The 57,671-nt window shown below is 70.1% G+C and carries 43 protein-coding genes (1 of these 43 running past the window's edge); 30 read left to right on the plus strand and 13 right to left on the minus strand.

Annotation, left to right across the window (positions count from 1 at the left end; translation table 11 throughout):
- Positions 1-33 precede the first annotated feature (33 nt).
- Positions 34-1,224, minus strand: a complete 1,191-nt coding sequence (gene xylA, locus C0010_RS14480) for a xylose isomerase (RefSeq protein ID WP_105567803.1) — start codon at positions 1,222-1,224, stop codon at positions 34-36.
- A 239-nt stretch (positions 1,225-1,463) separates the two neighbouring features.
- Here xylA and C0010_RS14485 point away from each other — a divergent pair, with 239 nt between their 5' ends.
- The 5 genes from C0010_RS14485 to C0010_RS14505 all read left to right on the plus strand — a co-directional run bounded on the left by C0010_RS14485 (position 1,464) and on the right by C0010_RS14505 (position 8,090).
- Positions 1,464-2,831, plus strand: coding sequence for an ABC transporter substrate-binding protein (locus C0010_RS14485; RefSeq protein ID WP_105567804.1), 1,368 nt, complete (start codon positions 1,464-1,466; stop codon positions 2,829-2,831).
- Between the two features lie 64 nt (positions 2,832-2,895).
- Positions 2,896-3,873 (plus strand): carbohydrate ABC transporter permease, encoded by a 978-nt coding sequence (locus tag C0010_RS14490; RefSeq protein WP_105567805.1) that lies wholly within the window; start codon positions 2,896-2,898, stop codon positions 3,871-3,873.
- Positions 3,870-4,784, plus strand: a complete 915-nt coding sequence (locus C0010_RS14495) for a carbohydrate ABC transporter permease (protein WP_105567806.1) — start codon at positions 3,870-3,872, stop codon at positions 4,782-4,784. Before C0010_RS14490 ends, C0010_RS14495 begins: the two co-directional genes overlap by 4 nt.
- Before the next feature lie 111 nt (positions 4,785-4,895).
- The gene (locus C0010_RS14500; RefSeq protein ID WP_105567807.1) at positions 4,896-6,299 is read left to right on the plus strand and encodes a GH1 family beta-glucosidase; all 1,404 of its coding nucleotides are present in this window, start codon (positions 4,896-4,898) and stop codon (positions 6,297-6,299) included.
- Between the two features lie 78 nt (positions 6,300-6,377).
- Positions 6,378-8,090: a cytochrome c biogenesis protein DipZ gene (locus C0010_RS14505; protein ID WP_105567808.1), complete on the plus strand. Its 1,713-nt coding sequence runs from the start codon at positions 6,378-6,380 to the stop codon at positions 8,088-8,090.
- A gap of 65 nt (positions 8,091-8,155) precedes the next feature.
- Here the strand turns inward: C0010_RS14505 and C0010_RS14510 are convergent, their stop codons facing one another.
- Complete coding sequence (locus tag C0010_RS14510; RefSeq protein ID WP_105567809.1) at positions 8,156-8,923, minus strand: anti-sigma factor; 768 nt, start codon at positions 8,921-8,923, stop codon at positions 8,156-8,158.
- The gene (gene sigK, locus C0010_RS14515; RefSeq protein ID WP_174150344.1) at positions 8,920-9,522 is read right to left on the minus strand and encodes an ECF RNA polymerase sigma factor SigK; all 603 of its coding nucleotides are present in this window, start codon (positions 9,520-9,522) and stop codon (positions 8,920-8,922) included. The genes C0010_RS14510 and sigK overlap by 4 nt, the downstream gene beginning before the upstream one ends.
- A 155-nt stretch (positions 9,523-9,677) precedes the next feature.
- Between sigK and C0010_RS14520 the strand changes: the two genes are divergently transcribed.
- Entirely contained in the window at positions 9,678-10,361 is a 684-nt protein-coding gene (locus C0010_RS14520; RefSeq protein WP_105567811.1) for a fasciclin domain-containing protein, read from the plus strand.
- Between the two features lie 18 nt (positions 10,362-10,379).
- Here the strand turns inward: C0010_RS14520 and C0010_RS14525 are convergent, their stop codons facing one another.
- Entirely contained in the window at positions 10,380-11,465 is a 1,086-nt protein-coding gene (locus tag C0010_RS14525) for a LacI family DNA-binding transcriptional regulator (RefSeq protein ID WP_105567812.1), read from the minus strand.
- Between the two features lie 280 nt (positions 11,466-11,745).
- On the opposite strand from C0010_RS14525, the gene C0010_RS14530 reads away from it, so the two are divergent.
- Genes C0010_RS14530 through C0010_RS14545 form a run of 4 tightly spaced genes read left to right on the plus strand, consistent with a single transcriptional unit; the run spans position 11,746 to position 17,341 of the window.
- Positions 11,746-13,032, plus strand: coding sequence for an extracellular solute-binding protein (locus tag C0010_RS14530; protein ID WP_105567813.1), 1,287 nt, complete (start codon positions 11,746-11,748; stop codon positions 13,030-13,032).
- A 10-nt stretch (positions 13,033-13,042) separates the two neighbouring features.
- Positions 13,043-14,053, plus strand: coding sequence for a carbohydrate ABC transporter permease (locus C0010_RS14535; protein WP_105567814.1), 1,011 nt, complete (start codon positions 13,043-13,045; stop codon positions 14,051-14,053).
- Positions 14,050-14,928 (plus strand): carbohydrate ABC transporter permease, encoded by an 879-nt coding sequence (locus C0010_RS14540; protein ID WP_105567815.1) that lies wholly within the window; start codon positions 14,050-14,052, stop codon positions 14,926-14,928. Before C0010_RS14535 ends, C0010_RS14540 begins: the two co-directional genes overlap by 4 nt.
- 4 nt (positions 14,929-14,932) lie before the next feature.
- Positions 14,933-17,341, plus strand: a complete 2,409-nt coding sequence (locus tag C0010_RS14545) for a beta-xylosidase/alpha-l-arabinosidase (RefSeq protein WP_105567816.1) — start codon at positions 14,933-14,935, stop codon at positions 17,339-17,341.
- 117 nt (positions 17,342-17,458) lie between these two features.
- Here the strand turns inward: C0010_RS14545 and C0010_RS14550 are convergent, their stop codons facing one another.
- Positions 17,459-18,499, minus strand: a complete 1,041-nt coding sequence (locus C0010_RS14550) for a nucleoside hydrolase (protein ID WP_174150346.1) — start codon at positions 18,497-18,499, stop codon at positions 17,459-17,461.
- 378 nt (positions 18,500-18,877) lie between these two features.
- Here C0010_RS14550 and C0010_RS14555 point away from each other — a divergent pair, with 378 nt between their 5' ends.
- Positions 18,878-20,059 carry an ROK family transcriptional regulator gene (locus C0010_RS14555; protein WP_105567818.1) on the plus strand — a complete coding sequence of 394 codons (1,182 nt, stop codon included), beginning with the start codon at positions 18,878-18,880 and terminating at the stop codon, positions 20,057-20,059.
- A 75-nt stretch (positions 20,060-20,134) separates the two neighbouring features.
- Positions 20,135-21,379 (plus strand): FAD-binding protein, encoded by a 1,245-nt coding sequence (locus C0010_RS14560; RefSeq protein ID WP_105567819.1) that lies wholly within the window; start codon positions 20,135-20,137, stop codon positions 21,377-21,379.
- Between the two features lie 112 nt (positions 21,380-21,491).
- Here C0010_RS14560 and C0010_RS14565 read toward each other — a convergent pair whose 3' ends face one another.
- Positions 21,492-23,690, minus strand: coding sequence for an MMPL family transporter (locus C0010_RS14565; protein ID WP_408631084.1), 2,199 nt, complete (start codon positions 23,688-23,690; stop codon positions 21,492-21,494).
- Between the two features lie 339 nt (positions 23,691-24,029).
- On the opposite strand from C0010_RS14565, the gene C0010_RS14570 reads away from it, so the two are divergent.
- Together C0010_RS14570 and C0010_RS15085 are read left to right on the plus strand one after the other, a co-directional pair.
- Positions 24,030-24,224, plus strand: coding sequence for a hypothetical protein (locus C0010_RS14570; RefSeq protein WP_105567820.1), 195 nt, complete (start codon positions 24,030-24,032; stop codon positions 24,222-24,224).
- Between the two features lie 109 nt (positions 24,225-24,333).
- Complete coding sequence (locus C0010_RS15085; protein WP_158685535.1) at positions 24,334-24,492, plus strand: hypothetical protein; 159 nt, start codon at positions 24,334-24,336, stop codon at positions 24,490-24,492.
- A 220-nt stretch (positions 24,493-24,712) separates the two neighbouring features.
- Here C0010_RS15085 and C0010_RS14580 read toward each other — a convergent pair whose 3' ends face one another.
- The 5 genes from C0010_RS14580 to C0010_RS14600 all read right to left on the minus strand — a co-directional run bounded on the left by C0010_RS14580 (position 24,713) and on the right by C0010_RS14600 (position 31,306).
- Positions 24,713-25,717 carry an SDR family NAD(P)-dependent oxidoreductase gene (locus tag C0010_RS14580; protein WP_105567822.1) on the minus strand — a complete coding sequence of 335 codons (1,005 nt, stop codon included), beginning with the start codon at positions 25,715-25,717 and terminating at the stop codon, positions 24,713-24,715.
- 25 nt (positions 25,718-25,742) lie between these two features.
- Positions 25,743-26,738 carry an SMP-30/gluconolactonase/LRE family protein gene (locus tag C0010_RS14585; RefSeq protein ID WP_232531981.1) on the minus strand — a complete coding sequence of 332 codons (996 nt, stop codon included), beginning with the start codon at positions 26,736-26,738 and terminating at the stop codon, positions 25,743-25,745.
- Positions 26,735-28,573 carry a flavin-containing monooxygenase gene (locus C0010_RS14590; RefSeq protein ID WP_232531982.1) on the minus strand — a complete coding sequence of 613 codons (1,839 nt, stop codon included), beginning with the start codon at positions 28,571-28,573 and terminating at the stop codon, positions 26,735-26,737. Before C0010_RS14590 ends, C0010_RS14585 begins: the two co-directional genes overlap by 4 nt.
- A gap of 156 nt (positions 28,574-28,729) precedes the next feature.
- Positions 28,730-30,178, minus strand: coding sequence for a glycoside hydrolase family 43 protein (locus C0010_RS14595; protein WP_105567824.1), 1,449 nt, complete (start codon positions 30,176-30,178; stop codon positions 28,730-28,732).
- A gap of 96 nt (positions 30,179-30,274) precedes the next feature.
- On the minus strand, positions 30,275-31,306 hold the full coding sequence (locus C0010_RS14600) for a LacI family DNA-binding transcriptional regulator (protein ID WP_105567825.1): 1,032 nt from the start codon (positions 31,304-31,306) through the stop codon (positions 30,275-30,277).
- 169 nt (positions 31,307-31,475) lie between these two features.
- Here C0010_RS14600 and C0010_RS14605 point away from each other — a divergent pair, with 169 nt between their 5' ends.
- From C0010_RS14605 to C0010_RS14675, 16 genes are all read left to right on the plus strand, one after another.
- On the plus strand, positions 31,476-33,815 hold the full coding sequence (locus C0010_RS14605; protein WP_232531983.1) for an alpha-L-rhamnosidase: 2,340 nt from the start codon (positions 31,476-31,478) through the stop codon (positions 33,813-33,815).
- Between the two features lie 27 nt (positions 33,816-33,842).
- Positions 33,843-35,069 carry a glycoside hydrolase family 1 protein gene (locus C0010_RS14610; RefSeq protein ID WP_105567827.1) on the plus strand — a complete coding sequence of 409 codons (1,227 nt, stop codon included), beginning with the start codon at positions 33,843-33,845 and terminating at the stop codon, positions 35,067-35,069.
- A 203-nt stretch (positions 35,070-35,272) separates the two neighbouring features.
- A complete protein-coding gene (locus tag C0010_RS14615; protein ID WP_105567828.1) occupies positions 35,273-36,832 on the plus strand; it encodes an ABC transporter substrate-binding protein in 1,560 nt (519 codons plus the stop codon).
- Between the two features lie 53 nt (positions 36,833-36,885).
- Entirely contained in the window at positions 36,886-37,827 is a 942-nt protein-coding gene (locus tag C0010_RS14620; protein WP_105567829.1) for an ABC transporter permease, read from the plus strand.
- Positions 37,824-39,629 carry a dipeptide/oligopeptide/nickel ABC transporter permease/ATP-binding protein gene (locus C0010_RS14625; protein WP_232531984.1) on the plus strand — a complete coding sequence of 602 codons (1,806 nt, stop codon included), beginning with the start codon at positions 37,824-37,826 and terminating at the stop codon, positions 39,627-39,629. Before C0010_RS14620 ends, C0010_RS14625 begins: the two co-directional genes overlap by 4 nt.
- On the plus strand, positions 39,626-40,450 hold the full coding sequence (locus C0010_RS14630; protein WP_105567830.1) for an ATP-binding cassette domain-containing protein: 825 nt from the start codon (positions 39,626-39,628) through the stop codon (positions 40,448-40,450). The genes C0010_RS14625 and C0010_RS14630 overlap by 4 nt, the downstream gene beginning before the upstream one ends.
- A gap of 2 nt (positions 40,451-40,452) precedes the next feature.
- The gene (locus C0010_RS14635; protein WP_105567831.1) at positions 40,453-41,721 is read left to right on the plus strand and encodes an MFS transporter; all 1,269 of its coding nucleotides are present in this window, start codon (positions 40,453-40,455) and stop codon (positions 41,719-41,721) included.
- Positions 41,718-44,714, plus strand: coding sequence for a glycoside hydrolase family 2 TIM barrel-domain containing protein (locus C0010_RS14640; protein ID WP_105567832.1), 2,997 nt, complete (start codon positions 41,718-41,720; stop codon positions 44,712-44,714). The genes C0010_RS14635 and C0010_RS14640 overlap by 4 nt, the downstream gene beginning before the upstream one ends.
- Before the next feature lie 3 nt (positions 44,715-44,717).
- Positions 44,718-47,114, plus strand: a complete 2,397-nt coding sequence (locus tag C0010_RS14645) for a glycoside hydrolase family 3 N-terminal domain-containing protein (RefSeq protein WP_105567833.1) — start codon at positions 44,718-44,720, stop codon at positions 47,112-47,114.
- A 130-nt stretch (positions 47,115-47,244) separates the two neighbouring features.
- Entirely contained in the window at positions 47,245-47,394 is a 150-nt protein-coding gene (locus C0010_RS15090; RefSeq protein ID WP_158685536.1) for a hypothetical protein, read from the plus strand.
- A complete protein-coding gene (gene uxaC, locus C0010_RS14650; protein ID WP_105567834.1) occupies positions 47,391-48,809 on the plus strand; it encodes a glucuronate isomerase in 1,419 nt (472 codons plus the stop codon). The genes C0010_RS15090 and uxaC overlap by 4 nt, the downstream gene beginning before the upstream one ends.
- Positions 48,806-50,122 (plus strand): mannitol dehydrogenase family protein, encoded by a 1,317-nt coding sequence (locus C0010_RS14655; protein ID WP_105567835.1) that lies wholly within the window; start codon positions 48,806-48,808, stop codon positions 50,120-50,122. Before uxaC ends, C0010_RS14655 begins: the two co-directional genes overlap by 4 nt.
- Positions 50,116-51,900, plus strand: coding sequence for a beta-glucuronidase (uidA, locus tag C0010_RS14660; protein ID WP_105567836.1), 1,785 nt, complete (start codon positions 50,116-50,118; stop codon positions 51,898-51,900). The genes C0010_RS14655 and uidA overlap by 7 nt, the downstream gene beginning before the upstream one ends.
- Before the next feature lie 9 nt (positions 51,901-51,909).
- Entirely contained in the window at positions 51,910-53,148 is a 1,239-nt protein-coding gene (gene manD / locus C0010_RS14665) for a D-mannonate dehydratase ManD (RefSeq protein ID WP_105567837.1), read from the plus strand.
- Positions 53,149-53,332: 184 nt separating this feature from the next.
- Positions 53,333-53,860: an excisionase family DNA-binding protein gene (locus C0010_RS14670; RefSeq protein ID WP_105567838.1), complete on the plus strand. Its 528-nt coding sequence runs from the start codon at positions 53,333-53,335 to the stop codon at positions 53,858-53,860.
- A 17-nt stretch (positions 53,861-53,877) separates the two neighbouring features.
- Positions 53,878-54,462, plus strand: a complete 585-nt coding sequence (locus C0010_RS14675) for a PIN domain-containing protein (protein WP_105567839.1) — start codon at positions 53,878-53,880, stop codon at positions 54,460-54,462.
- 204 nt (positions 54,463-54,666) lie between these two features.
- On the opposite strand, the gene C0010_RS14680 is transcribed toward C0010_RS14675, so the two are convergent.
- Both C0010_RS14680 and C0010_RS14685 read right to left on the minus strand, forming a co-directional pair.
- Entirely contained in the window at positions 54,667-56,208 is a 1,542-nt protein-coding gene (locus C0010_RS14680) for an ABC transporter substrate-binding protein (protein WP_105567840.1), read from the minus strand.
- Between the two features lie 147 nt (positions 56,209-56,355).
- A protein-coding gene (locus C0010_RS14685) for an alpha-amylase family protein (protein WP_105567841.1) crosses the window boundary here: on the minus strand, positions 56,356-57,671 show its 3' portion. Its footprint extends 769 nt past the window's final position; only the last 1,316 of its 2,085 coding nucleotides appear in the window; its start codon lies beyond the right edge, outside the window — the gene reads right to left on this strand; its stop codon occupies positions 56,356-56,358.

Raw genomic sequence — 57,671 nt, forward strand, 5'->3', positions numbered from 1 at the left:
CCCCCCCCCCCCCGTCCGCGTGTCAGTGCTGTGTCAGCGCGCGCCGAGCAGGTGCTCCGTCGCGAGCTGCTGCAGTCGCACGAAGCCGAAGCCCTTGCCGCCGAAGTAGGCGTCGGGGTCGAAGTCCTCGTATGCCGAGCGGTCGGCGAGGAAGTCGTCGTACGTCTCGCCCGGGTTCAGGGTCGGCTCGCTCAGCTCCGTGACCTTGGCCGAGGCGAGCACCTCCTGCACCTCGGGGTCGGCGCGGAACGCCTCGGCGCGCTCCTTCAGGAGCAGGTAATTGCGCATGTTCGCCGTGACCGAGTCCCAGACGCCCTCTTCGCTCTCGGTGCGGCTGGGCTTGTAGTCGAAGTGCCGAGGGCCGTCGTACGCGGGGCCGCCGGCCGGCGCGCCGTGCTCGAGCAGGTCGACGAGCGAGAACGCGTTGTACAGGTCGCCGTGGCCGAACACGAGGTCCTGGTCGTACTTGATGCCTCGCTGGCCGTTGAGGTCGATGTGGAACAGCTTGCCGTGGTAGAGCGCCTGGGCGATGCCGGCCGAGAAGTTCAGGCCTGCCATCTGCTCGTGGCCGACCTCGGGGTTCACGCCGAACAGCTCGGGCCGCTCGAGGGAGTCGGTGAATGCGATCGCGTGGCCGAGCGTCGGCAGCAGGATGTCGCCGCGGGGCTCGTTCGGCTTCGGCTCGATCGCGAACCGGATGTCGTAGCCCTTGTCGGTCACGTACTCCGCGAGCAGGTTGACGGCCTCGCGGTAGCGCTCGAGGGCCGCCTGGACGTCCTTCGCCGAGTCGTACTCGGCGCCCTCGCGGCCGCCCCACATCACGAACGTCTTGGCACCGAGCTCGGCCCCGAGGTCGAGCTGGCGGAAGACCTTGCGCAGCGCGTAGCGGCGCACCTCGCGGTCGTTCGACGTGAAGCCGCCGTCCTTGAACACGGGCGCGCTGAAGAGATTGGTGGTGACCATCGGCACGATGATGCCGGTGTCGGCCATGGCGCCCTTGAGGCGATCGATCTGCTTCTGGCGCTCGGCATCGGTCGAGCCGAACGCGAAGAGGTCGTCGTCGTGGAACGTCAGGCCGTAGGCGCCGAGCTCCGCGAGCTTCTCGACGCCGTGCACGACGTCGAGCGCCGGCCGCGTCGGGCCTCCGAACGGGTCGGTGCCGTTGTAGCCGATGGTCCAGAGACCGAACGAGAACCGGTCGGCCTTGGTGGGGGTGACGGACATGGGATCCTGCCTTTCAGCGTCGCTGGTGAAATGTTTGTGTCTCAAACTTATCAGGTCATCCGGATGCGGGCAACGGCCGAACCGCACATCGCGCCGCGCGTGAGTCCGATTCGTGACGGGAGGGTCACGGCTGGGTGTCGACGCTTGCGCTCGGGGCGTGGGAGCGGTTTCATGGCAGGTGCGGCGGCGCGTTCCCGTGCCGCCGCCACCAAGAGTTCACGTCAGAGAGGACGTCTGCAATGAGGACGAAGAGCGTTCAGCGCAGCGGGGCGGTGGCCGCGGGCGGCCTCGCCCTCGTGCTTGCCGTGTCGGGTTGCGCCGGAGATGACCTGGGCGGCGGCGGGGGCGGGGGCGGCGGCGACGCGACCGGCGACTGCAGCGCCTACGAGAGCTACGGCACGTTCGAGGGGGAGACCGTGGTGATCTCCTCGACGATCGAGGGCGTGGAGGGCGAGCAGCTGGCGCAGTCGTGGCAGGAGTTCGCCGACTGCACGGGCATCACGATCGAGCACAACGGCACGAACAGCTTCGAGTCGCAGATCTTCGTGCAGGTGGAGGGCGGCAACGCGCCCGACCTCGCGATCTTCCCGCAGCCGGGCCTGCTGGCGCGCATGGTCGAGGACGGCCACCTCGCCCCGGCGGAGGGCGGCTTCCTGGAGGCGGCCGAGGCGAACTACTCGGAGGACTGGCTGAGCTACGGCAACGTCGACGGCACGCAGTACGGAGTGCCGATCCAGGGTTCGGCGAAGTCCTTCGTCTGGTACAAGCCGAGCCTCTTCGAGGAGAACGGCTACGAGATCCCCACGACGTGGGACGAGATGATGGACCTCACCGACCAGATCTCCGCCGACCACGGCAGCGACACCGTCAAGCCGTGGTGCTACGGCATCGAATCGGGCGACGCGACCGGATGGCCGGCGACCGACTTCCTCGAGGACATGGTGCTGCGCGAGGCGGGTCCCGAGGCCTACGACCAGTGGGTGAACCACGAGATCCCGTTCGATGACCCGCAGATCGTCGCCTCGCTCGACCGCGCCGGCAGCATCCTTCAGAACGAGGACTACGTCAACGGCGGCATCGGCGACGCCCGATCCGTCGCGTCGACCGCGTGGGCCGACCCCGGCCTGCAGGTGCTCGACGGCAACTGCTTCATGTTCCGCGCGCCGAGCTTCTACGAGGCGCAGATGCCCGAGGGCACCGACGTCAGCCCCGACGGCGACATCTTCGCGTTCTACCTGCCGGCCGACTCGGCCGACGACACGCCCCTCCTGATCGCGGGTGACTACCTCGCCGCGTTCAACAACGACGAGGCGACGCAGGCAGTTGCGGCCTACTTCGCATCCCCCGAGTGGGCGAACACCCGCATGGAGATCGGCGGCATGGTCAGCCCGAACAGCGGCGCGCTGCCCGAGAACGCGTCGAGCGACGCGCTGCGCCTCACGATCGAGATGATGCAGGACGAGGGGGCCGTGGTCCGCTTCGACGCCTCCGACCTGATGCCGTCGCAGGTCGGCGCCGGCAGCTTCTGGTCGGAGATGACCGCATGGATCGACGGTCAGCAGGGCTCCGAGGAGACGCTGTCGAACGTCGAGAGCACCTGGCCGTAGCCCGCATCCGAGCGGCCGGGGCGCCATCAGCGCCCCGGCCGCTCGCCGCCTGAAAGGTGTCACCGTGGGGTTCTTCCTCTATTCGAAGACGGGGCAGCTCGTGCTCGCCGTGCTCGTCTTCCTCGCGCTCGTCGCGATCCTCCTGCTCATCGCCCGCGCCGTCGACGGCTTCCGCGGCCGGCGCCAGACCTACGCCATGGCCGCCGTCTTCGGCGGGCCTGCGCTCCTGCTGCTCGCCGTCGGCCTGATCTACCCGGCCATCCGGACGATCTGGATGTCGTTCTTCGACGCCCGCAGCGAGACCTTCGTCGGCGCCGACAACTACGCCTACCTCTTCCAGGACGGCATCGTCGCGCTCGTCAACACGCTGCTCTGGGTGATCATCGTGCCGCTCGGGTCGACCGTGATCGGCCTCGTCTACGCCGTGCTGATCGACAAGTCGCGCTTCGAGAAGGTCTCGAAGTCGCTGCTGTTCCTGCCGATGGCGATCTCGTTCGTCGGCGCCGGCATCATCTGGAAGTTCATGTACGAGTACCGCGGGGCGGCGCAGGAGCAGATCGGTCTGCTCAACGCCGTCATCACGTCGCTCGGCTTCGAGCCCGTTCGCTTCCTGCAGGACTCCCCGTGGAACACCCTGTTCCTGATCGTCGTGATGGTCTGGATCCAGGCGGGCTTCGCGATGGTCGTCCTCTCCGCCGCGATCAAGGCGGTGCCGACCGACATGATCGAGGCGGCTCGCCTCGACGGGGCGAACGCGTGGCAGCTGTTCACGCGGATCACGGTGCCGTCCATCCGGGCCTCGCTCGTCGTCGTGGTCACGACGATCAGCATCGCGACGCTGAAGGTCTTCGACATCACCCAGACGATGACGGGCGCCGAGTTCGGCACGCAGGTGCTCGCGAACGAGATGTACGACTGGTCGTTCACGTTCGGCGACAACGGCATCGGATCGGCGATGGCCGTCGTCATCTTCGTGCTCGTGATCCCGATCGTCGTGTACAACGTGCGCCAGATGAACAAGAACAGGGCGGTGCGCGGATGAGCACACAGCAGATCACCCAGGTGAACCCGACGAAGCGGCAGGGAAGCGCCGCCGGCAGCTTCAAGCGGCTCGTCAGCAACCGGATCGCTTCCGTCATCGCGCTCGTGATCGCGGTGCTCTGGACGGTGCCGACCTTCGGCCTGTTCGTGTCGTCGTTCCGGCCGGAGGCCGAGATCAAGTCGAGCGGCTGGTGGCACGTCTTCACCGACCCGCAGTTCACTCTCGACAACTACCGGCAGGTGCTCGGCTCGTCGTCGACGACGGACCTGTCCGGGTTCTTCCTGAACTCGATCGTGATCGCCGTCCCCGCGACGCTCGCGCCCCTCGTGCTCGCGATCATGGCGTCCTACGCGTTCTCGGTGCTCGAGTGGAAGGGCCGCGATCTCGTCTTCGTAGGCGTCTTCGCGCTCCAGGTCGTTCCGCTGCAGATGGCGCTGATCCCGCTGCTCCGCCTCTTCTCGGGCAGCGCGATCGCCGACGTCTTCCCCTTCCTGTCGATGTGGGTCGCGCACACGATCTTCGGCCTGCCGCTGGCGATCTTCCTGCTGCACAACTTCATGTCGGAGGTCCCGCGCGATCTCATCGAGGCGGCGCGCATCGACGGCGCGGGGCACGTGGCGGTGTTCCTGCGCATCATGCTCCCGCTCATGCTGCCGGCGATCGCGAGCTATGCGATCTTCCAGTTCCTCTGGGTCTGGAACGACCTGCTCGTCGGCCTGACGTTCTCGGGCGGATCGCAGACGGTGCAGCCGCTCACGGCGGCGCTGTCCGCGCTGACGGGCAACCGCGGCCAGGACTGGCACCTGCTCACGGCCGGCGCATTCGTCTCGATCATCATCCCGCTGATCGTGTTCTTCGCCCTGCAGCGCTACTTCGTGCGCGGCCTGCTGGCGGGTTCCGTCAAGGGGTGACACCTGTCGCGGCGCCCCGGGCTCCACCGGGGCGCCGCGCTCGCCCTGACCAGGCCGACATCGCGCGGCAGGGCGGACCGCGTCCGCCCGCGAACAGAGGAGAAAGACCCGATGACCGACTACCGCACCGTTCCGCTCGACTTCCCGCCCGGCTTCGTCTTCGGGTCGGCGACCGCCTCGTACCAGGTCGAGGGGGCCGCCGCCGACGGCGGCCGGACGCCGTCGATCTGGGACACGTTCAGCCACACCCCCGGCCGCATTTGGAACGACGACACGGGCGACATCGCGTGCGACCACTACCACCGGATGGACGAGGACCTCGACCTGATGGCTGAGCTCGGCCTGCAGGCGTACCGCTTCTCGATCTCATGGTCGCGCGTCATGCCGAACGCCGGCAGCGCCGTGAACCCCACGGGCATCGGCTTCTACTCCCGACTGGTCGATGGCCTGCGCGAGCGGGGCATCCGGCCGATCGCGACCCTCTACCACTGGGACCTCCCGCAGGAGCTGGAGGATGCGGGCGGCTGGCCGAACCGCGACACGGCGCACCGCTTCGCCGAGTACGCGGCCCGCACGGTCGAGCACCTGGGCGACAGGGTCGACACCTGGACGACCCTGAACGAGCCGTGGTGCTCGGCCTACCTCGGCTACGGCTCGGGCGCCCACGCGCCGGGGCGCACGAACGGCGCGGACGCGCTCGCCGCGGTGCACCACCTCAACCTCGCGCACGGCCTGGCCGTGCCGGAGATCCGGCGCGCAGCGACGAACGATCCGGGCGTCTCGGTGACCCTCAACTTCCACGTGCCGCGCGGTGAGGACGAAGCGGCGAGCCGCGTCGACGCACTCGCGAACCGGGCGTTCACGAGCCCGATGCTGCGGGGGCGCTACGACGATGACCTGCTCGAGATCACGCGCGGCGTCACCGACTGGGGGTTCCTGCGCGAGGGCGACCTCGCCCAGATCCGGCAACCGCTCGACGTTCTCGGGGTGAACTACTACTCGACCGTCACGGTCCGCGCGTGGGACGGGACGGGGGAGAAGGTCAACAACGACGGCCACAAGGACGTCGGCGGCTCGCCGTGGCCCGGCCTCGACGACGTCGAGTTCCTGCCGCAGGAAGGCCCGTACACCGACATGGGCTGGAACATCGCGCCCGACGGGCTCGAGGAGCTGCTGGTGTCGCTGCACGAGCAGTTCCCCGATCAGCCGCTCATGATCACCGAGAACGGGGCCGCCTTCCCGGATGTCGTGGAGCAGACGGCCGAAGGGCCGCGCGTGCACGACGCGGAGCGGACGGACTACCTGCTCCGCCACTTCGGCGCCGCGCGCCGCGCCGTGGACCGCGGCGTCGACCTGCGCGGCTACCTCGTATGGTCGCTGCTCGACAACTTCGAGTGGGGCTACGGCTTCTCGAAGCGGTTCGGCATCGTGCGAGTGGACTACGCGACGGGCCAGCGGACCGTGAAGGACAGCGCGCGCTGGTTCTCGCGGGTGATCGCTGAGAACGCCGCCTGAGCACCGCGCGGGCGCGGCTCGGCGCCATCCGATCCCTCCTCGGCGCCGAAGACATGGTGACGAGGAAAGGACGCCGCCATGTCGTTGGTCATCATCGGTCTGCTCGGGGGACTGATCACGGGAATCTCACCGTGCATCCTGCCCGTGCTGCCGGTCATCTTCCTCAGCGGCGGCGCGGAGTCCGCGCGGACCGCTGAGGCCGGCTCGCCGACGGTATCGCGTTGGCGGCCGTACCTGGTCGTGCTGGGCCTGATGACGAGCTTCACCCTCGTCACGCTCCTCGGATCGTTGTTGCTGGGCGCCCTCGGGCTGCCGCAGAGCATCATCCGCTGGGCGGGGATCGCCTTGCTCGTGCTGATCGGCATCGGCCTCCTCGTTCCGGCACTAGAACGTGTGCTGGAGCGTCCGTTCAGCTGGCTGCCGCGGAGAGAGGTGTCGAATAGGAGGAACGGCTTCGCAGTCGGTCTCGCGCTCGGGACCGTGTTCGTTCCGTGCGCCGGTCCGGTGCTCGCGGCGATCATCGTCGCCGGTTCGACCGGAAGGATCGGGCCGGGCACGGTGCTGCTCACGGTGGCGTTCGCCGTCGGCGTGGCGGTCCCTCTGCTCCTCTTCGCCCTCGCGGGGCGCGGCGTGGTCGAGCGGATACGCGCGTTCCGCAGGCGCGAGCGCGGGCTGAGGATCGCAGCGGGCATCGCGATGCTGGCGCTCGCGGTCGGTCTCGTGTTCAACGCTCCCGCCGCCCTCCAACGCCTCGTTCCCGACTACACGGCGCCGCTGCAGGAACGCTTCTCCGAGGACGACGACGTGCGAGAGGCCCTCGACCTCGGGGGCATCGTGACGGACGAGAACCGGGAGCTCAGCAACTGCTCCAATGGGGCCGACTCGCTCGAATCCTGCGGGACGGCTCCGTCGCTGCGGGGGATCGAGGAGTGGCTGAACACCGACGACGGCGCAGCCATCGCCTTGGACGACCTCAGGGGGGAGGTCGTGCTGATCGATTTCTGGGCATACTCCTGCATCAACTGCCAGCGCAGCATCCCGCACGTGGTGGCATGGGACGAGGCATATCGGGGGTCAGGGCTGAACGTGATCGGCGTCCACTCGCCGGAGTACGCGTTCGAGAAAGACCCCGCCAACGTCCGGGCAGGGGCGGAGTCCTTCGGCATCACGTACCCCGTGGCTCTCGACAACGATCTCGCGACGTGGACGAACTACCGCAACCAGTACTGGCCCGCTCACTATCTCATCGACGCAGAAGGCACAGTCAGGCACATCTCGTTCGGTGAGGGGAACTACGCCGCGACGGAGAAGCTGATCCGGGAGCTCCTGCGCGACGCCGACGCGACGGCAGAGCTCCCGGCGGCGACCGACGTGGCGGACGAGACGCCGGACGACCCCGGTCGCACGCCGGAGACGTTCCTCGGCTGGACCAAAGAGCACAACTACTCGGGGGACGCCCCCTACCAGGCGGGCGATTCGGAGTTCTCCTATCCGTCCGACCAGCCGGCCGATTCGTTCGCACTCGACGGCGGATGGACGCTCGAGACCCAGTACGCGAACCCCACGGGCGCATCCTCAGGCGTGCGTCTGGCCTACACGGGCAGCGAAGTGCGTGTGGTGCTGGCGGGCGAGGGGCGCGTCACGGCGCGCGTCGACGGCGCCGACCCCGAGACGATCGACGTGTCGGGGACCCCGCGGTCCTACGGCCTGCGCAAGGGGGACCCCCAATCCGGCGTCATCGAGCTGCGAGTCGGGCCCGGGGTCCAGGTGTACTCGTTCACCTTCGGGTGAGCCAGGGCTGCTCCGCCCGGCGGTGCCCGCAGTCCGGGCACCAGCCGGGCGGTCGGCGGTGCGGGTCAGGTGATCTCAACCGCGACGACGGGTTCGGTAGTCGGAGCCCCCGTCGGCGAACCGCCCTCGTCCTCGACCGTCACGGCGACGACGTCGCCGGCGGCGATGTCGTCGCCGAGCAGGACGGGCTCCTGATCGCCGCCGTCGAAGAGCCCCGCGGACACGGGGGTCTCGTCGCGGACGATCCAGAGCTCGTACTGCTGGCCGTCGTCCAGCACGGGGATGTCCTCGCCCGTGACGACCGCCTGGTCGAGCTCCTGCGACCAGTGCAGCTCGACTGTGCCGCCTCCCGCGAGGTCGCTCGATGCGCTGCGGGCGTCGTCGGCCTGCTCGATCTCGTCGAGCGCCGTGACAGCGGGCGGGCCGTCGAGCAGGTTCATCGTCACGATGCCGCCGACGGCGATCCCGGCGATCACCGCGATCGACGCGGCGAGCGTCCACGCGGTGCGGTGGCGGGGGCGGCGATCGTGCTCTTCGGGGCGCGCTACGCCGGCCTGCCCCTGATCGTGCGCCTCCTCCGCGGCGTCGTCGCCGTGCGAGTCGTGCTGCGGCAGATCGCCGATCTGTGCGAGCAGCGCCTCCCTGACGGATGAGGGCGGCTCGAGCTCGCGGATCGCCTCGGCCAGGAGAGCCGCGGTCTCGTCCTCCTGCGCGGCGCGGCGCCGAAGGTCGTCGTCGGCCGCGATGGCGGCGTCGAGCATGCGCTCCTCGTCCGCGTCGAGCGCATGGAGGGCGCGCGCGGCGAGCAGCTCGTCGAACTTCTCGTCGTTCATGCCATGACCCCCATCTCCGTCCTCAACCGCGACAGGCCGTCGCGCATCCTCGATTTCACGGTGCCGATCGGGGCGCCCGTCAGCGCGGATATCTGGCTCTGCGAATACCCTCCGTAATAGGCGAGCGTGAGCGCTTCCCGCTGGTTCTCCGGCAGTTGCCGAAGCGCGTCGACGACGCGCTTGCCCTCCCAACGGAGTTCGACATCCTCCGCGACCCCGTCGAACGCGACGGCGATGTCGCGGACGCCTGCGCGCGCATCGCGGTCGTAGCTCGCCTGCGCGGCGCGCACACGGTCCACGGCCCGCCGATGCGCCATCGTCAGCACCCACGTCCTTCCCTTCCCCTTCTTCGGAGAGAAGCGCGAAGCGGATTGCCAGATCTCGAGGAACACCTCCTGCAGCACCTCCTCGCTCTGCGCGCGATCGACGAGCACCCGAACGATCAGGCCGAACACACGCGGTGAAAGGGCATCGTAGAGCCGGGTGAAGGCCGTCTTATCGCCGTGCGCGACGAGCGAGAGCAGCTCCGCGACGTGATCGGCGGGCTCGCCCGCGCTCGCGTCCACGTCGAACCCGTCGATGACCATACGGACAAGCATGCCCTACAAGTGCTGGCGCGACCCGGCCGGCCTGCGAAGGGGACAGCTGCTGGGGTGCCTGAGGATTCGTCCCATCCGATCCGGTGAGCACGTCGAATACCTCGTGAAAGTCCCACCGGCGCCCAGGCTGGGCGCCCGAACACGAGGAGCAGGAAATGATCATCGAGAAGCGCGCATTCACGGCGGCGGCCGTGCTCTCCCTCGTCGCGGCGGCCGGGCTGGCCGGCTGCGCCTCCGACGCGGGCGAGGACGAGGAGACCGCGCCGTCGACTGAGCAGAGCACGGAACAGGACAGCATGGATGAAGGCACGGAAGGCGACATGGGCGACGAGCCCATGGATCCGGCCGCCGACCTGGTCGGGCCCGGATGTGCCGACTACGCCGAAGCGGTGCCGGAAGGCGCCGGCTCGATCGAGGGCATGTCGGCGGACCCCGTCGCCGTCGCGGCCTCGAACAACCCGATGCTGACGACGCTCGTCTCGGCGGTGTCCGGTCAGCTGAACCCCGACGTCGATCTCGTCGACACGCTCAACGGAGACGAGTTCACGGTCTTCGCCCCTGTCGACGACGCCTTCGCCGAGATCGATCAGGAGACGCTGAACACGCTGGGGGAGGACGCCGACATGCTCACGTCGATCCTGACGTACCACGTTGTTCCCGGCCAGATCGACCCCGCGCAGATCGAGGGGACCCACACGACCGTCGAGGGCTCCGACCTCGAGGTGACGGGTTCCGGTGACGAGATCATGGTCGACGGTGCCAACGTCATCTGCGGCGGCGTTCACACGGCCAATGCGACCGTCTACCTCATCGACTCGGTGCTGATGCCGATGCAGTGATGCCGTGACCGCGAGTCGTCACGCCCTGAGACCCCGCCCCGTCGGGGCCTCAGGGCGTTCCCGTGCGGTGGGCGGGGTGCGCCCTCCGCGGGCTCGACCGCCCGGAGGCGCCGTCGAACCGCGTTCGACGAGGGCCGTCGGCATCCGGACGTGCTCGGGGTCGGCGTTCTCGTCGATCATCCTGACGAGCAGGTCGACGGCGGCACGGCCCATCTCGACGAGGGGCTGCCGGATGGTCGTCAGCGGCGGCGCCGCGGCGCTCGCGGCGGGAATGTCGTCGAACCCGATCACCGAGAGGTCCTCGGGAACACGCAGCCCGCGCTCGGTCGCGACGCGGATCGCCTCGAGCGCCGTGATGTCGTTCGCCGCGAAGATCGCGGTCGGCCTCTCGGGCGAGTCGAGCATCCGGCCGACAGCCGCGGCCGACTCGTCGGGCTCGTACCCGCCCTCTTCGACGATCCCGCCGGTGATGCCGGCGTCCGCGAGCGCCTCGCGATAGCCCTGCTCGCGCAGGCGCGCCGACTGGAGGTCGCCGCGCCCCCGCAGGTGCGCGATGCGGGTATGCCCGAGCCCGATGAGGTGATCGGTCGCCTCCTTGCCACCGCGCAGGTTGTCGGTGTCGACGACGGCGGGGCCCGTCGGTCCCGTGTGCGGGTCGATCGCGACGAGGGGCACGACGTTGTCCGGCAGTGTCACGGTGGGGGTGACGACGACCGCCCCGTCGATGAGTGTTCCGCCGAGGCGGGAGAGTGAGCGGGCCTCCCAGCCGTGGTGCGATCCGCTCGAGACGGCGCCCGCATAGGCGAGCACGTCGTACTCGCTCCCGCTGAGTGCCTCGGAGACGCCGCGCAGCAGCTCGAGGGAGAACGGCTCGAACTCCGCGACGAGCACGCCGATCACGTGGGTGCGGCTGCGGCGCATCGACGTCGCGACGAGCGACGACGCGTAGCCGAGCTCGCCGACGACGCGCATGACGTGCTCCTGCGTCGCTTGGGCGACGCCGTCGCGGCCGTTGATCACCTTCGACACGGTGGCGACCGAGACCCCCGCCTCCCTGGCGACGTCGGTGATCGTTGCGCGACCCGTGCGGGCCGGGAGCGTCATGGGGTGGCCGCCGTGTTCGGGGCCGCGGTGCGCGCGGGCGTCGCCGTCCGGTGCCCTGCGCGTGCACCGGGCGTCTCGGGCTCGGTCGGCGTCGCAGTGCGCAGGTCGGTACGAGTCGTCGTGGTCATGGTGCTCTCTACGTTAGCCGGATGTCGTGCAGGGTGTGCACGGGATATAAAACGTTATCGATATCGTTTGACATCGGGCGCCGCTCCTGCCAGAGTCGTGTCGACCAGGGCGATGAACGCCCGGAACGCAGCACTCGAAGAGGAGATCTGGAATGAATCTGCGAAGCATCAGGACCGCCGCGGTCGCGGCGGCGGCTGCCGGGGCGCTCGCCCTCACGGGCTGCGCGGGCGGCGGAGGCGAAGGCGGCGGCGACGAGAACAGCCTGACGTTCTGGCACAACTCGACAACGGGGCCGGGCAAGGCCTACTGGGAAGAGGTCGCCGCGGCCTTCGAGGAGGAGACGGGCGTCTCGGTCGAGATCACGTCCATCCAGAACGAGGACATGGACGGCAAGCTGCAGACGGCCGCGAACTCGGGCGACATGCCCGATGTCTTCATGGCCCGCGGCGGCGGCAAGCTCGCCGACATCGTCGACGCCGGCGTGGTCAAGGACGTCACGGACCTGGTCACGGACGAGACCAAGGAGGCCATCGGCGAGGCTCCCTTCAGCGCCTTCACGATCGACGGGGCGATCTACGGCGTCCCCGTCTCGGTGCTGCCAGAGGGCATCTTCTACAGCCAGGACCTCTTCGACGAGGCGGGGATCACCGAGAACCCGACGACCTTCGATGAGCTGGGCGAGGCGGTCGACAAACTGAAGAGCGCCGACATCCAGCCGATCGCGCTCGGCGCGAAGGATGCGTGGCCCGCCGCCCACTGGTACTACTCGTTCGCCCTGCGCGCGTGCGGCCAGGACACGATCGAGAACATCGCGGCGAACCTCGAGTTCAGCGACGGCTGCTGGCAGCAGGCCGCGGAGGACCTCGCGGAGTTCGCCGCGACCGAGCCGTTCAACGAGGGCTTCCTGACGACGCCCGCGCAGGAGGGCGCCGGCTCGTCGGCCGGCCTCATCGCGAACCACAAGGCGGCCATGGAGCTCATGGGCGGCTGGGACGTCGGCGTGATCGCCGACCTGACCCCCGACAGCGAGCCGCTGCCCGACCTGAGCTGGTTCCCGCTGCCCGCGACCGAGGGCGGCGAGGGCGACCCGACCGCCATGATGGGCGGCGTCGACGGCTTCTCGTGCTCGCAGGATTCCCCGGCCGCGTGCGAGGACTTCCTCAACTTCTTCTCGCAGACCGAATGGCAGGAGAAGTACTCCGTCGCGTTCAACGCCATCCCGGTCAACATCGAGGCGCAGTCGGCCGTCACCGACCCCTCGCTCCTGCCCGTCATGGAGGCGTACAACGAGGCCGGCTACATCGTGCTCTGGCTCGACACGCTCCTCGGCCAGGACGTCGGGAACGCCCTGAACACCGCGGTCGTCGAGATGCTCGCGGGCAGCGGGACGCCCGAGTCGTTCATGGACACCATCGAGCAGGCCGCCGCGCGCGGCTGAGGCACCAGTTATGTCCTCTCTCGAGACGCACAGCGTGCGCACGTCGGAGGGGCCCGCCGCCGGGGCCGACGCATCGTCGGCCCCGGCCCGTGCGCGGCGCCCTCGCGCTGACTGGGGCAAGCGCGCCGAGATCGCGGTGCTGGCAGGGCCCGCGATCGTCGTGTTCGTGTTCTTCGTCATCCTCCCGGTGCTGATGGCCGCCTTCTACGGCTTCTTCCGGTGGAACGGGTTCGGGTTCCCCGACGACTTCGTCGGGTTCGACAACTACGTGCTCATCTTCCAGGACGCGACCTTCCGCGAGGCCGTGCTCCACAACTTCACGATCGTCATCGCCTCGCTGATCCTGCAGGGCCCGCTCGCGATCCTGTTCGCGCTGCTGATGAACCAGAAGATGCGCGGCCGCTCGCTCGTCCGGGTGCTGATCTTCGTGCCGTACGTGATCTCCGAGGTCGTCGTCGGCACCGGCTGGTCGCTCATGCTCCAGGACACGGGCGCCGTCAACTCCTTCCTCGGGAAGATCGGCCTCGAGAACCTCCAGAGCTCGTGGCTGGCGGACCCGGACATCGCGATGGGGACCCTGATGGTCATCATCACGTGGAAGTACATCGGCTTCGCCGTGATCCTGATGCTCGCGGGGCTGCAGTCCATCCCCGAGGAGCTCTACGAGGCCGCCGCCATCGACGGCGCCGGCTTCTGGAAGACGCAGTGGAGCATCACGATCCCGCTGCTCGGCCCGACCATCCGGATCTGGGCCTTCCTGTCGATGATCGGCGCGTTGCAGCTGTTCGACCTCGTCAACATCATCTGGGGTCAGTACATCGCCGCCACGGCGGGCACCTCGACGATGGCGACCTACATGTACCAGAACGGACATCTCGCGGGCAATTACGGGTACGGCAGCGCCGTCGCGGTCGTCCTGTTCCTGATCTCGCTCGTCGTCGCCCTCGTGTACCAGCGCTTCGTGATGCGCCGCGACACGGCCGGTGCCGTGACGGGCCCGAGCGGAAGGAAGAAGGCATGACCGCCACATCCGTCGCCATCCGGGCGGTGAAGCCCGACGGAACGCCGAAGCGCAAGAGGCAGCCGTGGGGCAACCCGTGGACGTACCTCCTCGCGACGATCCTCGTCGCCGTGTGCATCGGCCCGGTGCTGTACATCATCATCGGCGGTTTCCGCACGAACGCGCAGATCACGGAGGACCCGTCGGGCATGCCCGATCCGTGGGTGATCAGCAACTACATCGAGGTGCTCGGCTCCGGCGACTTCTGGGTCGCCATGGGCAACTCGACGATCTCGGCCGTCGGCACGACCATCGGGGCCGTGCTTCTCGGCGTGATGGCGAGCTACGTGCTCGCCCGCTACGACTTCGTCGGTCGGGGAGCGATGTACATGCTCTTCGCCGCGGGGCTCATGTTCCCCGTCACGGTCGCGATCACGCCGCTGTACATCCTGGTGCGCAACCTCGGGCTCGTCAACAGCCTCGGGGGCATCATCCTGCCGCAGATCGCGTTTGCGCTGCCGACGACGATCATCATCCTCGTGCCGTTCCTCAGGGCGATCCCGAAGGAGCTCGAGGAAGCGGCATCGATCGACGGCACCGGCCGGCTCGGGTTCTTCTGGCGCATGGTCGTGCCGCTGAGCCTGCCCGGCGTGATCACGGTGGGGATCCTCGCGTTCGTCACGACCTGGAACGCGTACATGCTGCCGCTGTTCATCCTGAACGACACGAGCCTGTTCACGCTGCCGCTCGGCGTGCAGAACTTCGCGTCGCAGTACTCCACCGACACCGCGCGCGTGCTCGCATACACGTCGCTGTCGATGATTCCCGCGCTGATCTTCTTCAGCTTGTTCGAGAAGCGCATCGTGGGCGGCCTCACGGGCGCCGTGAAGGGGTGACCGGATGACCGACACCATGAACCGCACCGACCGCGCGGGCGATCTGCTCGCCAGGATGACGCTCGAGGAGAAGGTCGCGCAGCTGGTCGGCTACTGGCTCGACCAGGGCGGCGAGGTCGTCGCCCCGCTCGCGGACGAGATGGCGACGACCGACGGCCCGCCGCTCGCCGAGATCACCCGCGACGGCATCGGCCACTTCACCCGCGTATACGGCACGCGCCCCGTCGACGCCGTCGAGCGCGCCGCATGGCTCCGCGATGAGCAGCGCCGGCTCGTGCGCGAGACCCGCCTCGGCATCCCCGCGATCGTGCACGAGGAGTGCCTGACGGGGCTCGCCGCGTGGCGCGCCGCGACGTTCCCGACGCCGCTCGCGTGGGGCGCGTCGTTCGATCCGGATGCCGTGGCCGAGATGGCGGGCCTCATCGGCGGCTCGATGCGCGCCCTCGGCGTGCACCAGGGCCTCGCGCCCGTGCTCGACGTCATCAGGGACCCCAGGTGGGGCCGCGTCGACGAGTGCATCGCGGAGGACCCGTACGTCGTCGGTACGATCGGCACGGCGTTCGTGCGCGGGTTGCAGGGTGCGGGCGTGCATGCGACGCTGAAGCACTTCCTGGGCTACTCGGCGTCGCAGTCCGGGCGCAATCACGCGCCCGTGCATGCGGGGCCGCGCGAGATCAGGGACGTGTTCCTGCCGCCGTTCGAGATGGCCATCCGCGACGGCGGGGCCAAGAGCGTCATGAACAGCTACACCGAGATCGACGGGGTTCCCGTGGCATCCGACCCCGCGGTCCTGACCGACCTGCTGCGCGGCGAGCTCGGCTTCGACGGCACTGTGGTCGCCGACTACTACGCCGTCGCGTTCCTCGAGATGACGCACGCTCTCGCGGCCGATCGGGGCGAGGCGGCGGCGCTCGCGCTCGCCGCAGGAATCGACGTCGAGCTGCCGACGGGGGAGGCCTACCTGCAGCCGCTTGTCGACGCCGTCCGCGCGGGGCGGGTTCCCGAGGAGCTCGTCGACCGCGCCGTGGCGCGCGTTCTCGCGCAGAAGGAGGAGCTCGGGCTGCTCGAGCCCGGCGCTTTCGACGCGGAGCCTCCGGCGTCGATCGACCTCGACACCCCGGAGCACCGCGCATCGGCGCGGCGCCTCGCGGAGGAGTCGGTCGTGATGCTGCGGAACGACGGCGCGCTGCCGATCGCGGCCGGCGCCGGCACGATCGCCGTGATCGGGCCGAACGCCGACCGCGCCGACGCGCTGCAGGGCTGCTATTCGTTCGCGAACCACGTGCTCGCGCACCACCCCGAGGTCGAGCCCGAGCTCGAGATGCCGACGGTCGCCGACGCGATCGCCGCTCGGTTCTCGGATGCCCGGATCATCCGGGCCGCCGGCTGCGAGGTCTCCGGCACCGACGCGTCCGGCATCGCCGAGGCCGAGGAAGCGGCGCGCGCCGCCGACGTGGCGGTCGTCGTCGTGGGCGATCAGGCGGGTCTGTTCGGGCGCGGCACGGTCGGCGAGGGGAACGACGTCGAATCCCTCGACCTGCCCGGCGTGCAGCGCGCGCTCGTCGAGCGCGTCGCCGCGACGGGAACGCCCGTCGTGATGGTGCTGCTCACGGGCCGCCCGTACGCGATCGGCTGGGCGCTCGACGGCGCGGGTGCGGGCCCGGGAACGGCGGGCGCCGTCGTCGGCGGATCGCTGATCAGCGGCGGCGGGGCAGCGGACGCGCGCGGCGCCGAGGCGCCGGAACGCACCGAGGGAGGCGTCGCGGGGCGGCTCCCGGCCGCCGTGCTGCAGGCGTTCTTCCCCGGCGAGGAGGGCGGCACCGCGATCGCCCGCATCCTCGCGGGCGACGTCAGTCCCTCGGGACGACTGCCGCTGAGCCTGCCGCGCTCAGCGGGGGCGGCGCCGTTCAGCTACCTGCACCCGCCCCTCGGCGGTCACACGAGCGTGACGTCGACGGACCCGACGCCCGTGCGGCCGTTCGGTTTCGGCCTCGGGTACGCGGACTTCTCGTACGGGGGCTTCTCGTGCGACGGGTCCGTCGCATCCGGTGGCACCTTCGCGGCCGCCGTCACCGTGACGAACACGTCGGACGTCGCGGCCGATGACGTCGTGCAGCTGTACGGGCACGACCTCGCGGCATCCGTGACGCGCCCGGTCGCGCAGCTGCTGGGCTACGCGCGCGTTCGGCTCGAGCCGGGCCAGTCGCGCCGCGTGGAGTTCGCGGTGCCGACGACGCGCCTGGCGCTCACCGATCGACGGATGCGCCGCGTCGTCGAGCCCGGCGACGTCGACGTATGGGTCGGCACCGACGCGGCGACCGAGGCCGCGCCCCGCGCCCGCCTTTCGGTGACGGGCGAGGTGCACGAGATCACCCCGGCCGACGCGCGGATGGTGAGCGTCACCGTCCGGTGACGGGCTCGACGGAGGGGCGGGGCGCCGGGCGCCCCGCCCCTCCGCGCCCCGGTGTCAGATTCCGCGCCATCCGGTCGATTCTCGGCGCGTTCAGTGCGACCGCGGTGCGAACGCTGCCTATGCCCGGGGCGTCGCCCATCGTTCGAACTCGGCGAGCTTCAGGAAGAAGTCCTCGAGCATCAGGCGGGTGTCGACCCGTGTGTACACCCGCATGGGGCGCGCGCCGGCGACGGGCACGTACGAGCCATCGTCCGCGATCGCGGGCGTCGGGCGCACGACGTGCGCGCTCGACGAGGTGTCCGCCTCGAAGAGCGACTGCAGCGACGACAGGAGCACGAGCGGGGAGTCCCCCAACGCGTAGGTCTCGGCGGGGCCAGCGCCGAAGCCGGTCGCCGTGCGGAAGACCGCCGCGATCTCGTCGTACATGTACCGGCCGAGCGGGCCGGTGGCGGCCATCCGGATGCGCAGCTCGGCATCCGAGACCAGGCACTGTCGGTAGACGTCGCGCGGCACCTGCCAGATCGGGATGCCGGAGTCGCCGAACACGACCTGCGCGGCCGCGACGTCGATCAGCAGGTTGTACTCGATCGGCATGGCGTTCGGCGGGGGTGAGGCGAGGTCGTCGTGCTCGTTGCCGCCGATCCAGATGACGGTCATCCGCTCGGCGATGCGCGGCTCGACGAGGAGCGCGGACGCGAGATCGGTGAGCCCGCCGCCGGCCAGATAGAACAGCGGGGAGTCGTCGTCGCGCATCGCCTCCGCGACGATCGCGTCGACGGCCGGCGACGGTGCGGGCGTCTCGCGGTCGGGCAGGCGGGCATCGCTGCCGCGCACGATCACGTCGGTCGATTCGAGGCCCATGCGGGTGAACACGTCGCGCACGATGCGTTCGGCATTCTGCGCCGTGTGATCAGACGGGTCGAAGTGATCGCCGGGCGCGAGGTGCGACGCGACGACGAGGCGCGTGGCGACGTTGGTCGTCAGCAGCTGGTGCACGAGCTGCGGCAGGTCATCCGGATCGCCGGCGAAGTCGTTGTCGACGATGGCGCGGGCCCGTCGCCCCGGAACGGGCGGGATCTGCTGCCACGGGGCCTGCCCGAGGCGCCACCGCACGGAGACGCAGTCGGGGGCACGGTCGTACGAGGGGATCTGCGACATCATCGTCCTTCGGTGTGCGGGGCACTCACGCGGCGAACCGGTTGACCATCGGCTGCGGCGTCAGTCTACCGTCGTGTGTCGGTGTGCGTTCCCATGCCGATCGGCGTCTGGGGCGCCCGGACGGGTGCCACCGCGGAGCGGGGTGGGGTGTGCGCGACCTCGCTGCTCAGCGGAGCGGGTGGCGGAGGATTTGTGCCGTTGTCGGCGTCTGCGCCGTCAGACGCCGACAACGGCACAAACGAGCGGGCCGGAGCCGGCGCGGTGACGGATTCCGCGGTACTCGGGCGATTCTTGGCGCGTTGAATGCGACCTGAGTGGGGCTCGTCGTGTGGGGTGCTTACGCAGATATGCTGTAGGCAACAACGAATGGGGTGTGCGATGGCGGGCGGAGCGAGTGTCGAGGGCGTCAGGACGGCCAACCTCGGCGCGATCCTGCGCCTGGTCTGCCACGAGGGGCCGCTCTCGCGCGCCGAGCTGACGCAGCGCACGGGCCTCAACCGGTCGACCGTCGGCGCGCTCGTGCAGGCGCTCGCGGACCGCGGCCTCGTCGCCGAGCGCGAGCCCGACCCGACCAACCGCGTCGGCCGCCCCTCGCCGATCGTCGCGGCGCGCGACGACGTCGTCACGATTGCGATCAACCCCGAGATCGACGCCCTCGAGATCGGCGCCGTCGGGCTCGGCGGTGTGGTGAGGGCGCGCGAGCGCATCGCCTTCGACGCCGTTCCGACCCCGGATGACGTGGTCGCGGCGCTCGCTCGTGCGGTGGACGCCTGGCGCAGCGGCGCGCTCGGCGGATGCCGCGTCCTCGGCATCGCCGCCGCCGTGCCGGGGCTCGTCCGCGCGAGCGACGGGGTCGTGGCGCACGCACCCCACCTGGGGTGGCGCGAGGTCGATCTCGCCGGGCTGCTCATGGCGCGGCTGGGCGGAGGCGCCGAGGACCTGCTCGGCGACGCGGCCTCGTTCGGCGCCGCGGCCGGGAACGACGCCTCGCTCGGTGCGGTCGCCGAGCGGCTTTACGGCGCGGCGCGCGGGCACGACGATCTCGTGTACCTCAACGGCGGCGCGAGCGGCATCGGCGGCGGCCTGATCATCGCGGGCCGCAGCGTCGGCGGGGCCGGCGGGTTCGCGGGGGAGTGGGGCCAGACCCGGCCCGCCGTCGCGGATGAGAACGACCGCCGTTCCCCCGGGGGCGTGCTCGAGGACGAGGTGAACCGCCGGCGCCTCTTCGAGGCGCTCGGCATCGACGACGACGACGCCCTCGCGGCCGCGCTCGCGGCGGGGCCGGACGCGGCCGAGCCCGACCGCCAGCGGCGCATCCTCGCGGCGGGGCTCGCCAACGCGGCGAACGCGCTGAACCCCTCGATGATCGTGCTCGGCGGCTTCCTCGCCGCGCTCAGGGGCGCCGATGCCGGCGGCTTCGACTCCGACGTCCGCGCCCTCATGCTGGCCGCTCCCGCGGCCCAGTTGGAGGTGAGGGCCGCGGCCCTCGAGGGCGATCGGCTACTGATCGGGGCGGCCGAGCTGATACTCGAACGACTGGCGGCGGATCCGCTGCGCTGATCGCACGACCGGTGGCGCAGAGCCGCGCCGGAAGGACCACAGCGCTGCGGCGCGATGAGGAGAAGGAACCCGACGATGGAACGCAACTGGGCAGGGAACGTGACGTACCGGGCGGCGCGCATCGCGCATCCGGAGTCTCTCGACGAGCTGCGCGGAGCCATGGCGACCGGGCCGATCCGGATGCTCGGTTCGCGGCACAGCTTCAACGAGATCGGTGACACCGGTGGCACCCTGATCGCGCTCGATCGGATGCCGCGCACGATCGAGATCAGCGCGGCCCGCGACGCCGTGAAGGTCGCCGGCGGCCTGCGGTACGGCGACATCGCGCCCGCGCTCGAGGCGCAGGGGCTGCAGCTCGAGAACCTCGCGTCGCTGCCGCACATCTCAGTGGCGGGCGCCGTGGCGACGGGAACCCACGGCTCGGGCGACCGCGTCGGCACGCTCGCCGCCGCCGTGCGCGCCGTGACGATCATGACGCCGGCCGGCGACATCCGGAGCCTCACCCGGGGAGGCGAGGGCTTCGACGGCGCGGTCGTGAACCTCGGTGCGCTCGGCGCCGTCGTCGACCTGACGCTCGACGTCGGGCCCGCGGCCCCCTACGCGCAGCGCGTGTACGAGGAGCCGAGCTGGGACGCGATCCTCGCCGACCTCGATGCCGTGACGAGCGCGGGCACGAGCGTGAGCATCTTCACGCGGTGGGGCCGCACCGACGCCGCCGACCAGGTGTGGGTGAAGCAGCGCGGCGCCGGCGACGCGAACCTCGACGCCGCGATGCGCCGCCTGGGTGCGACGCCGGCGGCCGAGAAGCGGCACCCGATCATCGGCGTCGGCGCCGAGGCCTGCACCGATCAGTTCGGGGCGCCCGGGCCCTGGTACGAGCGGCTGCCGCACTTCCGGCTCGACTTCACGCCGTCGGCCGGTGCCGAGATCCAGAGCGAGTACCTCGTGCCGCGCGCCGACGCCGTCGCGGCGATCGAGGCGGTGCGCTCGCTGGCAGGGGTGGTGTCGCCGCACCTCCTCGTCAACGAGATCCGCACGATGCGGGCCGACGAGCTGTGGCTCAGCCCGGCGTACGGCGCGGACGCCGTCGGCCTGCATTTCACGTGGAAGGCCGACGCCGATGCCGTGCTCGGCGTGCTGCCGGTGCTCGAGGCGGCGCTGCCCCCGAGCGCGCGCCCGCACTGGGGCAAGGTGTCGGTGCTGCCGGCGGCGGACGTGCGCGCCCGCTTCCCCCGGTGGGCCGACTTCTCGGCGCTCGCCGCGGAGTTCGACCCCGAGCGCCGCCTCGTCAACGAGCACCTGGCGGCGCTCGGGCTCTGAGGCGTGCCGGGGCCGGCGGGTCTCGGCTCGCCGACCCCGCCGCGGTGACAACGGACGCGCCGAATCCGCCGATCGTGGCGCGGAATCTGCGACTGCGGCGGGGTGAGTGGCGTTATCGCGCTCGCCGCGACAGCTTCGACGGCCACCAGACCCTGTCGCCGATGTCGTGCACGAGGGCGGGCACGAGCAGCGAGCGCACGACGAAGGTGTCGAGCAGTACGCCGAAGGCGACGATGAAGGCGATCTGCGCGAGGAACAGGATGGGGATGACGCCGAGGGCGGCGAACGTCGCGGCCAGCACGAGGCCGGCCGACGTGATGACGCCGCCCGTGACGACGAGACCTCGCAGCACGGCGTCGCGCGTGCCGTGTTCGAGGGACTCCTCGCGCACGCGCGTCATGAGGAAGATGTTGTAGTCGACCCCCAGCGCAACCAGGAACACGAAGCCGTACAGCGGCACGGCGGGGTCTGCGCCCGGGAACTCGAAGACATGGTTGAAGACGAGTGCCGAGACGCCGAGCGCCGTGCCGAACGAGAGCACGGTCGTGACGAGCAGGAGCAGCGGGGCGACGATCGAGCGCAGCAGCACCATCAGGATGAGCGCGATCACCACCAGCACGACGGGGATGATCAGGGTGCGGTCGTGGATCGACGCATCGTTCGTGTCGACGGCGGTCGCCGTCACCCCACCGACCAGGGCGCCCGGCACGGCGTCGGCGTAGTCGCTCCGGAGGTCGCGAACGGTCTGCTCGGCCGCCGCGGAGTCCGCTGCGTCCACGAGCGTGCCCTGCAGGAGCACCGAGCCGTCGACGACGGCGGGCTCGGGGACCGGGGCGCCCGGGATGGGCGAGCCGACGCCTTCGGCGGTGACCGGGGCACCCACCGGCGAATCCGTGACCGTGACGGTCACGGCGTCGACGCCGGGGCTGTCGAGCAGCACGTCGGCGGCGGCCTGCAGCTCGCCTTCCGGCGCGACCACGTCGACGGGGCTGCCGGATCCACCGGGGAAGTGCTCGCCGAGCGCCGCCTGGCCGTCGCGCGCGGGCGACTCGCCCAGCACGAGATCGGACTGCGGCACCCCGGATGCCTGCAGCTGTCCGACCCCGAGCGTGCCGACGGCAAGAAGGAGCGCCGTCGCGATCCAGATCGTCCGCGGGCGGGCGCGCACCATCATCGCCACACGCGACCATGCGCCCTTGGCGGGAATCGCGGGCTCGGCCGCGACGGCATCCGGTTCGAACTTCGGCCGGCGCGGCCAGAACGCCGCGCGCCCGAACGCGAACAGCAGTGCGGGCAGCAGGGTGAGCGCGGCGAGCATCGCGAACACGATGCCGATCGCCGCGACCGGGCCGAGCGTGCTGTTCGACTTCAGGTCGCTCAACAGCAGGCACAGAAGGCCTGCGATCACGGTGCCGCCCGAGGCGACGATCGGCTCGAACGCGCCCCGCAGCGCGCGCATGATGGCGACCGAGCGGTCGTTCGTCGCGCGCAGCTCCTCGCGGAAGCGCGCGACGAGCAGCAGTGAGTAGTCGGTGGCGGCGCCGATCACGAGGATGAACAAGATGCCCTGCGTCTGGCCGCTGAGCAGCAATACGTCCCATTTCGCGAGCCACCAGATCAGCAGCAGGGCGGCGCAGAGGGCGAACAGGCTCGTCGCGAGCACAGCGATCGGCAGCAGCAGCGAGCGGTAGACGACGATCAGGATGATGAGCACCGCGAGCAGGGCGACGCCGAGCAGGAGGCCGTCGATACCCGCGAAGCCCGCGACGAGGTCTGCGGTGAACCCGGCAGGGCCCGTGACGTACACGGTCACGCCATCCGGCGCGTCGGCCTCGAGCTCCGCTGTGAGGTCCGCGACCGCATCGCCGACATCGGCCTCGGATGAGATGGGCACGAATGTCTGTGCGGCGAGGCCGTCTTCGGAGGGAATCGCGGGGGAGACGTCCTCTGTCACCGCGTCGAGGTCGGCGAGCCCGGCAGTCGCGTCGCCGATCGCGTCGAGCTGGTCGCTCGTGAGCTCCTCGTCGCCGACGAAGACCGCGATGGCGGGGATCGCCTCGGAATCGGTGAACTCCGGGAGCATCTCCTGCACGCGCGTCGCATCCGCGGATTCCGGCAGGTACGCCGTCTGATCGTTCGAGGAGACCTCGTCGACCTTGCCGAAGTACGGCCCGCCGATGCCGGCGGCCGTGAGCCACACGAGGATGAGCGCGGCCGGCACGATCACGCGCAGCACGCGGGCGAGTGCGCTCGGGCGCTGGCGTCGGTGCGATCGGCGACGGGTCGTCGGGCGTTCGGCCGGTGCAGTCACGGCTCCTCCTCGGGTCGGATTCCGGCGCGCGCCGAACGTATCGACTGTACGCCGTCGGCGGCGGGTTCGTGGTCGCCGACGGCGGGAGAACCCGCGGGCCGCTCGAACGGCGCGCTGTGGAGCCGCGCCGGGTCTGCGCTGTGCCCTGGCCGCGCCGTGCCGGGAACGAGCTCGGGTCGGCGCCGCCGACGGCGTCGGATGGCGGGCGGCGGCGACGCGGCCCCGAGTACTCCTCCCGCAGTACGTGGGTCAGTCCCCAGGGATGACGCGGCGGGAGCGGGATTCCGAGAACCTCTTATCAGGCGTCAGAGCGACGCCTGAGGAGCGGAAGGAATCCCCATGGACGAGCAGCTGAACGACTCCGATCTGGCACTGTCGGTGACCGCCGTCGCGCTGACCCCGCTGCGCTGGGCGGCGTGCGCCGTCTGGTTCGTCGGTTTCGGCATCGTGGCGGTCGTCGCCCGCGGCGTCGGCGCGATCAGCGACCTCGTTCCGGGGGTGCCCGCCGCAGTGATCACTGGCCCGAGCGCCTGAGATGAAGGGAAGACATCATGTCGAAGAAGAAGACGTTCACCATCTTTTCCGCGGGGCTTGCGGCCGTGACCGCCGCCGGCATCATCGCGAAGCGGCTGAGGAGCCGGTCGTGAGCCGCGCCGACGTCGTGCGGCCGCGGAAGCAGGCCCGTGACGCCCGCTCCGTTCTGGCCGCATCCGACCTCGTCCTGCTGTCGCGGTTCACCCCGCGGCGCGCGATGGAGCCGCGGGTCCATCGCTCCACCTGGGTACCCCTCCCCGCCGCGTGACGCGGCGCATGCAACGGGGCCGATGCAGACAAGCATCGGCCCCGTTCTGTGCGCCGTCGCATTCTGTCGGGGCTGGACGCGCGTGATCGGCACCTTCGGTGCTGCATCGGACCGACCCGTGCCCGGTCATCGAGATCGCCCAGCGAGCATGCGGAGTCCGGGGCGCGCCGGTGAGTGGGGAGCTCACCGGCGCGCCCCGGCGGGAACGGGCGCGGTGCCGCTACTGAACCGACCAGCCGCCGTCGGAGGCGAGCACGACGCCGTTGATGTTCACGGCGTCGTCGGAGAGCAGGAACGTGATCGACGCGGCGAGCTCCTCGGCCGTCGCGACTGTGGGGATCGCCTGCTGGAACGGGCGGAGGCGAGCCGACCCGGCCTCCGACATGTTCGGCGGGAACGGGATGCCGGTGGCGACGCCGCCGGGGGCGACGGCGTTGACCCGAATGCCGTCCTTGGCGTACATGAAGGCGGCCGAGCGGGTCATGCCGATGACGGCATGCTTCGACGCGGTGTAGGCGTTGCCCGCGGCGTTTCCGCGCAGGCCCGCCTCGCTCGAGACGTTGACGATCGCTCCGCGGCTGGCGTCGAGCATCCGGCCTGCGGCCGCGCGGGAGAGCTTGAACGTTCCCGTGACGTTGACGTTCATCACGCGCTCCCAGACCTGGTCGCTCGTCTCGTGCAGCGGCGAGAAGTCGTCGTTGATGCCGGCGACGTTCGCGAGCGCGTCGATCTTCTCGCCAGCGGCCGCGATGATCCGGTCGATCGCCTCGTCGCTCGTGATGTCGCCCGCGACGGCGGTGACGTCGGCGCCCGCGAGGGCCTCGACCGCCTCGTTCAGACGCTCCTCGCTCAGGTCGACCGCGATGACGCGGCCGCCTTCGCGCGCGACGCGCGAGGCGGTAGCGCGGCCGATGCCGCTGGCCGCGCCCGTGACGATCACGGTCTTCCCTGCGAAGCGGCCGGGCGTGACCTGCTCGCGCCAGGCGCCGGATTCCGCCTCGTCAGGTATGACGCCGCCGTTGGCCTGCTTCACGAGGTCGTCGACGACGCTCTGCGGCATCTTGCCCTGGCTCAGCGCGACGAGCTGCTGCAGCGGCAGGCCGCGCACGGGCTCGAGCTTGTCGGCGCCGATGCCGGCGGCACCCAGGATTCCTTCGATGAGCGGGCGGCCGGTCTCGTCGGTGAGCCAATCGCCGATCGTGGACTGTGCGGTGAGTGCGGTCATGGTGTTCTTCCTCCGTTGTGGGTGTTCAGCCGCCGTTGGACTGGCGGGTGCCCTCGGCGAGGGCGTCGAATGTGTAGATGAAGCCGCCGTCGGCGCCGCTGACCGTGATGTAGCCATCGGTCGTTCCCGGCTCGATCGCGATGTTGGTCGCCGACGACAGCTCGTGCTCGTCATCCGGCACGTCAATCGTCGTCAGGCGGGCGCCGTCGGCGGCGAATACTTCGATCGCCGTGCGGCCGTGGAACGCTTGGTAGACGTTCCCGTCGGCGTCGACCGCCGTCGAATCGACGCGGGTCGTGCCTCCGTCGACGTGGAACGCCGTGTGGAGCTCGGCCAGGCTCTTGCCGTCTTCGCTCAGCGCGAGGTAGTCGACGCGATTGGCGTTGTACTGCGCCACCCAGAGGCCGGCCATGTCCTCGTCGAAGCTGATCCCGTTCGGCGACGGCAGTTGGTCGGCGATGACGCTCGCCGAGCCCTCGGCATCGACACGGACGACGCGCCCGATGTCGCCATCTGTTCCGCCCATCCCGCTCGTGTCGCTGACGTACATCGCACCATCACCGCCGAAGGCGAGATCGTCCGGCTGCATGCGGCGCCCATCCACGTCACCTTCGAACACTGTCCTCGGGTCGTCGCCCTCGGTCGTGATCGATTGAATGCTGCCGCCCACGATGTCGGTCAGGTACAGCCGGCCGTCGTCGCCGAACTGCGCCGAGGTGAATGCGCTCGCGTCGTCCGAGTACACGGGCTCCGACGACCCGTCGGTCGTATCGATTCGGAGCACCTTCGCGTCGCCGGGAGGCGCCATCACGTCGACGACAAAGAGCTCGCTCTCCTCCGAGAACGTCGGCCCCTCGAGCAGGGTGCCACCGGTCGCGTCGTGCGGCTCCGTGACCTGGCTCAGCTCCACGGCGACCTCCGTTGATGGGGCGCCTGCGGCGTCCTCCTCGGCCGAGGCGCACGCTGCGAGGGCGAGCGGAACGGCGGCGAGCACCGCGCCTGCGGCCAGTGCCCGCCTCACGCCGTCGCCTCCGCGTACGCGCCCTGCGCGAGCGCGTATGCCTGCTCGTCGGTGACGAGCACCTCGTGCATCCGGGTCTCGCGCCATTCGCGCAGCAGTCGGTGGAAGGCCACGGGGCCGGGGGAGTACGTCATGCCCGTGATGGCGGCCGTGCCCTCGCCGTTGTAGTAGCCGGGCGTGCACTCGGCCTGGAACGCCGCCGTGTCGTGCGCCGTCGCGAAGACCTCGCGCACCCAGGCCTCCTCGGCCTCGGCGGTCGGTTCGACCCACGCTGCGCCCGAGCGCTCGGCGGCCGCGATCATCGCCGTGATGTGCGATGCCTGCTCCTGCAGGACGTGCACGAAGTTGACCGAGTTGGCGTTCTGCAGGGCGCCGAGCTGCAGCAGGTTCGGGAACCCGTGGGTCGAGAAGCCGTGCAGCGTGCGCGGGCCCCGCCCCCACGCCTCCAGCAGCTGCCTGCCGCCGCGGCCCGCGACGGGCAGGGTGCCGGAGACGACGCCGGAGACGCCCGCATCGAAGCCCGTCGCGAAGATGACGCAATCGAGCTCGTGCTCCTCGTCGCCGACGACGACGGCGTTCTCGGTCATCCGGGTGATGCCGTGGTGGTCGGCCGTGTCGACCAGGGTGACGTTCGGGCGGTTGAACGCCTGCAGGTACGTGTCGCTGAAGCCCGGACGCTTGCACATGTAGCGGTACCAGGGCTTGAGCGCTTCGGCGGTCGGAACGTCCTCGACGATCTCGTCGACGCGGGCCCGGATCCGGTTCATCGTGACGGCATCGTCGAGCTCGGTGTCGGTGCTGTCGCCGAACGACCCGGAGAGGATCTCGCGCTGCAGGCTCGGGGTCTTCGTCCAGCCGTCGGTCACGAGGCTCTCCTCGACCGGATCGCCGGCGAGCACTTCGAGGAAGTTGTCCATCCGCTCGCGCTGCCAGCCGGGCTTCTGCTCCGCGGCCCAGTTCGGGTCGGTCGGGCGGTTGTCGCGCACGTCGACGGTCGAGGGCGTGCGCTGGAAGACCACGAGCTCCTTCGCGTACTCGGCGACGAGCGGCACGACCTGCAGGCCCGTCGCCCCCGTCCCGACGACGCCGACGCGCTTGTCTCGCAGCTTCTCGAGGCCGCCCGTCTGGTCGCCGCCGGTGTAGCCGTAGTCCCAGCGGCTGGTGTGGAACGTGTGCCCGCGGAACGCGTCGATGCCCTCGATGCCCGGCAGCTTCGGCTGGGTGAGGGTGCCGGATGAGGTGACGACGAAGCGCGCGCGGAACTCATCACCGCGATCGGTCGTGACGGTCCACTCAGCGCCTTCGTCGCTCCAGGTCAGCGACGTCGCCCGCGTCTGGAACAGCGTGTCGCGGTACAGGTCGTAGTGCTTCGCGATTCGCACGGCGTGCTGTCGGATCTCCTCGCCCGTCGCGTACCGCTCAGTCGGCATGAAGCCGGTCTCCTCGAGCAGTGGCATGTACACGTACGACTCGATGTCGCACCGCACGCCGGGGTAGCGGTTCCAGTACCAGGTGCCGCCGACGTCGCCGGCCTCGTCCATCATCCGGATGCCGTCGATCCCGGCCTCGCGGAGGAACGCGCCGGTCTGCAGGCCGCCGAAACCGGCGCCGATGATCAGCACGTTCACGCGGTCGCCGACGGGCTCGCGCTCGGTGCGGTCGGTGTACGGGTCCTTCGCGTAGTAGCCGAACTCCCCGGCGGTGCGGGCGTATTGGCGCGCGCCGTCGGGCCGGATGCGGCGGTCGCGCTCGTGGCGATAGACGTCGCGGAGGGCGTCGAGGTCGATGGTGTGCTCGTCGGTCATGATGTTCCCTTCGTCGATGAGAACAGCCAACCGGACATCATTGTCCACCGCGTCGTCCCGTGGGGTGAACGCGTGTACTGCGGTTGCAGTAGATCTGTACGGTGCTGCGCGCCAGTGCGCGCGGTCACTGGATCGGGGTGGTACACCTGCGCCGCGTTCGGCCGTCCACGTGCATCGAGCGCTGGTTCAGCGCACCGTGAATTCGCCGCGGGAGAACCGTGCCGGTCCGCCGAGCGCCTCGAGCCCGAGCATCCGGCCCGTGAAGCCGCCGGCGAGCTCGGTCGAGAGGTACCGCCCATCGACGTCCGCGAGGGAGGTGAACTCGCCGTTGGCGATGAAGCCGAGGGACACGATGTCCGGGCCCCGGTTGCCGCGCTGCGTACGCGGGATCAGGCGGGCCCGGATGGCGAGGTTCGCGGTCACGGGCCGGTCCGCCTCGCCGAGGACCTGGTCGAACGGATGCGACACGATCCGTGCGCGGATCCGATCGCCGACCGCTTCGATCGCGTACCAGTGCGTCGCGTCGATCCGCACCGAGAGCGCGCCGTCGCCGTCGGCCAGCATCGCGGCCGCGTCCCACTCGTGCGCCGTGACGCGGGTGCAGAGCACGCGGGTCTGCTCCGCTGCGTCCGCTGTGCGCCCGGACGACAGCGTGAGCCCGCTTGCCGCGGAAGCAAAAGCCGCGGCTCTCACCGACGGCGAGACCCACCGCGCATCCATCCGGTCGAAGTCGTCGGCGAAGCCGGTCGGCGCGGACGCCTCGGGGAACCGCTCCTCGACGACGACGGGCCAGTCGTCCTCCCAGTCGAGGCCGGCGAGGAAGGTCTCGCGCCCGAGCACGTGAGAACGCGGGAAGGACCCCTGCTGGCGGATGCCGAGGAACACCATCGCCCACGAGCCATCGGCCAGCTCGACGACGTCGGCGTGACCGGTCGCCTGCACCGGATGGCCGGTGCCGCGGTGCGTCAGCACGGGGTTGTGCGGATGCGTCTCGAACGGGCCGCGCGGGTGGCGCGCTCGTGCGACCGAGACGCCGTGGCCCGTGTGCGTGCCGCCCTGCGCGGTGAAGAGGTACCACCGCTCGCCCCTGCGCACGAGGTGCGGGCCCTCGGTCTCGGCGCCGTCGTCATCCGGCCACACCAGCCGCGCGTCGCCGAGGCGCTCGCCCGTGAGCGGGTCGATATCGACCTGGCTGATGCCGCCCGGGCGCATCGACCGCCAGGTGAGGATGCACGTGCCCGTGTCGTCCCATGCCAGGTCGGGGTCGATGCCCATCGTCCCCGGCACGAACACTGGATCCGACCAGGGGCCCTCCGGTCGTTCGGCATGGGTGATGAGGATCCCGTCCCTGAACCGCCCGAGGCTCGTCGTCGTCGCCCAGAACAGGCCGCCGTGGTGCCGCAGCGACGGGCCGTAGAGCCCGGCGCTCGCCCCTGCCGCACCTTCCTGGGCGGCGATGACGGCCGCATCCGGCACTGCGTGGCCCACGAGATCCCACGTCTTCAGGTCGCGCGAGCGGTGAATCGGAAGCCCCGGCACGTACTCGAAGGAAGAGTTCAGGAGGAAGTAGTCTCCGCCGACGCGGCAGATCGACGGGTCAGGGTGGAAGCCTGCGAGGATCGGCTGAGTGCTCATGGGGATCGAGCCTATGGCAATCGGTAGCCAAACGCTACGGATGGATGATGCTCTGAGGCGCAGTGACCACGGTGGGACGCCTGCCGAAGAACGCCCCTACTGCGAGGAAGTGGCCTCACCGGTCGACTCGCGGACGACCAGTTCGGTCGTGAGTTCCGCCGCCGGTGGCGCCTGTTCCTCGTCGAGCATCGAGACGAGCAAGCGCACCGCCTCGGCGCCCGCCTGATCGAGGGGGCTGCGCACCGTCGTGATCGACGGGTTCGCGAAGTCGGCGCCGAAGATGTCGTCGAAGCCCACGACGCTGATGTCTCCCGGTACGTCGATCCCCGCCTCGCGGCACGCCCGCGACAGTCCGATCGCCATGAGGTCGTTGTACGCGAGGATCGCGGTGGCGCCGGATGCCCGCACGCGGCGGAGCGCGGCCGCGCCGCCCTCCCTCGTCGGGGATTCGGAGGGGATCTCGGCGAACGTCATACCGGCGGCGACGGCGTGGTCCAGCAAGCGCTCGCCCCGGACGCGTGCCATCCACGACTGTGGGGGGCCCGCGAGGTAGGCCACCGAGGTGTGGCCGAGCTCTCGCAGGTGCTCGATCGCCTGCGCGGCGCCGGCTTCGATCTCCGGCACGATGGCGGGCAGATCGTCGACCCTGCGGTTGACGAGCACGACCTGCGTGGAGCCGGCGATCGTCGTGATCTCCTCGTCGCTGAGGCGCGCGGCGGCGAGCAGGACGCCGTCGACGGCGGGCAGCAGGCGGTCGAGCGTGCCCGATTCGGCCTCCGCCGACTCCTGCGACTCCGCGAACACGAGCGTGTAGCCCAGCTCGTTGCACGCTTTCTCCGCGCCGCGCACGAGGCTGAAGAACACCGGGTTCGTGAGGTCAGAGACGACGAGGCCGAGCATGCGGGTCCGCCCCGTGTGCAGGGCCCGCGCCATCGGGTTGCTGCGGTAGCCGAGGTCGGCCGCGGCGTCGCGGATGCGCTTCTCGGTCTTCGCGTTCACACGGCCCGGCTTGTTGAGCGCGCGCGACACGGTCGACGGGCTCAGCCCGAGCGTGCGGGCGATGTCGTAGATCGTCGCGGACGGCTTCCGATTGCCGTTGGTGGTTTCCCTCTCGACTGGGTCAGTCATGGCGTCTCCTCCGTACGATTATGGAAACACTATCCGATCTGGCAACAAATGCGCCGGCCGGGCGTTGGGGCATTGCGTGGAGGGTCAGTCAGGCAGTCGATTGCCAAATGCGTTGGCGTTGCCTAGAGTGCAGGGGAGCACCGTCAGTGCGCTGCGAAGGAGCATCCCCATGCGCGATCACGCCGAGGCCCACCTCGCCTCCGCCCAGTGGATCTCAGCCGGGCCGGATGGGAGCGGCGCCGCCCGCCCCGCGCGGGTGTTCGCGCGGCGATTCGTCGTGCCCGACGCCGTCGAATCGGCGACGCTGGTCGCCACGGCGCTCGGCCTGTACACGGCGGAGCTCAACGGTGAGCGCGTCGGCACCGCCGAGCTCCTGCCCGGCAGTACGTCGTACGACGTCACGGTGCACGCGCAGCGGTTCGACGTGGCGCCCCTGCTCGTGCCCGGCGAGAACGTGATCGAGCTGACGCTCTCCGACGGCTGGTTCCTCGGCGAGGTGGGCGCGTTCCGCCACCCGGCCCAGTGGGGTGAGCGCACCGCCGTCCGCGCCGAGTTGCGCGTGTGCGGTGCCGACGGTGCGGAGGCCGTCATCGCCACCGACGGGTCGTGGGAGTGCACCGCGTCGCCCATCGTCGACGCCGGGCTCATGCGCGGGCAGGTGACCGACTTCCGGGTCGAACCGGGGGAGGGTGTTCCTGTCGCGCTCGGCGTCGTCGAGGCCCCGCGCCCTTCCTGGTCGACGGCGCCTCCTGTCCGCGTCGTCGAGACCCGTGCGGCGACCTCGGCGCAGGAGATCCGCCCGGGGGTCTGGGTGCTCGACTTCGGGCAGAACGCGTCGGGCTGGCTCCAGATGGCGGACCTCGGCCCGCGGGGAACGCGCACCATCATCGATCACGGCGAGTTCGTCGGCGCCGACGGCGACCTCGATACGTCGCATCTCGATTCGGTCCGCCCCGGCGGCAGCCGCACGACGTTCTCGCAGCGCGACGAGGTCGTCGCGGGCGGCGGCGGTGAGGTCTTCGAACCCCGCCACACCGTGCACGGCTTCCAGTACGCCCGCATCGTGCGGGAGGGCGCGCCGTTCGACCCCGCGAGCGTGCGGATGCAGGTGGTGCACACCGACCTGGAGCGCGCGGGGTCGTTCGCGTCGAGCGATGAGAGCCTGAACCGCCTCCACGAGATCGCGGACTGGAGCTTCCGCGGCAACGCCGTCGATGTGCCGACCGATTGCCCTACGCGCGAGCGGATGGGGTGGACGGGCGATTATCAGGTGTTCGCACCGACGGCGACGCGCCTGTACGACGTGCTCGGCTTCTCGCGCAAGTGGTTGCAGTCCGTGCGCGACGACCAGTTGCCGGACGGGCGCATCGCCAACTTCTCGCCGGACGGCCGCCGGATCAAGGAGCACCTCGACGATCAGCTCGCGATGATGACCGGCTCCGCGGGCTGGGGCGATGCGATCGTCGCCGTCCCGTGGGAGATGCACCTCGCCTACGGCGACACGGAGGTGCTCGCCGAGAACTGGGACGCGATGGTCCGCTGGGTCTCCTGGCAGAGGACCGCGGCCGCCGGGCGTCGCCATGCGGCGCGCGCTGCGGCGCACCCGGAACCCCAACCGTTCGAGCAATACCTCTGGGACGGGACCTTCCATTGGGGCGAGTGGCTCGAGCCGCGGAAGAAGGACGCGGACGGTCGGGACATCAACCCCGTGCAGGACGACCCGACTGCCTGGTTCATGGCGGACAAGGGCGAGGTCGGCACGGCGTACTTCTTCCGCTCCGTCCGAACGCTCGCGGACATCGCCCGGGTGCTGGGGAAGGACGCATCGGCGTACGACGACCTGGCGCCGCGCATCCGAGACGCGTGGCGCTCGGCATACCTGGGCGACGACGGGCGCACCTGCGCCGACACCCAGGCGTCGTACGTGCGCGCGCTCGCGTTCGGCCTGATCCCGGATGAGCTGGTGCCCCGCGCCGTCGATCGGCTCGTCGAATGCGTGCGCGAGGCAAGCACCCACCTCACGACGGGCTTCCTGTCGACCGCGCACCTGCTGCCCGTCCTGGCCGACCACGGCCGCGCCGACGTCGCATACGAACTGCTGATGCAGCGCACGGCGCCGTCGTGGCTCACGATGGTCGATCGCGGGGCGACCACCATCTGGGAGGAGTGGGAGGGCATCGACGCCGACGGGCGCGCGCACGAATCCCTCAACCACTACAGCAAGGGCGCCGTCATTCGGTTCCTGCACACGCACGCGCTGGGGCTCCGCCAGGAGCCGGGCGGCGCCGGCTGGCGCGACGTCCTGATCGCTCCCGTCCCCGGCGGCGGCCTCACCTGGGCTCGCGGGCACCACGACGGCCCCCAGGGGCGGATCACGGTCTCCTGGCGCATCGACGCGGGGCGTTTCGCGCTCGACGTCGGGCTGCCGGAGGGCACCGCCGCCCGCATTGTGCTCCCCTCGGGCGAACACCACCGCGCGGGTCCCGGTCAGCACAGCTTCTCCGACTGAACAGCATCCCGAACGAAGGACGACACGATGACGACATTCCCCGACGGCTTCCTCTGGGGCGCCTCGACGGCGGGCCACCAGGTCGAGGGCAACAACATCAACAGTGACTGGTGGGCCCGCGAGGGCAAGATGCCCGGCATGGAGCCCTCCGGCGACGCGTGCGACAGTTACCACCGCTACGGCGAAGACATCGACCTACTCGCCGACGCGGGCCTCACGTCGTACCGCTTCAGCCTCGAGTGGTCGCGCATCGAACCGAAGAAGGGGCAGTTCTCGAACGCCGAACTCGCGCACTACCGCCGGATGATCGAGAAGTGCTTCGCCCGCGGCGTCACACCCGTCGTCACGCTGCAGCATTTCACGACCCCGCAGTGGTTCGCGGAGCAGGGCGGCTGGACCTCGCCCGATGCGCTCGATCTGTTCGTGCGCTACGCCGATCGGGCGACGGCCATCCTCGACGGTGTCGAGTGGGTCGTCACGATGAACGAGCCGAACATGCAGGCGGCGATCATGACCGCGATGCGCCGGATGCAGGAGCAGCAGTCCGAGAAGTGGCAGAGTCCGACGGTGGACGGCGACGGCGACGGCGACGGCGAAGAGAAGAAATCGCACTCGAAGTTCCTCGAGTACGCCGACCCCGAGATCGGGCGCATGTTCGTGCGGATCCACCACGCGGCCCGCGCCGTGCTGCGCGAGAAGACCGACGCGAAGGTCGGCTGGACCGTCGCGGCGGGTGCACTCACGGCGCTCCCGGGTGGCGAGGAGAAGCTGCGCGAAATCCGGTACGGCAAGGAGGACGTGTACTGGGAGGGCGCCAGGGGCGACGACTTCGTCGGCGTGCAGGCGTACTCGAGCCAGCAGGTCGACGCCGACGGGCTGGTGCCGCACCCGCCGCACCCCGACAACACCCTCGTCGGCACGGCGTACCGGCCCGATTCGCTTGCCATGGCGGTCAGGCATGCGTGGGAGGTCTCGGGCGGCACCCCGATCCTGGTGACGGAGAACGGCATCGCGACCCGTGACGACGCGCAGCGCATTCGCTACATGGAGGCGGCGCTCGCCGGCCTGGGCGAGGCCATGGGTGAGGGCATCGACGTGCTCGGCTACCTGCACTGGTCGCTGCTCGACAACTACGAGTGGGGGCACTGGGAGCCGACCTTCGGCCTGATCGCGGTCGACCGCGAGACCTTCGCCCGCACGCCGAAGCCCAGCCTCGGCTGGCTCGGCGGCGTTGCCCGCACGGGCCGGATCTGAGCGGCGGGAACGAGCTGTCGGCAACCGATTGAGTAGCCGAGGTGCGTTTCGAACCGTGGGATGCATCGGCGTTGCGAATTCGTTGCCAATCAGTTCTGGCAATCGGTTGTCATCTCAAACAGATCCTGGTTTACTTCTAACTGCGGCGAGCAACCCGGCTCATCGGACCATCCGTCAGCCGCATTCATTCGAAGGAGAGTGACATGCCTCACCTCACGCGCCGTCCCCGGCGCACGGCCCTCCTGATGGGCGTGGCAACCGCGACGCTCGGCCTGACCCTGACCGCTTGCGCCGGCAGCTCGGAAGAGGCGCCATCCACAGGTGCCGAGGCGGCGATGCCCGCCGAGTACTCGGTGGCCGTGCAGTCTCCGCCGAACTCGCTCGACCCGGCGCAGGTCGCCGACGGTACGCAGATGCTGGTGTGGGGTTCGGTCATGGACACCCTGCTGGCCCGCGACCGCGACACGGGGGAGCTGATCCCGAACGCGGCGAAGGAGTGGTCGTACAACGACGACGGCACCGTGCTGACCCTCACGCTGCAGGACGGCATGACATTCAGCGACGACACGCCCGTCGACGCCGAGGCCGTGGCCGCGTCGCTCGAGCGCACGCGGCAGACGCCCGGCGTCGTGCAGGCCAAGTACTCCCAGGTCACCGAGATCGTCGCCGCCGATGAGGCGACCATCGAGATCCGCTTCGAGAGCCACGACCCCCAGTTCGTCGAGAACCTGGCGCTCGGCGCCGGCGCGTTCGCCCAGCCGGAGTCTCTCGAGGGCGAGAGCGCGGCGACCGACCCGGTCGGATCCGGGCCGTACACGCTCGACACAGAAGCGACAGTGCCGGGTACGTCGTACGTGCTCAACAAGCGCGAGGACTACTGGAACGCCGAAGCCATTCCGTTCGACACGTTCACGGTGCAGGCGATGCAGGATCCGACGGCCTCGCTGAATGCGCTCCAGTCGGGCGAGATCGACGGCTCGACCGTGCAGGCGCAGCTCGTCGGCCAGCTCAGCACTGACGAGTTCACGCTCTCCGAGATCCCCGCGACCGCCGTCGCCGTCCTCGACATCGTCGACAAGGGCGGCGAGAACTTCCCCGCACTGGGCGACAAGCGCGTGCGCCAAGCCATCAACCACGCCCTCGACCGGGAGGGGATCGTCACCGGTCTGTTCAGCGGTGCCGGTCAGGCGACCGAGCAGGTGTTCAACCCGGACGGCGGCGTATACGACGAGTCGCTGAACGGCACGTACGAATACGACCCGGATCTCGGCAGGGAGCTCGTCGAGGAAGCCGGGTACGCCGGCGAGACGTTCGAGATCCCGAGCACCTTCCTGTCGACGACCGTCGAGCCCGCCATCTCGGAGGCGTTCGAGAGCATCGGGCTCGGGGTCGAATGGGTCTCGGTGCCGCCCCAGCAGGCGCAGTCCGCGCACCTGTCGGGCGACTACGGACTGACGTTCCAGATTGTCGGCTTCAACTCGGACGCCGGCGACGCGTTCTACCACTACGCAGACGGCGGCTTCGGCAACCCGATGGGCTACACGGACGACACACTCGGAACGGTGTTCTCGGAGATCGACTCGACGGTCGGCTTCGACGCGGCGCAGCCGGCGTACCAGGAACTGAACGAGTACGCCGTCGAGGAGGCGCTGACGGCGCCGATCGCATACCTCGGGTCGACGTGGGCGCTGCGTGACGGCGTGACGTACTCGGCGGTGGGCGGCCTCCCGATGACCGTGCGGGCCTTCGGCGCCGGCGAATAGCACCGAACGGGGAGGGGCGGCACGCGCCCCTCCCCGGGAATGTTGAGAGCGCAATGCTGCAGTACATCCTCAAAAGGCTCGCGAGCGGGGTCGTCCTCGCCGTCCTGATCACCCTCCTGGTATTCCTCCTGCTGAGCACGTCGTTCGACGACGTGGCGCGGACGATCCTGGGGCAGTCGTCGACGCCGGAGAGCGTCGACGCCCTGATGGTGGACAGGGGCTGGGATCGCCCGATCCTCGTGCAGTACCTCGACTGGTTGGGTGCCGCGGCGCGCGGCGACTTCGGGGTCTCGGTCTACACATCGCTGCCGGTCGGGCCCGCGGTCATCCAGCGGCTCGCCGTGACGCTGTCGATCATCGTGCCCGCCCTGATCATCACCTCGATCCTCTCGGTCCTGCTGGGCGTCTGGGCGGCGTCCCGCGGTGGTGCCGTCGACCGATTCGCGCAGCTCGTCTCGCTCGCCGGCTTCATCTTCCCCGGGCTGCTGTTGGCGATCGGCCTCGTCGTGATCTTCGCCGTGAACCTGCAATGGCTGCCGGCCACCGGCTACACGCCGTTCGGCGAAGACCCGATCGCCTGGGTGCGGAGCATCACGATCCCCGTGATCGTGCTCGTCATCGCCGGTGTCGCGAACATGTCGGCGCAGGTGCGGGGTCGGATGATCGACGAGCTCAGCCGGGACTACGTGCGCACGCTGCGCACCCGCGGCATCTCGAACCGCTCGATCGTGCTGAAGCACGCGCTGCGCAACGCGGGAAGCCCTGCGCTGACGGTGATGTCGCTCGAGTTCATCCAGATGTTCGGCTCGGCGCTGATCATCGAGAACGTCTTCGCGCTGCCGGGCTTCGGCAGCTATGCCTTCAACGCGTCGCTCCAGGGCGACATCCCCGTCATCCTCGGCGTATCGGCGTTCGGCGTCGTCCTCGTCACGATCGTCAACCTCGTCACCGACATCGCCAACGGCTGGCTGAACCCGAAAGCGAGGATCCAGTGAGCTCTTCGAAAGACCCCCGCACGACGCACGTGTCGGTGCCCAGCACCGAGGCGATCGTCACCGCGAAGCGCAAGGCATCCGGACGCACGTCCACTATGCGCAAGCTGCTGCGCGACCCGCAGTTCGTGATCACCTCGGTGATCCTCGCGCTCATCTTCCTGATGGGACTGCTGACGCCGTGGATCGCACCGCATGGCCCGAATGAGGCCGAGCTGTCGATGGTGAACGCACCGGTCGGCACGCCCAGCTACCCGCTGGGTGCCGACGAGTCCGGCCGCGACATCTTCAGTCGTCTGCTGCACTCGACGAACACCGCGCTGGTGTCGGCGGTGCTCGGCACCGGCGTCGCCGTCATCGTCGGCGTGATCGCGGGCTTGGTCGGCGGCTACTACGGGCGCCGCACGCGGTTCGTCACCGAGTGGCTTTTCAACCTGCTGATGACCGTGCCGGGCGTGCTCATCCTGATCGTACTGATGCCCGTCACCGGCGGCGACTACCGCATCACGATGCTCATCTTCGGCGTGCTGCTCGCGCCGGGCGTCTACCGCATCGTGCGAAACCTCGTGCTGGGCGTGAAGAACGAGCTCTACGTCGATGCCGCGCGCGTCTCGGGCCTCGGCAACCTGCGCATCCTCGGCCGCCACGTACTGTCGATCGTGCGAGGGCCGATCATCATCGCCGCCGCATTCATGGCGGGGTCGGCGATCAATGTGCAGTCGGGCCTGGCATTCCTCGGCGTCGGATCGCTCGAGATCCCGAGCTTCGGCGCGATGATCTCGTCCGGCTTCCGCAACCTGTACATCGCGCCCACGCAGTTCCTCTGGCCCAGCCTCGTTCTCGGCGTCATCACGGCGGGCTTCGTGCTCCTCGGCAACTCGCTGCGCGACGCGCTCGAGGGCTCGAAGCCGAAGGGTGCGAAGATCGGTGCGCGGCCGACTGCCGAGATCGCCGATGCGGCCGATGCCGGTTCGGACGTGATCCTCGAGATCACCGACCTGCACGTGGCCTACCCCGCGGCGAACGGTGACATCATCGAGGTCGTCAAGGGCGTGAGCCTGGCCGTGCGCCAGGGCGAGGTCCTCGGCCTCGTCGGCGAATCCGGATCGGGCAAGTCGCAGACGGCGTTCTCGACGCTCGGCGTGCTGCCGAACGAGGCGATGATCCCCGCCGGTTCCATCCGGTTCGAGGGGCGGGAGCTGCTGCGGCTGTCGGACGCGGAGATGCGCAAGATCCGCGGCAGCGAGATCGCGTACATCCCGCAGGAGCCGATGAGCAACCTCGACCCGTCGTACCGGATCGGCTCGCAGCTCGTCGAGGGCGTGCGCGCGGCGCTGCCGGTGTCGAAGAAGGAAGCGCGCTCGCGCGTGCTCGCCCTGCTCGAGCGCGTCGGCATCCCCGACCCGCAGCGCACGTTCGATTCCTACCCGCACGAGATCTCGGGCGGCATGGCGCAGCGCGCGCTCATCGCGGGTGCGGTCGCCAGCCGGCCCAAGCTCCTGATCGCCGACGAGCCGACGACCGCTCTTGACGTCACGGTGCAGGCCGAGATCCTCGACCTGCTCCGCGACCTGCAGGAGGAGCTGGGCATGGCGGTGCTGATCGTCACGCACAACTTCGGCGTCGTCGCCGACGTCTGCGACCGGGTCGCCGTGATGAAGAAGGGCGAAATCGTCGAGCACGCCGAGGTGCGCGAGATGTTCGGCAATCCCCAGCACGAGTACACGAAGATGCTCCTCGGTGCGATCCTCAGCGAGGAGTCCGTGCGCGAGGATGCGCCGACCGAGGCGGGAGGGGCAGCATGAGCCTGCTCGAGATCGAGGACCTGCGGGTGAGCTTCCCCGGAAAGGGGTTCCGCGCGAAGCCGAACGAGGTGCTGCACGGCATCGACCTGGACGTCGGCGCGGGGGAGACCGTCGGCCTCGTCGGCGAGTCAGGGTCGGGCAAGACGACGATCGGCCGCGCCGTTCTCGGCCTCGTGCCGATGGCCGGCGGATCCATCCGGTTCGGCGGGCAGGAGATCGGCGGCCTCGCCGGCAAGGCGCGGCGCGGGCTCGCGAGTCACATCCAGGTGGTGTTCCAGGACCCGTACACGTCGCTGAACCCCTCGATGACGATCGGCGACATCCTCGCCGAGCCGCTCATCGTGCAGGGGGCGACGGCGCACGACGCGCGCAACAGGGTGCGCTCGCTGCTCGACAAGGTGGAGCTCCCCAGGGATGCCGTCGATCGCCTCCCGCGCGAGTTCTCCGGCGGCCAGCGCCAGCGCATCGCGATCGCGCGGGCGTTGGCGCCCGCGCCGAAGCTGATCGTGTGCGACGAGCCGGTGTCCGCGCTCGACCTGTCGACGCAGGCGCTCGTGCTCGAGCTCCTGATCGACCTGCAGCGGGAGACGGGGGCGTCGTACCTGTTCATCTCGCACGACCTCGCCGTCGTGCGCCATATCAGCCACCGGGTGACGGTGCTCTACCGAGGCGACCTCGTCGAGACGGGGCCGGCGGCGAAGGTCACGAGGACCCCGGACCACGAGTACACGAAGAAGCTGCTGCTGGCCTCGCCCGTCGCCGACCCCGAAGCGCAGCAGCACAACCGCGAGGCGCGCAAGCGGCTTCTGGCGGCGGAGTAGGCGTGTCGGCCGAGACCGTGGCCGTCGAGGAGAGCGCCGAACGGCGAGTGCCCCGGCGGCAGATCGCCCTGCTCGTCGCGGCCACGTTCGGCGTCGCCATGGCGTCGATCGTGCCGATGTCGTTCTCGCTGGCGGTGCGGATCGAGCAGATCGCGCCGGGGCGCACCGACCTGCTCGGCATCGTACTCGGCGTCGGCGCGGCCGCGACACTCGTCGTCGCGCCCCTGACGGGGCAGCTGAGCGACCATACCCGGTCGCGGTGGGGGCGCCGGCGCCCGTACACCGTGCTCGGCGCGCTGGTGGGGGTCGCGGCGTCGCCGCTGCTGATGTTCGCCCCGAACGTGCCGACGCTCGCCCTCGGCTGGGTGATCGGGGCCGCCGCCTGGAACACCGTCGGCGGTTCGCTCGCGAACTGGCAGGCCGACCGCCTGCCGCGGAGCCAACGCGGAATCGTCTCGGGCGTCACGGGCCTCGTGATGCAGGTCGCGCCCGTCGCGGGCATCCTGCTGGTCGGCGTCGCCCCCGACAGCGCGGTGTTCGTGATCCTCGTGCCCGTCGCCGCCGGGTTGCTGTTCGTCATCCCGTTCGTCGCGCTGGTCGGCGAGCCGGACAGCCGAGAGACGGCGCCCCGCGGCGGGCTCTCGCTCGGCCGCGTGATCCGGAGCTACGGTTTCCGCCCGCGTCGCTTCCCGAACTTCAGCTGGAACTGGCTCGGTCGGTTCGTCCTGTTCCTCGGCGTGATGATGACGTCGAGCTTCTCGGTGCTGCTGTTCGCGCAGCGCCTCGGCCTCGGCGTCAGCGACGTCGCGGGCGTCCTCGCCATCTCCTCCGGATTCAGCGTCGTCACCGCGTCCGTCGGTTCGCTGCTGGGCGGGTGGCTGAGCGACCGCGTCCGCCGGCAGAGCCTCGCCCTCGCCGGTGCGCTCGTGTTCGCCGGCGGAGGTACGGTGCTCGCCCTCGCGCAGGATCTCGTCGGCCTGATCGGCGGCATTCTGGCGACCTCGTTCGGCATGGCGCTGTTCGCGGCACCGTCGCAGGCGCTGTCGCTCGACGTGCTGCCGAATCGCGAGACCGAGGCCGGCCGCTACATGGCGATCACGGCCTTCTCGCAGAAGATCCCGAGCGCCGTCGGCCCGCTGCTCGCGCCCGTCGTACTGTCCGTCGGGGCATCCAGCGGCGGTTCGAACTTCGCTCTTCTGTACTCGGTCTCCGCCGTGTGCGCCGTCATCGGCGGTTGCATCATCTGCTTTGCCGTCAAGGAGGAAACATGATCGAGATTGATTCGAGTGGACTCGTCCATTCTTTCCGGATGCCGATGTCGACAGTCCGCAGGAGCTTCGATGTGGAGCTGGACGGCGCGTGGACTTTCGCGCTGGTCGGCTCTGAGACGGAGCTCCGCGGCGCGACATGGGAAGAGGTGCAGATTCCGAGTCTGTGGACGATGTCGCGCCCGGACGATCTGCCGAACTACACGAATGTGCCGATGCCGTTCGACGATGTGCCGCCGTGCATTCCGGCGCGGAACCCAACCGGCGTGTATCGCCGCACCGCGCGGATCGAACGTGATGGGCGGCGCGTGATTCTCCACGTCGGTGCCGCAGAGGGACACCTGCGGGCGTACGTCAACGGCGTCTTCGCAGGGACGAGCGGCGACTCCCATCTCGCTGCCGAGTTCGACATCACCGAATGGGTCCGAGACGGCGACAACGAGATCGAGCTGCGCGTGGCGAAATGGTCGGCGGCATCGTACCTGGAGGACCAGGATCAGTTCTGGCACTCCGGACTCTCACGTTCGGTCGGCCTGCTGTTCGTGCCCGACGTTCGACTCTCAGACGTCGTCGCGTCTGCCGACTTCGACCCCGAGACGGGCGCGGGAACGCTCAGGGTCGAGGCCCGAGTCGATGCCCTCGCAGGTTCAGAGGACCCGCAGCACGAGATCGCTGTGACCCTGCTCGGCGCCACGCACACCGCGGACATCGCTCGACGGGTGGCCGCGCCGACGCTGCCGCCGCCGTCGCGCGATCGTTCGGTGAAGCCCGCGCAGCGTTTCCCCGATGGTGCGATGGACCTGCTGTCGATCAACGCTGCCGGTGGACCTGTGCCTCCCGAGTTGCGTGCGATCCCGAACGCTGCCGCGTTCGGGATGCCGATGCCGTCGACGCCAGCGGGTACGGCGCGCGTCGAACTGGCGGGACTTGAGATCGAGCCGTGGTCGGCCGAGCAACCGGTGCTGTACGACCTCCGCGTGGAGCTGCGCGACGCGATGGGCGCCGTCGTCGACCGCGCAGACTTTCGAGTCGGCTTCCGCCGAGTCGAGATCGTCGGGCGGGACCTGCTCGTCAACGGTGCGCGCGTGCTGATCCAGGGCGTAAACCGTCACGATTTGGATCCGGCTACCGGCCGCGTGATCTCGCCGGCGCGGATGCACGAGGAACTGTCGCTGCTCAAGCGCGCCAACGTCAACGCCATCCGGTGCTCCCACTACCCGAACGACCCGGCCTTCTACGATCTCTGCGACGAGTACGGCTTCTACGTGGTCGACGAGGCCGACGTCGAGGGGCACGCGTTCGCCTCGACCATCGCGGACGACCCGCGGTACCTCACCGAGATCGTCGATCGCGTGGCACGCATGGTGCGGCGGGACCGCAATCATCCGTCGATCATCCTGTGGTCGCTCGGCAACGAGACCGGTTGCGGCGCGGCGCACGATGCCGCCGCGGCCTGGGTCAGGCACGCCGACCCGTCGCGGCCCGTGCACTACGAGGGTGCGATTTCGCTGGACTGGCACGGCGGCCGTGCCGCGACCGATGTGGTCTGCCCGATGTATCCCTCGTTCGCGGCGCTCGAGTCGTTCTCGCGCGATGGTGCGGCCGACCGTCCCCTCATCGCCTGCGAATACGCGTACTCGCAGGGCAACAGCACGGGCGGGCTCGCCGACTACTGGCGCCTCTTCGAGACGCTGCCGGGGCTGCAGGGCGGGTTCGTCTGGGAGTTCCTCGACCACGCGCTCGATCCGGAGGGAGACGCCCGGTTGCAGTATGCGGGCGACTTCGGCGACCACGACTTCCCCGTCGCCACCCCGCTCAACGGCATCGTCACCGCCGACCTCGTGCCGAAGGCCGCGTACTTCGAGATGCGCGGCGTGTTCAGCCCCGTGCGGCTGGTGTCGCTCGATGCGGCGTCCGGGCGGGTCACGCTGCGCAACCGCCAGGCGTTCGCCGACACGACGGGGCTCGCGCTCGAGGCGCGCGTCGAGGGCTCCGACGGCCCGCTCGTCGCCGTGCCGATCTCGTCGCGGCCGATCGCCGCGGGCGCCGCCGCGACGATCGCGCTCCCGGATGAGGCGGTGCGCGCCCTGCGCGACCCGCGGGCGGTCTCGCTGAGCGTTCGGGTGCTGCTCGCGGCCGACGCAGCGTGGGCGCCCGCCGGCACCGAGCTCTCGGTGGAGAGCGCACCGCTGGTCCGCGCGCCGCACCCGTTGCCAAAGGGGAGCTCCGCCCCCGCGCTCGATGCCGTGGGCGACATCGCCGACCCGCTGCTCGCCGCGCCGCCGCGCCTGTCGCTCTGGCGCGCGCTCACCGACAACGACCTCGCGTTCGCGCTCGACAACAGATTCGTGCGCAGCGGGTTCTTCCGGCTCGACCTCGAAGACGCGCGGATCGACGAGCGCGACGACGGTGCCCTCGTGGAGCTGCGCTATCGTTCGGCGTTCGGCGATGCCGTGCGCCACACGCGGCGCATCGGCGCGGTGGGCGAGCGCGACTGGGTCTTCGACGAGCGCGTCGAGCTGCCCGACGGAACGCGCGACGGCCTGCGCGTCGGCGTCGAGCTCACGCTCGCGCCCGGCTTCGACGAGGCCGCGTGGACGGGGCTCGGCCCGTGGGAGAACTACCCCGACCGCCGCGCGGCCGCATACCTCGCGCGCCACCGCCTGCCGATCGACGACTGGCCGGATGCGCAGCTGCGCCCGCAGGAGACGGGAACGCGCGGCGGCGTCACCGAGCTCGAAACGACGGGCCCGGCGGGCCGTGCGCTCATGCGCTCGGCCACCCCGCTGCACGCGAGCGCCCTGCGCCACAGCGTCGACGAGCTCGAATCGGCGTCGCACGCGTGGGAACTGCCGCAGAGCGCGCTGACACATATCCACCTCGACATCGCCCACCGCGGCGTGGGCACGGGCCTGCTCGGGCCCGACACCCGACCGGAGCACCGCCCGACGGGCTCCGCATACGAATGGTCCTGGCGACTGACCCTGGAGAGCTGAACGATGACGAACCCCACGGCGCGCGAACGCGCGCTCGACCTGCTGGCGCAGATGACCCCGGCCGAGAAGGTCGCCCAGCTCGCGGGGGTGCTGCCGCAGCCGCTCGGCGCCCCGCGGAACATCACGCGCGAGAAGCTCGACGAGCACCTCGGCAACGGCATCGGGCACATCTGCGGCGTCGGCACGTCGATGGCCGCCCCCGACGCCGTCGCGTCGATGACCAACGAGATCCAGCGCTACCTACGCGAGCACACCCGGCTCGGCATCCCCGCGATCGTGCACAACGAGACGCTCAACGGCGTCGCGGCCGACGGCTTCACGTCGTTCCCGACCGCGATCGGTCTCGCGGGGAGCTGGAACCCGGATGCCGTGCGCGAGATGGCAGACCTCATCCGGACGCAGCTGCGCGCCGTCGGCGTGCACCAGGGCTTCGCTCCGGTGCTCGACGTGTCGCGCGACGCGCGGTGGGGGCGCACGCACGAGACGTACGGCGAGGACGTGCTGCTCGCCTCGGCGTTCGGCGTGGCGTACGTCTCCGGCCTGCAGGGGAGCGACCTCGCGGACGGCGTGATCGCGACCGCGAAGCACTTCCTCGGCTACGCCAGCACCGAGGGCGGGCAGAACATGGCCGCGACCCAGGCCGGCCCGCGCGAGCTGCGCGACGTGCACGCGGCGCCGTTCGAGGCGACCATCCGGCTCGCGGGCCTGAAGAGCGTGATGAACAGCTACTCCGAGATCGACGGGATGCCCGTGGTGCTCAGCCGCGAGATCCTCACCGACCTGCTCCGGGGCGAGCTCGGCTTCGAGGGCACCGTCGTCTCCGACTACCGCAGCCTGTTCTACGTGGTCGAGCGCCAGGGCGTCGGTACGCTCGACTCCGTCGCCGACGCGGCGCTCGCCGCCGGCCTCGACGTCGAGCTCCCCGCGCCACAGGCGTACGGCGCGGAGCTCGTCGCCCGGCTCGAGCACGGCGAGGCCGACGTCGAGGACGTCGACCGCGCCGTGCTGCGCACGCTCACGCACAAGTTCGCCCTCGGCCTGTTCGACGACCCGTTCGTGCACGGCGAGCCCGACCAGATCATGGCGCTCGCGGCGAGCGGCAAGGGCCTCTCGCGCAGCCTCGCCGCCGACGCCGTCACGCTGCTGCAGAACGACGGGGCTCTTCCGCTGCCGCGCGACACGGCCTCGATCGCGGTCGTCGGGCCGCACGCCGACTCGGTGATGGCGGGCTTCGCCAACTACACGCATCCGCCGTTCCTCGAGACGCTCCGCGGCATGATGAGCGGCAAGTCGCGCCTCGCGGGGCTCGAGCAGGCGCTGGCGAACCCCGATCCGGCGGCGCAGGCGAAGATGCGCGCGCAGATGGAGGCCCTGGCCGCGCTCGACCCCGAGAAGATCGCGCGCGAGCAGCACGGGGCGCCGAGCCTTGCCGCCGCCATCGCCGACGCGTTCCCGGATGCCGCCGTCGCGACGGCGCCGGGAACGGGCGTCCTCGACGAGGAGCCGCACGATATCGATGCGGCCGTCGGAGCTGCCCGCGGCGCCGACGCGATCGTCGTCGCGATCGGCGGGCGCTCCGCCGCGTTCGCGGGGCGCGCGACGGAGGGCGAGGGCTCCGATTCGGCGACGATGGAGATCCCCTCCCGCCAGATCGAACTGCTGGAGCGCGTCGCGGCGCTCGGCCGCCCCGTCATCGCGGTCGTCTACGGGGGGAAGCCCTACGACCTCCGCCGCGTCGTCGAACTCGCCGACGCCCTCCTGACGGCATACATCCCGGGGCCGGAGGGAGGGCGTGCGCTCGCCGCCGTGATCGCGGGCTCGGCCGTGCCCGCGGGCAAGCTTCCGTTCACGGTGCCGCGGCACGTCGGGCAGACGCCCCTGCACCACGCGCAGAAGACCGGCAGCGGCCAGCGCCGCACGGGCGCCGACCAATTCACGGGCTACGTCGACCTGGAGAACACGCCGCTGTTCCCGTTCGGGCATGGACTGTCGTACGGCCAGGTCGAGCTCTCCGAGCTCTCGATCGCCCGCGAGGGTGACACGCTGGTCGTCGAGGCCGCGGCCGCCAACACCGGCGAGCGCGAGGTGCGCGAGGTCGTGCAGGCGTACGTCTCGGCGCCGGCGGTGCTCGCGACGCGCCCCGAGCGCCAGCTCGCGGCCTTCGCCCGAGTCGACCTCGCCGCAGGAGCGTCCGCGCGCGTGCGCTTCGAGATCGACCTCGACCAGCTCGGGTACACGGCGCACGACGGAGCCTTCGCCGTCGACCCCGGCACCTACCGGGTTCGGGTGGGTTTGTCGTCGGAAGACCTGCCGCTCGACGGGGCGATCGAGGTCGCAGGCCCTCGTCGCCTGGTCGCGGAACCGCACGCCCATCTGCCCAGGGCGAGCGTGATCTCGTGACCGGCGTGAGCAGCGAGCGACACGCAACCGAATAGCGGAAGGCAATCGATTGCCAAGGACTCGGAAATCTGGCACACTGGGGAACGGCAACCGATTGCTCTGTGTTCGCAATCGCAGAGGAGCGACCCACATGGCGAGCAGCATCACCGATGGCGAACCGCATCGGGTCGGCGACGCCGCCCGCCGCGCTGGCCGCTCGGCGTCGCTGGCACAACCGAGTGGTGTCGCCCGCTCGGCGCAGGGCTTCGAAGGCACGCAGGACCAGGAAGAGGAACGATGACCGACACACTCGACATCGAGACCGAGCCGCTCGCGCTCGACCCCGACCGGCTGTTCCCCGAGGGGAAGGCGAGCCGCGCGGTCGCGCGCGAGCTGTACGGCGAGGTCGCCGATGCCCCGATCGTCTCGCCGCACGGCCACGTCGATCCGAACATGCTCCTCGACGACGAGCCGTTCCGCGACGCCTTCGACCTGTTCATCCGGTACGACCACTACGTCACGCGCCTGCTGCACGCGAGCGGCGTGCCGTACGGCGAGATCTACGGCGAGAAGGCCGACCCGCGCGCCGCGTGGCGCACCTTCTGCGCGCACTGGGACGCCTACCAGGCCACCGCATCCGGCTACTGGCTCCGACATGAGCTGGGCGAGCTGTTCGGCGCGACCGAGGAGCCGTCGGCGGCATCGGCCGACCGACTGTTCGACCTCATCCAGCGGAGGCTCGCCGAGCCCGATTTTCGGCCGAGGGCCCTGTTCAACCGATTCCGGATCGACACGCTCGCGACGACGGACGACCCGCTCGACGACCTCGCGGCGCACGTGGAGCTGAAGACGTCGGGCGCGTTGCACGGCCGCGTGATCCCGACCTTCCGCCCGGATGCCTACATGGACCCGACGAAGCCGGGCTACGCCGAGCGCGTCGAGGCGCTCACCGCGACGGTCGCGGGTGCGGCCGACGACTACGCGGCCTACCTCGAGGCGTTCCGCGCCCGGCGCGCGTTCTTCATCGACCGCGGCGCCGTCTCGGCCGACCACGGCGTCGAGACGATGGCGACGCTCGACCTCGACCCCGACGATGCGGCGGCGCTGTTCCGCCGCACGGTCGCGGGGGAGGCGAGCGAAGCGGAATCGCGGGCGTTCACGGCGCATATGCTGACGCAGATGGCGGGCATGAGCGTCGACGACGGGCTCGTCATGACGGTGCATCCCGGAGTGCTGCGCAATCACGACGAGGGCGCGTTCCGCGCCTACGGCGCCGACACGGGCCATGACATCCCGATCGCGGCTGAGTACACGCGCAACCTGCGCCCCCTCCTCGCACGGCACGGCAACGCCGCCGGCTTCCACCTCGTGCTGTTCACGATCGACGAGACGTCGTTCTCGCGCGAGATCGCTCCGCTCGCGGGCTATTACCCGTCGGTGTTCGTCGGGGCCCCGTGGTGGTTCCTGGACGCACCGGATGCGGTGCAGCGGTTCCGCGCGGCGTCGACCGAGACGGCCGGGCTCACGAAGGGCTCGGGCTTCATCGACGACACCCGCGCGTTCCTGTCCATCCCCGCCCGCCACGACATGGCGCGGCGCACCGATGCCGCGTACCTCGCGCGGCTCGTCGGCGAGGGCCGGATGCCGCTGATCGCCGCGCGACGCATGATCGTCCGGATGACCGAGCAGCAGCCGCGCGAGGTGTTCAAGCTGTGAGCCGGCCACTGACCCGCGCCGCTCGCAAGCCCGTGCGCCTCGTGCATATCGGCCTCGGCAGCTTCTTCCGCGCCCACCAGGCGCGTCTGACGCAGCTCGCCGGTGACGGCGATGACTGGGGCTATGCGGCTTTCACGGTGCGCTCGCCGCACCAGGCCGAGCAGCTCACCGCCCAGGACGGGCTGTACACGCTGACGGAGCGCTCCGCGACGGGTGAGACCGTGAGCGTCGTCGATCAGGTGTCGGCGGCGCACGACGGCGCCGATCTCGCCGCGCTCGCGATGTACCTCGCCGACCCGGATGTCGCGGTCGTCACCCTGACGATCACGGAGGGCGGCTACGCCGCCGCGAGCCATCCGGATGTCGACGAGGTGCGCGAGGACGCCTCGCGCGCCGCCGCATGGGCGTCGGGCCGTGCCTCGGGAGCGCCGGCCTCACCGCTGGCGCGCCTCGTCGCCGCTCTCGACGTGCGCCGCCGCGCCGAGGCGGGGGCGCTCGCCGTCGTGCCGTGCGACAACCTGCCAGACAACGGCCGCGTCGCGGCTGCGGCGCTCGCAGCGTATGCCGCCGCTCTGCCCGACACGGCGGCGTGGATCGGGCAGAACGTGTCGTTCTGCTCGACGGCCGTCGACCGCATCACGCCGCGCATCGACGACGCCGAGCGCCGCGCCCTCGCGGCGGCGAGCGGCTGGGACGACGCAGCGCCGGTCGCCACCGAGGCGTACGTCGAGTGGGTCATCGAGGGGGAGTTCCCCGCGGGGCGGCCCGACTGGCCGTCGGCGGGCGTCGTGCTCACCGACGACGTGCGTCCGTACGAGGATCGCAAGCTCCGCATGTTGAACGGCGCGCACACGATCCTCGCGATCGGCGGGCTCCGGCGCGGCCTGGCGACGGTCGATGAAGCCATCGCCCATCCGGAGCTGCGCGACCTCGTCGACGCCTGGTGGATCGAGGCGGGGGCCACGCTGCCGTCGTCACTGGAACCCGTCGCGTACGCCGATGCGCTCCGCGTGCGCTTCGCGAACCCGGCGCTGAGTCACCGGCTCGAGCAGATCGCCGAGAACACGCCTGTCAAGATCGCCTCGCGCATCCTGCCCGTCGTCGCCGAACGGCGCGCGGCGGGCGCAGGGCATGTCGCCGGCTCGCGGGCCCTCGCGGAGTGGTCCCTCGCCGTGCGCGAAGGCTCGATCCCCGGGCCAGATGCGGCCGACGAAGCCGCGCGCATCCTGCACATCGACCCCACCCACGACCCGGCCGCGCTCGAGCGAGCGCTCGCCGAAGCATCCATTGCACAGGAGGAAGCCCCATGCTGAAGCCGAAGATCACCGCGACGCGCGAGCAGGTGTCGCTCGACGGCCTCTGGGCGTTCGCGACCGACGCCCAGGTGTCGGGCGACGCGTTCGCCGGTCGCCTCGACACGAAGCTCGAGGTCGCCGTCCCCGCCAGCTACAACGACCAGTTCGCCGATGCCGCCATCCGCGACCACGTCGGTTGGGTGTTCTACCAGCGCGAGGTCCGGGTGCCGCGCGGCTGGGCGGGGGAGCGCATCCTGGTGCGCTTCGACTCCGCGACGCACGCCGCGAAGGTGTATGCGGGTGACGCGCTCGTCGGCGAGCACATCGGCGGGTACACGCCGTTCGACGTCGACGTCACCGATCACGTGACGGCCGGCGAAGTGTTCCGCCTCACGGTCGCGGTCGACAATAGACTCACGTTCGAGACGATCCCGCCCGGCATCGTGACTGACAACGCTGACGGCACGCAGTCGCAGGAGTACAAGCACGACTTCTACAACTACGCCGGGCTCGCCCGCTCTGTGCGCCTGCACTCGCTGCCGCAGACGCACATCTCGGACATCACGGTTGTCACCGACTATGAGGGTACGACCGGCCGCGTCTCCTACGATGTCGAGGCCTCGGGCACCGCCGAGGTGACCGTCGAACTGCGCGACGAGGACGGTGCCGTCGTCGCGACCGGCACCGGGGCATCCGGAGCCCTAGAGATCGCAGACGTGACGCTGTGGCGGCCGGGCGCCGCGTACCTGTACGAACTCGTCGTCCGCCTCGACGTCGGCGGCGTCGTCGCCGACGAGTACGTGCAGACCGTCGGCGTGCGCACGGTCGAGGTGCGCGGAACCGAGTTCCTCATCAACGGCGAGCCGTTCTACTTCAAGGGCTTCGGCAAGCACGAGGACACGGCGATCCGAGGCAAGGGCCACGACGATGCGTTCCTCGTGCACGACTTCCAGCTGCTTGACTGGGTCGGCGCCAATTCGTTCCGCACCTCGCACTACCCGTACGCGGAGGACGTGCTCGAGTACGCCGACAGGCAGGGCATGGTGATCATCGACGAGACGGCCGCCGTCGGGCTGAACATGCTCATCGAAGCGGGCATCACGAAGAGCAAGTTGAAGTACACGTTCGGCCCGGATGTGCTCGGTGAGGCATCGCAGGCCGCGCTGCTGCAGCACGTGCGCGAGCTGATCGCGCGCGACAAGAACCACCCGAGCGTCGTGATGTGGTCGCTGATCAACGAGCCCGCCTCGAACGACGCCGGCTCGCGCGCATACTTCGAGCCGATCGTCGAGCTCGCCCGCGAGCTCGACCCGACGCGGCCGCTGACGTACTCGCTCGTGATGTTCGCGAACGCCGAGAACGACGTCATCGTCGACCTCTTCGACGTGATCAGCCTGAACCGGTACTACGGCTGGTACATCACGCCGGGCGACCTGAAGACGGCGGAGCAGTACCTTCGGATGGACCTGGCGACCTGGGAGAAGTTCGGCAAGCCCGTGATGATGACCGAGTACGGAGCCGACACGCAGCCGGGCGCGCACTCGATCTGGGACGGCCCGTGGACCGAGGAGTACCAGGCGAACCTGCTCGACATGTACCACCGCGTCTTCGACGAGGTGCCCTACTTCGTCGGCGAGCAGGTGTGGAACTTCGCCGACTTCCAGACCTCGAACGGCACCCACCGCGTCGAGGGCAACAAGAAAGGCGCGTTCACGCGCGACCGCAAGCCGAAGGCCGGCGCCCACGCGCTCCGGCGCCGGTGGACGTCCTTCGGCGACGCCAAGCCGCAGAACTGAGGAACCCCGATGATCATCGAGAAGGCGGAAGTCATCGTCACGAGCCCCGATCGGAACTTCGTGACGCTCAAGCTCACGACCGACGAGGGGCACACGGGCCTCGGCGACGCGACGCTGAACGGCCGCGAGCTGGCCGTTGCGACCTACCTCAGCGAGCACATCGTGCCGCTTCTGGTTGGCTCCGATGCGTCGCGGATCGAGGACACGTGGCAGTTCCTCTACCGCTCGTCGTACTGGCGGCGCGGCCCCGTGACGATGGCGTCGATCGCCGCCGTCGACATGGCGCTGTGGGACATCAAGGGCAAGGCCGCGGGCATGCCGCTGTACCAGCTGCTGGGCGGCGCGTCGCGCCGGGGTCTCACCGCCTACGGGCACGCATCGGGCAAGGAGCTGCCCGAACTGTTCGACAGCGTGCGCGAGCACCTCGACGAGGGCTACCGCGCCATCCGGATCCAGTCGGGTGTGCCGGGTCTGAAGGCGATCTACGGCATCGCGTCGCAGAGCGCCGACACCTTCGGGGGCGAGGCGCGGTACGACCACGAGCCGGCCAGGCGCGGTGAGAAGCCCGTCGAGGAGGACTGGGACACGAGGGCCTACCTCAAGCACCTGCCCGGCGTCTTCGAGGCCGTGCGCAACGAGTTCGGCCCCGACATCCCGCTCCTCCACGACGGACATCACCGGATGACGCCGATCCAGGCCGCGAAGCTCGGCAAGTCGCTCGAGCCGTACGACCTGTTCTGGCTCGAGGACTGCACGCCGGCGGAGAACCAGGAGGCGCTGAAGCTCGTGCGACAGCACACGACGACGCCGCTGGCGATCGGCGAGATCTTCAACACGGTGTGGGACTTCAAGGACCTCATCCGCGATCAGCTGATCGACTACGTGCGCGGCGCCGTGACGCACATGGGTGGCGTGACTCCGCTGAAGAAGACGATGGACTACGCCGCGCTGTACCAGGTGAAGTCGGGCTTCCACGGCCCGACCGACATCTCGCCCGTCGGGATGGCCGCGCAGATGCACGTGGGCCTCGCGATCCACAACTTCGGCATGCAGGAGTACATGCGGCACGGTGCGAAGACCGACGAGGTGTTCCGGCAGTCGTTCACCTGGACGGATGGCCTGCTGCACCCGGGCGACCAGCCGGGCCTGGGCGTCGAGCTCGACCAGGACGAGGCGGGCAAGTACCCGTACGAGCGGGCCTACCTGCCGTACAACCGGCTCGCGGACGGGACTGTTCACGACTGGTGACCGAGAGCGGAATCGGCCAGGGTGACGATCGTCGCCCTGGCCGATTCCGCTTTGTCCTGGATCGCGTCGGTTCAGATCGGCAGTGCTCGCCCGGACGCTCGCCGTGTCGTCGAGTACCGGGTACACTTACAACTAATCGAAGTAAACGCAATCGCGTACGAATCATGCAATTAAGGGGGGCGTGATGGCTGCCAACGTTGCACTGTCTTCCGAGACCTATAGCGCCGACAACACTGACCGGATCGCGGAGATCTCCGACTTCCTCGCCGCGCACGAGGCTGCGGGTCGCCCGCGCCCGGAGCCGCGTTACCGACTTGTGGGCGCGGAACTCGGCGATGAGGTCGAACTCCCGGAAGAGGTCTTCACCGCGCTCCGTCAGGTCGTCTCGGCGATGAGCAAGGGGCTGGCCGTCACGGTCTCGCCGACTACGCAGACTCTTACCTCGCAGCAGGCCGCCGACCTCCTCGGCATCAGCCGACCGACGCTGATCAAGCTCCTCGACGCGGGAACCATCCCGTTCACGCGCGCGGGAACGCATCGGCGCATCGCCCTGAACGACGCGCTCGAGTACCGGGCCCAGCGTCGTCAGGAGCAGTACGACGCCATCGAGGAACTCTCGATCGATGCGGACGAGGCCACACCGATCGACGAGGTGTTGTCGGAGCTCAAGACAGTTCGGAAGGCAGCGGCCGCGCGGCGCCGAGCTCGTTAGTCCGGCAAACTGGGCGCGTGTACTCCGCGATCCTCGATAGCTGCGTGCTCTGGCCGAGCCTGCAGAGAGACTTCCTCCTGTCGTTGGCCGCCGAGCGTGCCTACCGACCGCTCTGGAGCACCGCGATCCTCGAAGAGACCGAGATCAACGAGGCCGCCAAGCTCGTCAAACGCGGTATGTTGCGAGAGGACGCCGAAGCTCGTGCCCACCGCCTCATCGCGAAGATGTCTGGGGCGTTCGATGACTCGAGCGTCGCCGGGTGGCAGCGGCTCGAGGGCAGCTTCGGTCTTCCCGACGTCGATGATGAGCATGTCCTCGCGGCTGCTGTCATCGGTGGAGCGCAGGCGATCGTCACGCTGAATCTCAAGGACTTCCCCGCGACGCTCATTCCGCCATCGATCGAGGTTCTCTCACCCGCGGAGTTCGCGTCGAACACGGTCCGGCAGCACCTGCCGGCAGCGTGGAGCGCGACCATCAACCTCAGCGAACGCAGCGGCAGGACCGGACCCGCTCGGACACCGAAAGACATCTTGGACACTCTGCGCGGCCGATACGAGATGCACGACGCCGTCGAAGCACTCGAAGTGGTATATGAACTCTGATGTTGTTCTGCCGCAGACTGCGTTGCAACCTCGCTCCGATACTGAACGATTCCGAGGTCAGTCGCGGAGCCTCCTGACGCCTCCGGATTCCTCTTGCGCGGATGCCGGAGGTCCGTTCGTGTCGTAGGCCGAGTCAGAGGCAGCGAAGCGCCCACCGTGCCGATGCTGTACGGCGGGCGCTTCGTGCGTGAGGGCCGACGCCCGTCAGCCTCCGAGGTCGAAGGTGCTGATGGTCGGCGGCAGGCCGCCGACGGTCGACGCCGTGATCCCGTCGTGAGCCGCCCAGGTCGTGCCCGTGTACGCGATCGGGACGACGAGTGCCTGCTCCATCGCGTACGCGTTCAGCTCCTGGTAGGTCGGCACCGCCTCCTCGAAGGCGACCGTGGAGTTGATGGTCTCGAACAGGGAATCCAGCGTCGGATCCGTGTAGCCCAGCGGGTTGCCGTAGCCGCCGATGGCGTACCGCGAGAAGGCCTCCTCGGGGTCGGAGCTGAAGCCCGAGACCTGGAATACGATGCCGTAGTCGCCCGATTGCACGGCGGATTGGACCTGCTGGGGCGGGATCGATTTCCACTCGACGTTCAGACCCACGTCCTCGAACGCCTGCGAGATCGTGGGCTCGAACGCCGTCGACAGGTAGGTGCTCGGGATCTCGAACGTCGCGCCGGCGAAGCCCGCCTCCTCGACCAGCTCGCGACCGCGATCGGGGTCGTACGGGTACATCTCGTCGAGCGAGGCGTCGTACACGTCGCCATCCGGGTTGAACACCTGTGCCGAGGGCATGCCTCCTCCGCCGAGGAGGCTGTCGACGATGCTCTCGCGATCGAAGGCGTAGTTGATCGCCTGTCGCACGCGCTCGTCCTGCAGCGCGGGCCAGCCATCTCCGCCGCGGCCGATCAGGTCGAGCAGCATGACGCCTGTCGCATCCGTCGTGCTGAAGGTGAACCCGGACTCCGGGAGCTGCGAGAGCATCTGCGCCTGCACGCCGGCGGCATCGACCTCGCCGGACTGCAGAGCGTTGAACGCCGCCGTCGGATCCTGCATGACCTGCACCGTGAACGTGTCGGCCTCGATCGCGTCGGCGTTCCAGTAGTCGTCGCGCTTCTCGAGCACGTACGTCGATCCGTCGACGGAGTTCTCGACGCTCAGCGTGTACGGGCCGGAGCCGATCGGGTCCGTGGCCGTCCGCTCGTCGTCGAGGGTATCGGGGTGCCCGATTGCGCCGACGCCGTAGGCGAGGTTCGGGACGAACTGCGGGTCGAAGCGGTCGAACCGGACCTCGACCTCGAGATCGCCCGTCGCGGCGACGTCGGTCACCTGGGAGAACTTGGGCTGCACCTGCCCCGGCGTCTCCCGCGTGCGGTTCATCGTGGCGGCGACCGCTTCGGCGTCGACAGGCGTGTCGTCGCTGAAGGTCATGCCCTCACGCAGCGTGAGCGTCAGAACGGTGCCGTCGTCGTTGTACTCCCACGCCTCGGCGGCGTTCGGGACGATGTCGCCCGTGGCCGGATCCCGCGCGAGCAGGGTGTCGAGCACTGACGTCCAGACGAACATCTGCTGCCCGTTCGAGAGCTGAGCGGGATCGAGCGAGTTCGGCCCCGACTGCGCCGCGATCGTGAGCGCGGTGGGTTCCGCGTCCGTCGCGGCGTCGCCGGAGGTGCTCGCGCTGCAGCCTGCGAGCGCGAACACCCCCACGGTCGCGAGGCCGGCGAGCCGGTACCGCGTCGATGAACGAGCGGGTTCCATTCCATTCTCCTTCGAATGATGTGCGATGCCAGCAGTCGCCATCGTCGGTGACTGCGGCGGGATGGGGTCGTTCCGTGCGGGGAAGTGTGTGAAACCGTTCGAGAGTCGAGAGCATCCGGCGCTGACGAGACGGCGAGGGCCGGCTCGTCAGCGGGCGGACACCGTGACGACCTCGAAGAGGCCGAGTCGGGGGAGCGGGATCACGAGGTCGTCGCCCTCCTTGCGAGCGTCGAGCCGGATGCCGGCGCGAAGCGCGCGCACCGCGACGTCGTCATGCGCGCGGCCGCGCAGCCGCAGGTGCGCACCGTCGATCGGCACGTGCGGGCCGTACGAGCGGCGGCGAAGCCCCGAGTGGTTGATGAGGTGCACGATGAGGTCGTCGCCGCTGCGGTTCGCCACGAGCTCGACGGCCTCATGAGCGTCGAACTCGACCGCCGGCTGCACCAGCGCCCGGACGATCTCGACGAGCAGATCGCGCGCGTCGGTCTTCGCGAACTCTCGGTACGTGCGGCCGATCGTCCAGGGAACGATCGCACTGGCGCCGTTGCCCACGCGTCGGACGGCCCACACGGGGTCCTCTCCGACAGCGTGGCCGAACGCGTACTCCGGCGGGCCGAACGGAGCCTGCGGCAGGATGCTTCCGAATCGCTCGGCATCCTCGGCCCAGTCGAGCCGTTCGAGTTTGCCCGCGACGGGAACCATCGGGCCGTCGTAGGAGAGGTGCTCGGCGCGGGGCTGCGCGCTCGTCGATGCGTAGGACGAGCGCAGCTCGGTGCCCGTGAGCGGCGATGCCGCCCGCCCGGTGGTGGGGCTCGAGCGCAGCTCGACGCCGTCGTCGGCGATGCCGGACCCTCCCGTGACCAGGAGCGAACCGCCGCGTTCGACCCAGCCGTCGAGCGCGGCTCCGGCTCCACGCAGCCCTCCGAGATCGGGGAGGACAACGAGGCTGTATGTGTCGAGCCCGCCGGCAGCGGCGACGCTCCCGAGCCGATCCACGGGCACGACGTCGAAGGCGAGATGGCGCTCGGTCAGGGCCTGGTAGACCCCGCGGAACTCCTCGACGAGGTCCCAGTATCCGCCGGGAGGAGCCGAGCCGAAGTCGGGTCGTGCGAGCGCGATCTCCGCAGCAGTGCGCATGCCTTCGTAGACGGCCCGGTGCTCGCGGCGGAAGCGCATCACGTCGCATCCGGTCGAGATCGCCCCGCCCATCGGCAGGCGACCTGGCGCACCGAAGTAGTACACGGAGGGGTTCCCGCCGCGCGCGATGGCCTGGAGCAGGTGGTGGGCGAAGTGCTCCGGATCCTCCGGCGCCATCCGGTATGTGGACTCGACGAAGGCGACGCAGTTGACGAGCACGGCCGCCTCGGGGTCCGTGGCGGTCGCGGCGCTGACGGCCTCGCCCGTGGCGTACGGCCAGAGCTCCTTGCCGGGCATCGCCCGGAATGCGTTGTTCCCCTCGAGGT

Source organism: Microbacterium halophytorum (genome assembly GCF_002970975.1).
GTDB classification, from domain to species: Bacteria; Actinomycetota; Actinomycetes; order Actinomycetales; family Microbacteriaceae; genus Microbacterium; species Microbacterium halophytorum.

Coding starts and splice junctions, on each gene's coding strand:
- C0010_RS14550 (WP_174150346.1), bottom strand. CDS start 18,499: ATGTCGCAGATCCCCTCGTACGACCGTGCCCCCGACTGCGTCTCCGTG.
- C0010_RS14545 (WP_105567816.1), top strand. CDS start 14,933: ATGACCGACACCATGAACCGCACCGACCGCGCGGGCGATCTGCTCGCC.
- C0010_RS14610 (WP_105567827.1), top strand. CDS start 33,843: ATGACGACATTCCCCGACGGCTTCCTCTGGGGCGCCTCGACGGCGGGC.
- C0010_RS14485 (WP_105567804.1), top strand. CDS start 1,464: ATGAGGACGAAGAGCGTTCAGCGCAGCGGGGCGGTGGCCGCGGGCGGC.
- C0010_RS14645 (WP_105567833.1), top strand. CDS start 44,718: ATGACGAACCCCACGGCGCGCGAACGCGCGCTCGACCTGCTGGCGCAG.
- C0010_RS14605 (WP_232531983.1), top strand. CDS start 31,476: ATGCGCGATCACGCCGAGGCCCACCTCGCCTCCGCCCAGTGGATCTCA.
- xylA (WP_105567803.1), bottom strand. CDS start 1,224: ATGTCCGTCACCCCCACCAAGGCCGACCGGTTCTCGTTCGGTCTCTGG.
- uxaC (WP_105567834.1), top strand. CDS start 47,391: ATGACCGACACACTCGACATCGAGACCGAGCCGCTCGCGCTCGACCCC.
- C0010_RS14620 (WP_105567829.1), top strand. CDS start 36,886: ATGCTGCAGTACATCCTCAAAAGGCTCGCGAGCGGGGTCGTCCTCGCC.
- C0010_RS14640 (WP_105567832.1), top strand. CDS start 41,718: ATGATCGAGATTGATTCGAGTGGACTCGTCCATTCTTTCCGGATGCCG.
- C0010_RS14595 (WP_105567824.1), bottom strand. CDS start 30,178: ATGAGCACTCAGCCGATCCTCGCAGGCTTCCACCCTGACCCGTCGATC.
- C0010_RS14580 (WP_105567822.1), bottom strand. CDS start 25,717: ATGACCGCACTCACCGCACAGTCCACGATCGGCGATTGGCTCACCGAC.
- C0010_RS14540 (WP_105567815.1), top strand. CDS start 14,050: ATGACCGCCACATCCGTCGCCATCCGGGCGGTGAAGCCCGACGGAACG.
- C0010_RS14535 (WP_105567814.1), top strand. CDS start 13,043: ATGTCCTCTCTCGAGACGCACAGCGTGCGCACGTCGGAGGGGCCCGCC.
- C0010_RS14530 (WP_105567813.1), top strand. CDS start 11,746: ATGAATCTGCGAAGCATCAGGACCGCCGCGGTCGCGGCGGCGGCTGCC.
- C0010_RS14570 (WP_105567820.1), top strand. CDS start 24,030: ATGGACGAGCAGCTGAACGACTCCGATCTGGCACTGTCGGTGACCGCC.
- C0010_RS14555 (WP_105567818.1), top strand. CDS start 18,878: ATGGCGGGCGGAGCGAGTGTCGAGGGCGTCAGGACGGCCAACCTCGGC.
- C0010_RS14520 (WP_105567811.1), top strand. CDS start 9,678: ATGATCATCGAGAAGCGCGCATTCACGGCGGCGGCCGTGCTCTCCCTC.
- sigK (WP_174150344.1), bottom strand. CDS start 9,522: ATGCTTGTCCGTATGGTCATCGACGGGTTCGACGTGGACGCGAGCGCG.
- C0010_RS14505 (WP_105567808.1), top strand. CDS start 6,378: ATGTCGTTGGTCATCATCGGTCTGCTCGGGGGACTGATCACGGGAATC.
- C0010_RS14510 (WP_105567809.1), bottom strand. CDS start 8,923: ATGAACGACGAGAAGTTCGACGAGCTGCTCGCCGCGCGCGCCCTCCAT.
- C0010_RS14630 (WP_105567830.1), top strand. CDS start 39,626: ATGAGCCTGCTCGAGATCGAGGACCTGCGGGTGAGCTTCCCCGGAAAG.
- C0010_RS14500 (WP_105567807.1), top strand. CDS start 4,896: ATGACCGACTACCGCACCGTTCCGCTCGACTTCCCGCCCGGCTTCGTC.
- C0010_RS14560 (WP_105567819.1), top strand. CDS start 20,135: ATGGAACGCAACTGGGCAGGGAACGTGACGTACCGGGCGGCGCGCATC.
- C0010_RS14615 (WP_105567828.1), top strand. CDS start 35,273: ATGCCTCACCTCACGCGCCGTCCCCGGCGCACGGCCCTCCTGATGGGC.
- C0010_RS14600 (WP_105567825.1), bottom strand. CDS start 31,306: ATGACTGACCCAGTCGAGAGGGAAACCACCAACGGCAATCGGAAGCCG.
- C0010_RS14525 (WP_105567812.1), bottom strand. CDS start 11,465: ATGACGCTCCCGGCCCGCACGGGTCGCGCAACGATCACCGACGTCGCC.
- C0010_RS15090 (WP_158685536.1), top strand. CDS start 47,245: ATGGCGAGCAGCATCACCGATGGCGAACCGCATCGGGTCGGCGACGCC.
- manD (WP_105567837.1), top strand. CDS start 51,910: ATGATCATCGAGAAGGCGGAAGTCATCGTCACGAGCCCCGATCGGAAC.
- C0010_RS14670 (WP_105567838.1), top strand. CDS start 53,333: ATGGCTGCCAACGTTGCACTGTCTTCCGAGACCTATAGCGCCGACAAC.
- C0010_RS14495 (WP_105567806.1), top strand. CDS start 3,870: ATGAGCACACAGCAGATCACCCAGGTGAACCCGACGAAGCGGCAGGGA.
- uidA (WP_105567836.1), top strand. CDS start 50,116: ATGCTGAAGCCGAAGATCACCGCGACGCGCGAGCAGGTGTCGCTCGAC.
- C0010_RS14680 (WP_105567840.1), bottom strand. CDS start 56,208: ATGGAACCCGCTCGTTCATCGACGCGGTACCGGCTCGCCGGCCTCGCG.